The 45,872-nt window shown below is 65.8% G+C and carries 33 protein-coding genes and 2 pseudogenes (1 of these 35 only partly in view); 13 read left to right on the top strand and 22 right to left on the bottom strand.

Features of this window, described 5'->3' with window-relative positions:
* Positions 1 to 348: 348 nt before the first annotated feature.
* The 3 genes from IEZ27_RS10145 to IEZ27_RS10135 all read left to right on the top strand — a co-directional run bounded on the left by IEZ27_RS10145 (position 349) and on the right by IEZ27_RS10135 (position 3,366).
* Positions 349 to 876 (top strand): integrase core domain-containing protein, encoded by a 528-nt coding sequence (locus tag IEZ27_RS10145; protein ID WP_229823817.1) that lies wholly within the window; start codon positions 349 to 351, stop codon positions 874 to 876.
* Between the two features lie 709 nt (positions 877 to 1,585).
* Positions 1,586 to 1,897 (top strand): hypothetical protein, encoded by a 312-nt coding sequence (locus IEZ27_RS10140; RefSeq protein ID WP_189646937.1) that lies wholly within the window; start codon positions 1,586 to 1,588, stop codon positions 1,895 to 1,897.
* A 68-nt stretch (positions 1,898 to 1,965) separates the two neighbouring features.
* Positions 1,966 to 3,366, top strand: a complete 1,401-nt coding sequence (locus tag IEZ27_RS10135; RefSeq protein WP_194521937.1) for a hypothetical protein — start codon at positions 1,966 to 1,968, stop codon at positions 3,364 to 3,366.
* A gap of 435 nt (positions 3,367 to 3,801) precedes the next feature.
* Here the strand turns inward: IEZ27_RS10135 and IEZ27_RS10130 are convergent, their stop codons facing one another.
* The 4 genes and pseudogenes from IEZ27_RS10130 to IEZ27_RS10125 form a co-directional block, all read right to left on the bottom strand.
* Complete coding sequence (locus tag IEZ27_RS10130; RefSeq protein ID WP_189646935.1) at positions 3,802 to 6,882, bottom strand: DUF3427 domain-containing protein; 3,081 nt, start codon at positions 6,880 to 6,882, stop codon at positions 3,802 to 3,804.
* A 220-nt stretch (positions 6,883 to 7,102) separates the two neighbouring features.
* A pseudogene (locus IEZ27_RS55475) lies at positions 7,103 to 7,324 on the bottom strand (hypothetical protein); the annotation flags it as partial.
* A 246-nt stretch (positions 7,325 to 7,570) separates the two neighbouring features.
* Positions 7,571 to 7,744: a hypothetical protein gene (locus IEZ27_RS53760; protein WP_229823816.1), complete on the bottom strand. Its 174-nt coding sequence runs from the start codon at positions 7,742 to 7,744 to the stop codon at positions 7,571 to 7,573.
* The gene (locus tag IEZ27_RS10125) at positions 7,741 to 7,878 is read right to left on the bottom strand and encodes a hypothetical protein (RefSeq protein ID WP_189646934.1); all 138 of its coding nucleotides are present in this window, start codon (positions 7,876 to 7,878) and stop codon (positions 7,741 to 7,743) included. Before IEZ27_RS10125 ends, IEZ27_RS53760 begins: the two co-directional genes overlap by 4 nt.
* A 407-nt stretch (positions 7,879 to 8,285) precedes the next feature.
* On the opposite strand from IEZ27_RS10125, the gene IEZ27_RS10120 reads away from it, so the two are divergent.
* Positions 8,286 to 9,248, top strand: coding sequence for an RNA polymerase sigma factor (locus IEZ27_RS10120; RefSeq protein ID WP_189646933.1), 963 nt, complete (start codon positions 8,286 to 8,288; stop codon positions 9,246 to 9,248).
* A gap of 473 nt (positions 9,249 to 9,721) precedes the next feature.
* On the opposite strand, the gene IEZ27_RS10115 is transcribed toward IEZ27_RS10120, so the two are convergent.
* Entirely contained in the window at positions 9,722 to 9,982 is a 261-nt protein-coding gene (locus IEZ27_RS10115) for a hypothetical protein (RefSeq protein WP_189646932.1), read from the bottom strand.
* A 1,922-nt stretch (positions 9,983 to 11,904) separates the two neighbouring features.
* Between IEZ27_RS10115 and IEZ27_RS10110 the strand changes: the two genes are divergently transcribed.
* Positions 11,905 to 12,375 carry a hypothetical protein gene (locus tag IEZ27_RS10110; RefSeq protein WP_189646931.1) on the top strand — a complete coding sequence of 157 codons (471 nt, stop codon included), beginning with the start codon at positions 11,905 to 11,907 and terminating at the stop codon, positions 12,373 to 12,375.
* 278 nt (positions 12,376 to 12,653) lie between these two features.
* Here the strand turns inward: IEZ27_RS10110 and IEZ27_RS10105 are convergent, their stop codons facing one another.
* The 3 genes from IEZ27_RS10105 to IEZ27_RS10095 all read right to left on the bottom strand — a co-directional run bounded on the left by IEZ27_RS10105 (position 12,654) and on the right by IEZ27_RS10095 (position 16,981).
* Positions 12,654 to 13,787 carry a hypothetical protein gene (locus IEZ27_RS10105; RefSeq protein ID WP_189646930.1) on the bottom strand — a complete coding sequence of 378 codons (1,134 nt, stop codon included), beginning with the start codon at positions 13,785 to 13,787 and terminating at the stop codon, positions 12,654 to 12,656.
* 252 nt (positions 13,788 to 14,039) lie between these two features.
* Positions 14,040 to 15,875, bottom strand: a complete 1,836-nt coding sequence (locus IEZ27_RS10100) for an ATP-binding protein (protein WP_189646929.1) — start codon at positions 15,873 to 15,875, stop codon at positions 14,040 to 14,042.
* Positions 15,872 to 16,981: a hypothetical protein gene (locus IEZ27_RS10095; protein ID WP_189646928.1), complete on the bottom strand. Its 1,110-nt coding sequence runs from the start codon at positions 16,979 to 16,981 to the stop codon at positions 15,872 to 15,874. The genes IEZ27_RS10100 and IEZ27_RS10095 overlap by 4 nt, the downstream gene beginning before the upstream one ends.
* A gap of 312 nt (positions 16,982 to 17,293) precedes the next feature.
* Between IEZ27_RS10095 and IEZ27_RS10090 the strand changes: the two genes are divergently transcribed.
* A complete protein-coding gene (locus tag IEZ27_RS10090) occupies positions 17,294 to 18,136 on the top strand; it encodes a hypothetical protein (RefSeq protein ID WP_189646927.1) in 843 nt (280 codons plus the stop codon).
* On the opposite strand, the gene IEZ27_RS10085 is transcribed toward IEZ27_RS10090, so the two are convergent.
* Positions 18,047 to 18,826 (bottom strand): transposase family protein, encoded by a 780-nt coding sequence (locus IEZ27_RS10085; protein WP_189646926.1) that lies wholly within the window; start codon positions 18,824 to 18,826, stop codon positions 18,047 to 18,049. The two genes, IEZ27_RS10090 and IEZ27_RS10085, sit on opposite strands and share 90 nt — an antisense overlap.
* Positions 18,827 to 19,008: 182 nt before the next feature.
* On the opposite strand from IEZ27_RS10085, the gene IEZ27_RS10080 reads away from it, so the two are divergent.
* Both IEZ27_RS10080 and IEZ27_RS10075 read left to right on the top strand, forming a co-directional pair.
* Positions 19,009 to 19,533: a hypothetical protein gene (locus IEZ27_RS10080; protein ID WP_189646925.1), complete on the top strand. Its 525-nt coding sequence runs from the start codon at positions 19,009 to 19,011 to the stop codon at positions 19,531 to 19,533.
* A gap of 119 nt (positions 19,534 to 19,652) precedes the next feature.
* A pseudogene (locus tag IEZ27_RS10075) lies at positions 19,653 to 19,886 on the top strand (pyridoxamine 5'-phosphate oxidase family protein); the annotation flags it as partial.
* Between the two features lie 2 nt (positions 19,887 to 19,888).
* Here the strand turns inward: IEZ27_RS10075 and IEZ27_RS10070 are convergent.
* From IEZ27_RS10070 to IEZ27_RS10030, 9 genes are all read right to left on the bottom strand, one after another.
* Positions 19,889 to 21,358 (bottom strand): hydrogenase large subunit, encoded by a 1,470-nt coding sequence (locus tag IEZ27_RS10070; RefSeq protein ID WP_189646924.1) that lies wholly within the window; start codon positions 21,356 to 21,358, stop codon positions 19,889 to 19,891.
* Positions 21,355 to 22,803, bottom strand: a complete 1,449-nt coding sequence (locus IEZ27_RS10065; RefSeq protein ID WP_189646923.1) for a proton-conducting transporter transmembrane domain-containing protein — start codon at positions 22,801 to 22,803, stop codon at positions 21,355 to 21,357. Before IEZ27_RS10065 ends, IEZ27_RS10070 begins: the two co-directional genes overlap by 4 nt.
* Positions 22,803 to 23,462 carry a hypothetical protein gene (locus IEZ27_RS10060; RefSeq protein ID WP_189646922.1) on the bottom strand — a complete coding sequence of 220 codons (660 nt, stop codon included), beginning with the start codon at positions 23,460 to 23,462 and terminating at the stop codon, positions 22,803 to 22,805. The genes IEZ27_RS10065 and IEZ27_RS10060 overlap by 1 nt, the downstream gene beginning before the upstream one ends.
* Before the next feature lie 15 nt (positions 23,463 to 23,477).
* Positions 23,478 to 24,422: a respiratory chain complex I subunit 1 family protein gene (locus IEZ27_RS10055; protein WP_189646921.1), complete on the bottom strand. Its 945-nt coding sequence runs from the start codon at positions 24,420 to 24,422 to the stop codon at positions 23,478 to 23,480.
* Positions 24,419 to 26,470 carry a proton-conducting transporter transmembrane domain-containing protein gene (locus IEZ27_RS10050; RefSeq protein ID WP_189646920.1) on the bottom strand — a complete coding sequence of 684 codons (2,052 nt, stop codon included), beginning with the start codon at positions 26,468 to 26,470 and terminating at the stop codon, positions 24,419 to 24,421. Before IEZ27_RS10050 ends, IEZ27_RS10055 begins: the two co-directional genes overlap by 4 nt.
* Entirely contained in the window at positions 26,467 to 26,949 is a 483-nt protein-coding gene (locus IEZ27_RS10045) for an NADH-quinone oxidoreductase subunit B family protein (RefSeq protein WP_189646919.1), read from the bottom strand. The genes IEZ27_RS10050 and IEZ27_RS10045 overlap by 4 nt, the downstream gene beginning before the upstream one ends.
* Positions 26,950 to 27,232: 283 nt before the next feature.
* Positions 27,233 to 29,419 (bottom strand): xanthine dehydrogenase family protein molybdopterin-binding subunit, encoded by a 2,187-nt coding sequence (locus tag IEZ27_RS10040; RefSeq protein ID WP_189646918.1) that lies wholly within the window; start codon positions 29,417 to 29,419, stop codon positions 27,233 to 27,235.
* Between the two features lie 34 nt (positions 29,420 to 29,453).
* Positions 29,454 to 30,440 (bottom strand): FAD binding domain-containing protein, encoded by a 987-nt coding sequence (locus tag IEZ27_RS10035; RefSeq protein WP_189646917.1) that lies wholly within the window; start codon positions 30,438 to 30,440, stop codon positions 29,454 to 29,456.
* A complete protein-coding gene (locus tag IEZ27_RS10030) occupies positions 30,440 to 31,042 on the bottom strand; it encodes a (2Fe-2S)-binding protein (protein ID WP_189646916.1) in 603 nt (200 codons plus the stop codon). The genes IEZ27_RS10035 and IEZ27_RS10030 overlap by 1 nt, the downstream gene beginning before the upstream one ends.
* A 343-nt stretch (positions 31,043 to 31,385) precedes the next feature.
* Between IEZ27_RS10030 and IEZ27_RS53755 the strand changes: the two genes are divergently transcribed.
* From IEZ27_RS53755 to IEZ27_RS10010, 4 genes are all read left to right on the top strand, one after another.
* Positions 31,386 to 31,571, top strand: coding sequence for a hypothetical protein (locus IEZ27_RS53755; RefSeq protein ID WP_446686146.1), 186 nt, complete (start codon positions 31,386 to 31,388; stop codon positions 31,569 to 31,571).
* A gap of 670 nt (positions 31,572 to 32,241) precedes the next feature.
* Complete coding sequence (locus IEZ27_RS10020; RefSeq protein ID WP_229823809.1) at positions 32,242 to 32,982, top strand: integrase core domain-containing protein; 741 nt, start codon at positions 32,242 to 32,244, stop codon at positions 32,980 to 32,982.
* A complete protein-coding gene (locus IEZ27_RS10015) occupies positions 32,982 to 34,298 on the top strand; it encodes an IS256 family transposase (RefSeq protein WP_189646915.1) in 1,317 nt (438 codons plus the stop codon). Before IEZ27_RS10020 ends, IEZ27_RS10015 begins: the two co-directional genes overlap by 1 nt.
* 120 nt (positions 34,299 to 34,418) lie before the next feature.
* Positions 34,419 to 35,057 carry a mycothiol-dependent nitroreductase Rv2466c family protein gene (locus tag IEZ27_RS10010; protein WP_189646978.1) on the top strand — a complete coding sequence of 213 codons (639 nt, stop codon included), beginning with the start codon at positions 34,419 to 34,421 and terminating at the stop codon, positions 35,055 to 35,057.
* 104 nt (positions 35,058 to 35,161) lie between these two features.
* Here the strand turns inward: IEZ27_RS10010 and IEZ27_RS10005 are convergent, their stop codons facing one another.
* The 4 genes from IEZ27_RS10005 to IEZ27_RS09990 form a co-directional block, all read right to left on the bottom strand.
* A complete protein-coding gene (locus IEZ27_RS10005) occupies positions 35,162 to 35,716 on the bottom strand; it encodes an NUDIX hydrolase (protein WP_189646914.1) in 555 nt (184 codons plus the stop codon).
* A gap of 833 nt (positions 35,717 to 36,549) precedes the next feature.
* Positions 36,550 to 36,750, bottom strand: coding sequence for a helix-turn-helix domain-containing protein (locus IEZ27_RS55470; RefSeq protein ID WP_446686147.1), 201 nt, complete (start codon positions 36,748 to 36,750; stop codon positions 36,550 to 36,552).
* A 326-nt stretch (positions 36,751 to 37,076) separates the two neighbouring features.
* A complete protein-coding gene (locus tag IEZ27_RS09995) occupies positions 37,077 to 37,574 on the bottom strand; it encodes a hypothetical protein (RefSeq protein ID WP_189646913.1) in 498 nt (165 codons plus the stop codon).
* Positions 37,575 to 37,600: 26 nt separating this feature from the next.
* A complete protein-coding gene (locus IEZ27_RS09990; protein WP_189646912.1) occupies positions 37,601 to 44,239 on the bottom strand; it encodes a polymorphic toxin-type HINT domain-containing protein in 6,639 nt (2,212 codons plus the stop codon).
* Between the two features lie 429 nt (positions 44,240 to 44,668).
* On the opposite strand from IEZ27_RS09990, the gene IEZ27_RS09985 reads away from it, so the two are divergent.
* Positions 44,669 to 45,872: the 5' portion of a tyrosine-type recombinase/integrase gene (locus tag IEZ27_RS09985; RefSeq protein ID WP_189646911.1), read on the top strand. It continues 86 nt past the right edge of the window; 1,204 of the gene's 1,290 nt are visible here — the first part of the coding sequence; its start codon is at positions 44,669 to 44,671; its stop codon lies off the right edge, out of view.

Raw genomic sequence — 45,872 nt, 5'->3', positions numbered from 1 at the left:
AGTAGCGACTCGACACCGCACATGATCACTCAAGGCCGTCTTGCTGTCCGGGAAACGATCAACCCGCCGCTTAGCACAACAATCCGGAGGATAAAGAACAAGCTAGGCGCCCGCCCACGGTCCCCTCCATCCGCGCTCTCATTCTGCGCCCGGTCCAGGAGAACCCGAGCTGGGACTTCCGGCGGGTGCACGGAGAGCTCGCCACACTCGGCATCAAGGTCGCGCCGTCCACGGTCTGGGAGACCCTCAAGCAGGAAGGCCTTGATCCGGCACCCCAGCGGGCGTCCAGCACATGGGCCGACTTCCTGTGCTCGCAAGCAGACACCCTGCCGGCCTGCGACCGTCACCTTGAACGGGCAGCGCCAGTACATACTGGCCGTCATCGAGCAAACCACCCGGCGCGTTCGCGTGCTGGGCACCACCGCTCACCCGACCGCCGACTGGGCCATCCAAGCGATCAGGAATGTCCTGATGGACCTGGAAGATGCGGGCTGCCGGGCGCGCTTTCTGATCCGAGACAGGGATAGGAAGTTCCCCGCCCCCATGGACGAGATCCTCACCGAAACCGGCATCAAAACCCTGCGCACCGGCATCCGGATACCCCGCATGAACTCAATCATGGAGCGATGGGTGCAGTCCTGCCGCCACAAACTCCTGGACCGCTGCCTGCTCTGGGACGAACGCCACCTACGGCACGCCCTGCACGAGTACGAATGGTTCTACAACCAGCACCGCGCCCACCAAGCCCTGGCTCAAGCCGCCCCGCTGCGTCCCGTCCCGGAAACGATCACAGACCCTGAGCAAATCATCCACCTCAACATACGCCGAAGAGATCGACTCGGCGGCATCCTACACGAGTCCTCACATACGCCTTGACCTGCATGGATGGAATTGTCGGCAGCGCGTCCGCGTGCTCGGCACCACCGCGCCCCCGAGCGCAAACTGGGTCACCCAGGCGGTAAGGAATCTGGTGATGGATCTGGACGATGCCAGCTGCCAGGCGCGCTACCTGATCCGTGATCGGGATGGCCCCCGCCCTCGTGGACGAGATCCTCGCCGAAACCGGCATCAAGACCCTGCGCACCGGCATCCGGATGCCGCGGTTGAACTCGATCATGGAACGGTGGGTGCAGTCGTGCCGCCGTCCACTCCTCGACTGTTGCCTCCTACGGAACGAACACCACCTGCGGCAGGCGCAAGGTCGCGGTCCAGGTAGGGATCGCTGGCTCCGGTCACCACCACAATGGTCGAGGCGATCGCCTGCCGCGGCCCCTCTGTCGGGCCTTGCCACCGAGCAGCTTGGGTCGACGACAGCACTGACGACAATGTGGGCTACCCCTGACACGCAGGCAACAGCAATCACGCACTGCCACTGACCTGCGAAGAGAAAGACATGCCTGCTACGCCGCCGTCAGATCGCCCGACCAACATGGGGCTACCATCTTTGTTACATGACTAACGAATCAGACAAATCTCCCCCTATGCTAAGGCGCCGGCAAGAGGGGGTGGGTAACCTGGACGTGCGCAACCAAGAACCTGCTACAAACCTCCAGAACCATCCTAATTCCTTGCTAGTCTGAGCATCATGGAAACTCTGACATACCGTGGCGAGAAGGCAAACCTCCAAGTCCTGGCCGAGGAGATCGCAGCAGACCCCGTCCTTAAGCAGCACTGTGTGTCTGAGATTCAGATCACCGATGCAGCCGAACAGGGTTCGCTCCGCTACGGCGCGTGGGCTGAGATAACAGTAGCAATCGCTTCGGGCGTTGCAACTAATGCCATCTATGACGGACTCCGCTATCTCGTAAGCCGCGCTCGCGATCGGGGCGTAGTAACTGAGGTCGATCCGCAATCTGGAGACGACGGCCCCACAGGTACGGATGCAAGCCGAGAGTAGACACGATGAGTGTCTGTACACCTCGTTTCCTTAGTTCGTCAGGAGCGGAATTAAACCTGCGCAGTCAAATGCTATTCCTGGACGAGACTAACGTCAGCACAAACGACCTGATAACTTCTATAGCGTCATGGAACCAGCGATATATCCATGAAAGTAGCCACTGGGCCCGCTTCCATGGAAGCTCTATCGGTGTCCTTCTCGTCATTCTGCGCCGAACCCGAGACTTGCTAGCAGCCTACACGCTTCAGCATCTTGACACTCAGGACATTGCTCAGTTTTCACTAGAACGACTAGACAGAGCTTCGCTCTTTAGTTATTCAGAGCATAGCCCGCTCAATCGCCTAGGGGAGCAATTAACGCTGCAACGACAAGATTGGCTAGATCTACACTTTACGTATCAAATCTTACTAGACCCCGAATTCCTAGGTTCTTCGATTAAGCAATGGCCAGCCACTAACGCAATTCAAGCAGCCCTTGAAATTATTTGGCATCAAAGTAGTGGCGACGGGATGCTTCCGCGCCTAACTGGCGAAAGAGGGAGCGTCAGACTCGACGATCAAGTGGCTCTGATAGCAAGCAGGGAGGGCATAGTTAGCACACGACTTCTGTTTGAATGTGCGGCGGTCCTCGATGAGGTGCTGCTACAAGTTGGCAGCTTTAGCAGGATGGCGGATCCTGCTCTTTTGAAAATGCTTAGTCGCACCTTTGATGGAGAGTATGGACTTCCTTACAGATTTGCTGAGGAACTAGCAGGACGTAAGCTGGATCCAATTACCATACTAACCTTAATTGATTTCGCCATCAATCCGGTCGTGCCTGGCCTCCATTCCCAAGGAGTGGACACCGCTTGGAGGGAGATTTACCCTCCACTGCGCTTTGCCGAGGCAGCTCTCGCAATATCATCCTGGCGCGGGGAATCACTGGCGTCATGGCCTTCGGCTCAAGTGATCGCTTCCTTACAGGAAGAGATCGCGGACCGGACCGGAATTCGTATGGGGATGGTCCTTCCCGAACTCTCAGCTGCATCCTCGCTGAGCGAGTGCGCAACCCGCATCAGGCACCACGCACAACTCATTCCAGACCTTACATTGTTTTATTCCTCTAGACTCCTGCGTGACCGTCGCGACAATCCGCACTTATTGTCTCATTATGGGTTAAATTTTATTGACTCAGGGGCACTTCGCTTCGTGAATCCTACACAAGAAGATGCCTGGTGGATTTTCCCGCCCTTGAGAGTGAAAGCCGGTAGGTACTCATGGCCTATGGATCGCATTAATATCGACGAGGCTACAAACTTCTTCTTCTCGTCTGCGATTTCATCCGCATATGACGATGCAGTTCACGGAGTTGGCCCTTTAAGTCGTGAACACTTGCCTTCCGCCGAGTTTGAAGATGACGAACAGCTGTCAGCATTTAATGCAGAATTGAGAAGAGCGATCAGATTTCCTCTGTCGTGGTCAAAGAGCTAGGAATGCTGCGCTTAGGTGGATTACGCTTCACGCAAGCCTAACAAACATCAGCACCCATCCGTGGGTTGCGGCTCGAATATTCAGCCACAGCGTCCAACCTGCGGTTCGATAGCTAAGCTGGATCTCCAGCCCTCCGATTTGAGCAGTCGCTCAACCTGTTTTTAGCAACCACTCAGGCGGTAATTATCAAGATCTGCAAGCCTGCCAAGGACTGCAGATCAGCGCATGAATCGAATATTCCAGCCCCACACGATGCGGGCCGACGCTGGCGACCCGATGAGCGCGATCCGCCACCGAGCTGGTCACCCAGCGCACATCCAGTCCTACGACGTGCTCGACGTCGCCGGAATGAACTACTCGGAAATCCGCTACGCGTTGGACCGCGGCCTGCTCATCAGCCGCATCATCGTGGGTGCCAGGTTCACCTCGCGCCGCTTATCCGGCGATCGCTGCGCGGCGGAACAAGTCTGCGGGCATATCCTCATCGAGTCGCCAGGTGATGCCCATCGGCCGCTCGCCGCGGTGCTCCACGTAGCGGACCTTGCCGTGGAAGACGAAGGCCTCTGGGTGGCCGAGCTCGTTCTCCTTGCGTTCGCGGGTGAACAGCAGCACGTGGCTGCCCTGCGCCACGTGGTTCTGGTAGCGGCGACCTGTGGCCGAGGTGGCGCTGGTCCGGTTCTGGGATTCCCAGTGGAACAGGCGCGAGGTCAGGGCGTAGTCGCGGTACATCGTCTGCGGCGAGAACTCCTTCTCGTTCTTCTGCAAGGTGACGAAGAGCGCGTCGCACTGGGCCGCGGGGCTCCAGGCGACCCCTTCGCGCATGGTGGAGGGCACCAGGCCGCCCACCGAGGCCCAGCCGATCGCGGCGAGCACCTCGTCGGTGGAGTAGCGGGCGTTGACGGCCAGTGGCACGCCATCCAGCCCCACCGGCTTGGCCACATACCGCGGCCGGTCGACGCCGTAGGTGAGCACCTGCCTGATCTCGTCGCACAGCGCCGTCTCGCCGCGCAGGTGGTCCAGCGCCTCGTCATAAGTGGCGAACCCGCCTCCATCGCGCCAGAACGAGAAGAAGAGCATCCGAGTGAAGGCCTGATCAGCTGGGGACAGCGAGGCGTAGCGGGGGCCATCTGGTTGCAGCAGCCGGGCGTAGGCTTCGCCGCGGGTGCGGTCGTCCACGTGCAGCAACGCGCGGACGCGTCGCCCCAGTTCCTCCTCCAGGGCCGAGCCTTCCCCGGGCAACAGTCCGGTACGGCGCAGCAGCGAGGTCCAGTAGCGACGATTGCGGTACAGGTCGCTGATGTCGCGCCCGCTCTCCTCCAGATATCTGATGAGCGACAGCTCCGCGAGGGAGCGGATCTCCTGCGACAGCGTGTTCACCGTCGCCCCGAGCTGAACCTTGAGATCGGCCAGCAGCCGCTCCTTGGTCACCCGATCCAGCACGATCTGGCTCCCCGACGGCAGCAGCGGGAAGTCGTCCTTGACCTGCTTGTCCAGCCGCCCTCTGGAGAACCCGGTCAGCGCCTGGAACCGGTTGGCGAACCGGTACTCCTTACGGTGCTGTCCGACGAAGTCGAGCACGGTCAGCACGTCCTTCTCCGGCGTACGGCGCAGCCCGCGCCCGAGCTGCTGCAGGAAGATCGTGGCGCTCTCGGTGGGCCGCAGCATGAGCAGGGTGTCGACGTCGGGCACGTCCAGACCCTCGTTGAACAGGTCCACCGCGAACAGGAACCTGATCTCCCCATTCGCGAGCGCCTGAAGTGCCGCCTTGCGCGTGCCGTCCTCTGTCGAGCCGTCCACCGCCAGCGAGGGCAGCTCGTGCCGAGTGAAGAAGTCAGCCATGTAGTGCGCATGCCGAACCGAAACGCAGAAGCCCAGCCCGCGTACGGTCTCCAGGTTGCTCACCTTGTCGCGCACCGCGTTGAACACCAGCCGGGCACGGGCGTCGTCGCCGGTGAAGACGTTGTCGAGAGCGGAGACGTCGTACGAGCCGCGCGTCCACCTCACCCCGGAAAGGTCGGTCCCGTCGTTGATCCCGAAGTAGTGGAACGGGCAGAGCAGATCGGCATCCAGCGCATCCCACAGCCGCAGCTCGGAGGCGATCCGCCGGTCGAAGAACTCGTCCTGCACCCACGTGCCGTCGGACCGCTCCGGCGTCGCGGTCAGGCCGAGCAGTTCTTTCGGCTGGAGATGGTTGATGATCTGCCGATAGGTCGGCGCGGCAGCGTGGTGGAACTCGTCGATCACCACGACGTCGAAGTGCTCGGGCTCGAACTCCAGGATCCGGCGGGCGAGTGACTGCACGCCGGCGAAGACGTGTCGCCAGTGCCGCGACTTGTCCTCCCCCATATGCAGTTCACCGAAGTCCGGTACGGCCAGCACCTGCCGATACGTACGCATCGCCTGAGCCAGGATCTCCCGCCGATGCGCCACGAACAGCAGCGACGGCTGCCGGCCCAGCCGCTGCTGCAGGTTGCGGTAGTCGAACGCGGCCACCACGGTCTTGCCCGTGCCGGTCGCGGCGACCAGCAGGTTGCGGTGCCGGTCGTGGACGGTGCGCTCCCGGTCGAGGTCGGCCAGCATCTCGCGCTGGTGGTCGAAGGGATGCGGGACCAGCTCGGGGATGTCGAACAGCTGCTTGCCCGCCTGCGAGCGGGTCAGCGCCTCATCCAGGCGATCGGCATCGGTCGCCGGGTCGTACGGCTCGAACTGGGATCGGTTCCAGTACGAGTCGAAGGTCGCCTCGAACTTGTCCAGCAGCCGCGCGGTGGTCACCGACGACAGTCGGACGTTCCACTCCAGCCCGTCCAGCAGTGCCGCGCGGGAAAGGTTGGAGCTGCCGACATAGGCGGTGTCGAAGCCGGTGTGGCGGCGCAGCAGCCATGCCTTGGCGTGCAGTCGGGTGGAGTTGCGCTCGTAACTGATCTTCACCTGGGCGCCGAAGTCGTTGACCAGGCGGTCCAGCGCCCGCCGTTCGGTCGCGCCCATGTAGGTCGTCGTGATCACCCGCAGCGGCACATCCCGGCGCCGCAGCTCGGCCAGCGGCTTCTCAAGAATGCGCAGCCCCGACCACTTCACGAACGCGCACAGCAGACCCACCCGGTCGGCGCTCGCCAGCTCGGCCGCCAGTTCGTGCGCCAGGTTCGGGTCCTCGCGGGCGTTGGTCAGCAGGGCCGCTTCCGACAGCGACGTGAGTGGCCGACGCGGGGCGGCCGCTCCCAGGGCGTCCTTCATGATCGACAGGAGCTGGTTCGGCCCGTCCGCGATCGTCTCCGGTTCGGTGAGCTGGGCCAGCAGCCGGTTGGCCAGTGCTACCTGCTGGTCAGGGTGTCCCTTCAGCTCGGCGAAGGCCCGCGCTGCCGTTTCGCCGACGAAACGGCCCAGCAGATGGGCGACCTCCTCGCCGTCGATCTTCGACACCTCGACCAGGTGGCCGGCTTGCCGCCAGGGGTTGATCTTCGCGTCGAGCGTGCCGGTGAGCAGGGAGTCATAGAGGCCCAGGATCGGAGCGTCGGTCATGTCATGTCCTCGGAGACATAGGAAGATCACATATGTAGCTGATGCCGCTCGGGACGGCAAGGGATCACCAGGCGTCCTCGTCCGCGATGGCGGGCATGACCTCGAAGCCGCCGCTCGTGAAGCGCTCCGGCTTCGGTGGCAGCTCTGGTGTGCCCCGAGTTTGATGGAGTCACTGGTGTGTCCGGTTAGTGGAGGCCCCCACAAGCTCGGCGCGGTTCACGCCAGGGCTGGTGTCGCGGGGCCGGCCGGACTCCTTGAGCAGTTCCTTGAACTCAACCTCCGCCAGCGCTGAACGGGATCGGCCGGTTGTTGTGCCGCTGGAAATGGTCCAAGACGTCCAGCAGAAGGAGCGGTTGCGTAGGCCCCCCTCGCCGGCTGTGGTCCAGCACCGGACCTCGGCGATCCGCTCGATCCAGTCCGCGGTCGGCCTGTGTAGGGTGATCTTTCAGGTCGCGTCGGGACTGACGGTCGTGGACGTTTGAATATTGCCGAGCCTGGCGGCGACATTGACCGCGGTGTCGACTTGCTTGCACACACCACCCCACACCCAATCGAGCGCAGTAACGGCCGCAGGCCTCTGCGGCCGTCAGATCCCTCGCAATCAGCCCAGGTGTTGATCACGGCTCCCGCCAGCTTCAGATCCTCCAGCACGTCTCGGCGGACTCCTGCAACCGCATGGCGCACTTCGTTAGCGCCGGTACGACAACAGCCGCTGCATCACCAGACAACGCTCCAGATGCCTCAGGCTGGACCGCTGGATAACCCGTCCGCCCTGATAGGAAGCGGACACAGCGCCAAGCCCGGGAATCATCTCGGTCAGGTGTGCGGCGACCAGGGCGAGCAGACGCTCCCGGGCGATCACGAGGAGTTCGTGCGGCCGAGGAGAGTGAGCACGCTGACAAGGGTGGCGCCGCCGGCGCCCAGGCCGACGATGAGGGACGCAGGCCAGGACGCCTTGTCGGCGAGCATCAGGCCAGTCATGACGATGGTGGCCATGGCGGCGCACAGCAGGGCGAGCGTGATGCGCTCTGGGGGCGTAGGCGGGTTCGCCGGAGCAGGACCTGAAGACCTAGTAGCGGTCGCGTCGGGCTTGGCCACACTGCCACAACTACTGGGCTCGTGCTGGTGAAGCGGGCACACGGGGTGGTGATCGGCGTTAAGGTTTGCCTGCACAATGTCCCTTCCACACGCTTGGCCCTGCTCTGAACGAGAAGGGCTCGGGTTGTGGAGGTCTAAGCGATTCGCGCCGCGCTCCCCTCGCTTTCAGACGGCACAAAAAACTTTGGGGAGACCCGAGGGGAGATCCTGCGCTGCCCCATAGAGCTACGCAGTAGACCACCACCTGTCCCGGGCCGTGCGTGCCTTCCCTCGGCCCCCAACCCCCGAGGGGAGCGGGTACGTCGATGGCGCATTTCGAACAGCCCGGCCCACGTCCGAGCGCGCTCGAGACCAAGTCGGTCGAGTCAGGGGGCATCGACGCGGATACCGGCAGCGACGACGATCCGATATCGGAGCAAGAAGCCTCGGATCTGGTCGCCGCCGCCGTCGCCGAGGCCGAACGGGAGCTAGTGCCCCCTGAGCTGCACGAGGGCGCCGACGCGCGCCAAGCGCGACTTGAAGAAGATCAGCGCATCATGATGTTGCTGCAGCAGGATCTGGCCCAGGGTCGCGTTGATCGCTTCGACAAAATGTGTGGGCGCCTGTTGGGCTCCAGCCTGCCGATCTTGATCGGTTGGCTTCGGGCAGACAAGATCTTCGCCAAGGTCAACGAGATCCGCGCGCGGACGAACAAGACCAGGGCGAGGAGGGGATTGACTCCCCTGCCCCCGCTTGAGCGCGCCAGGTCCGACTGGAGGCGATGGAGCCAAGACGATGTTGACCAACTGGCCTTCGAAGTCGCCGAGGAAGGCATCGAGCGTTTTCGCCGCACCGTGCGTAACGGCGATTGGAACCCTGAGGGTGGAGCGGCGCTGACGACCTACTTCATCGGTGGGTGTCTGATCGCCTTTGAAAAGGTCTACCGCAGATGGTGCAGAGCTGGGGTGCTGGACCGGGTAGCCCTGTATGCCGGGTTGACCGACGATCTTGATAATTTGCCAAGTTTGCGTCCCGCTCGCGTCCGAAGTCCAGAAGATCAAGTGGTTCTGGCCGACCAGGCCCGGCACGTCATGAGCAAGATCAAAGATCCCCAGCTGCGTGAGGTCCTGTGGTTCCGCAGCCAGGGCTACAACCAGGCCGAGGCAGCTGAACGTTGCGGACTAAGCGAAAAGGCTGCTGAAGGGCGCTTAGGACGCGCCCGCAAAAGGCTTGGCAAGGAGAACCCTGCTCCAAAAGCCCAAGTGGACCCTGACGGTGCGGAGAGGTGACTGCCATGAGTAACGGAGAACGTCGCGGCACTGTGGATTCGCCGCGCATACAACCCGCTGACCGCCCGCCGATGGCACCGGCGATGGAGACCGACGACGACTTCGATCAGATGCTCGAGCGTTCGTCGCTGGGAAGTCCGGTGGCCAAGCACATTCGGGCGGGCCTACCTGAGCACTTGGCGCGCCGCATTCAGGAGCGCGGCAGGTCCGCCGGGGTATCTGCGCAGCCGTCCTTCAAGCTCAACGATCTCGTGCTGATGCTGGTGCGGATGTGCCAGTCCGCCCCCACGGCTGCACTCAAGCTTCGGCCGCGGAACATGCGTGGCTGCAACGCTGGCGCCCAAGGGACCCCACAGGCGACGATGCGGTATCTGCCACCTCCCCCTCCCCCGCCTCCGGCCTGTCGCCACATTGTGTCTTTCGAAGTGCTGCCGACGTCCCCGTCACCTGGACACGTACTTCCATTGCCGGCCTCACTGCAGTTGCCGAAACAGCTCCTTCGTAATGTGGCAGCCCTCCCCGGAGGGGCTGCCTGCATCCTGCAGTATCTGGTTGACGAGGGCATCATCGCCGACGTGGACGAGCATGTGGCTCAAGCCATCGTTTCGGCCGCGCTCTTGTGTGTCGGCCACGCTCCACCTGCTTTGCTGCGTGCCTGCGCTGCGGCATTGGACCGAGAGTCCTTCCGGCCAAAGGCCATGGGTTTGCCGCAAGACCACCTTGACGAATGTCACCTCGATCCCTCGGTTCGGTCACCAAGGCTGCCCGAGCCGAGGGAAGCATCTGTGTCAACCTCCGATGAGCAGGAACATGCGACGCCAGACCGGCAACTGTCCCAACCTGTGCGTCTAGATGCCATCAAGGAACCCGGCTGCATAGTCGCAAGTTCCCCTTCAGAGGAAACTGTTCCTGCGACTACACAGGCGAAGGTAAGCGCCGAAGACCCTGGGACAACAAACATTGGACGTATCCCGAGTTCACGCGTGATCATCTCCGGGACGGACATCACGGCTGAAGCCTCAGACTCCGTGCGGGAGGTGACGGATCGATCGAAATGGCACCGAGCCATACCGCGCAGTGCCATCGAGGTGTTGGCAGGTCCCATATCTTCGTACATCTATGCTCAGGTAGGCAGCGGCAAAACCCGCACGCTCTTGAACACGTTATTGGCAAGTGTGTTAAATGCTGCCCGCGGCATCCCTTCCGGGACGGCGATCTTGCTGCTGGACAAGGATGCCTCAACATGTCTGGCCGACCCCGCCGCTTCACCGTGGGAAAACGTTCTGCTCCATCGGTGCAGGCCAACTCGTCCAGCAGGGCTGGATAGTTCCATTAGGTCTTCGCTAGACATTGCCTCTGTTAAACCGCTAGGGCTGACTCGGCATGCCTTCGACAGACTCATAGCTAACGTACCGCATGCCTTGCCCAGAGAATTGGCAAGACTGTACGTCCCCACAACAGCTGCAGCGCTAGCCGTGCTCCACAACAATGGTGGCACCACAGTTAAGCCTTGGGATGTCAGTGCATGCGGGGCCTTGCGCTTCGTCGGTCCCACTCGGGTATGGGACGTCCATGATGATTACTGGGATACCTGCAAGGCCGCCTACATCTTGACCCCGCTCTCCTGGCCTCAGGGTGCGCCAGACTCCAGCTGCGGGGATCCCCGCCGCGGCCAAACACAGGCCACAGTAGGGACCTGGGCAAAACTGAGGGAACTCGCAGCAGAGTACGCCCTACAACGCCACCTTCTCCTCACCTCTAAGCACAGCGGGCCTTTCCGGCATGCCACCAGCCGGAGTCGGCAATACCTAAGCGAGAAGGCGCTAGAACTACTTGGGCCTGCCACTTTTGTGCGTGGCCTCATTCCGAGAACACGCTGGTCAAAATGGCCACGGGATCTCACCTACCTTCTACGAATTGAAGCGACCACCACCTCGACTGTTCCCATTTGGCATGCAGCTGCACCATTTCTCCACCCACGAGGCTTCACCGACGAGCGCCTCCAGCGTAAATCTCATTCCCATCATGACGCTGCTGTCTTTTTGTTCCAGAGCTCACACTTCGACCCTGATACCTGGCTGACAAAGAATACAGAAGAGGTATTTAGCCGCATCCAGCAGCCCTCCTTGCCACCTATTCCAAAGCATGCCGTAAGTACGAATCCCCCGAGACGACTGCTGCATTCGGCTAGCCTAGACGAACGGCACGAAATCTTGGCATTTACCAATCTTCCACACAACGCAACGCACAACGAAATCCCGCAAACTCCGGTTGAGCTATATGAGCAAGTCCTAGATCAACCGCAGGTCGACTGGCCGTCTTCAGCGGCTGCCGAGGTCAGCGACACCGACACACTCCAGAACCGACTCTGGCTACCTCAGCAGCTTGAGGATCAAGATCCAAACTCGTGGATTCGCTTGAGAGCAGCGCGACGCCTTTTCCATAGTGAGCCACCCGCGGTGAGCACCAGAGGCGACTAGGAGTCCTATACATCAAAGAACCTATGGGAACTTGAAGTCTCCAGCACTCACACTCAGGCGAGAAGTATGAACACCATCCCGGTTCCGACGCATCCGGGTATTTTACCTGCGCCTCCGGCTTCACCCTTGGCGAAGTGTTAGCGGCGAGGAAATCCTCACGGTGTAGAGTCGGTTGCGTGGACGTCTTACAGAGCGGGCCGGCCTTCAAGTTCTCTGACTGGCCGAGTGATCAGGTCCCTCGCCGGGCAGCAGGTGTGTATACCGTCTGGAGACGGGATGAGTTCATCTATGTTGGCATGAGTGGACGTGGAGCCCAGCCGGAGGATCTGGTCACTCATCCCGAACAGACAAAAAAGGCGCTAGGCCTTTGGACGCGACTTAATTCGCATGCATCCGGAAGACGATCTGGAGATCAGTTTAACGTTTACATCTGCGACCGTTTCATCATTCCAGCCTTGACGCCTGAACAGCAGGCCAATATTGGCCAAGGCCACCTAAGTCTCGACCAGATAACCAAAAGCTACGTAAGAGAGCACCTCAGCTATCGTTTTCTGATTTGCCAGGACGGCGCACAGGCTCTCGCTATAGAACGCACCATCCGCGCCGGTAGCTTGTCTGCAGGCCGCCCGTACCTCAATCCTCTGTAACCAATGTTCAGTTGCCATGGCGACCTGCAGCCCTCCGAAGATGGTTCGAGCAGGAAGGCCGTTTCATGTGCCAGAACACTAGCGTTACCGACATCGAGATTGCATATGCTGGTACCGGCAATTGGGAAGTTGTGGGCTAGTTGATCAGTGATCGCCTCAGCGGGCTTCATGATGTCCATAGTCAGGATAGCTGCTCACGCTTTGAGAGCCGAGGAACACTCATACAAACCTCAACCCGAACTGCCCATCGCCTGTGCAATAGTTCTATAGCCATCACCTCAGGGGAGCCTGCCAAGTACGATGTACTCTCGGACTCCGGCACTGCGCACGTTGCTCGAGAAGCGTCCGCTCTTCGGGTCCCGGCCCGGTGGGAGGATACGTCGGCCAGCTTGCGCGCGAGGTATTGCACGAATTTCGCTGAAACCGACCTCGGCCAGGAGCTGCTCGAAGCCTGCCGCCAGATCGAAGACACGTCCGGCCCTGACGGAGTTGGCGACCGAGTAGGCCACGAGTCCTCCCGGAGCAAGCACGCGAGCGGCCTCTGCGAGATGTGTTCGAAGGTCCTGGACATAGGCGCGTAGTGCCCTGCCAAGCGCGCTTTTCTCGCCGTTGAAGTCAGACTCGTACCATCGTTGAAACGCTGGGGGAAGCTGAACTTCTCCCGCTACGGATAGATGGCCGTATTTGGCGCCGATTTGATTGCTACGTCTCATCGGCCAGCCAAATGCCAGGTAGGTGAGCCGCTGAATCTCGAAGTAATCGTAGGTGACAAAGTATGGCGGGGACGTCACAACCGCGTCCACGCTGGCATCTCTCAAGGGAACCTGCTTCGCGTCACCTCGCAGGATCGCGGCCGGGGGGCGCCGCTGTCCGAAGATGTCGTTGAAGTCCGTCAGTGCAGCTTGTTCGGTGTCACAGTCGCGAGCAAGCTGGCGTGCCCAGCGGGGCAGGCTGTGTTCAAGCGGTATGGGCTCACGGTCGGGATCGGCGGTGACCTTGATCGAGCCAGCCAACCATCGAGACGAAGGGCGTAGTGACTGGGACAGTGCGACCGTGGCGAATCGGCGCAGCCGCATGTCGTCGATGTCCTCCAACGCCGGCTGCCATGCCGTCAGCAGGCGGGCATTGCGATCACCTAGCCATTGAGCGAGTTCGTCATGCACCCGGACTGTGTCCGCCGGCCTGATGCGTGCGATGCGTTCACACGTGGCCGCGGCCTCCCAGGGGTTGCTTGGCGGGTCCAGTCGCAGCCGTCCAACGGTGACACCGAGGGTGGTCAACTCCAGGCCTATCGCGGAGAGACCGAGTTGGCGGCCGGCGGCCACGACGGATGCCGTTCCACAGAACGGATCCAGAACCTGCCTTATGGGCCGCTGAGCCTCGGTGACGACCTGAGCCAGCATCGCCGTCACAACGTCAGCTGCGAACCGCGCCGGGTATCGGTGAAACCAGCCGAGGACGACCTGTTCCCTGGAGCGACGGAGGCGTTTGAGCGCCAGTACTGGAACCGACGCGTGGCGAGGGGTGTATGCGGGCTGCTCGCCGAATCCCCACTGCCAGGGGGTGTCTGAGGCTTCAGCGGGGACTTCTGTCACCGGCGACGCCGCCTTTCTCCGGCATCCGGGGCGCGGCGCCGATCAGGGAGACTCTACGAGGGGTTGCGATCAGGCAGTATGCATTCGCCGAGAACGCGCCGGACGTACCTGCACGAAGACCGGGTTGCGGAACACCGAGCCTGTCAGCAGACATTGGCCTTGCCCCAGCGCAGGAACCGTCGACCACAGCGCCTCGTGGACGCCTCCCGTGGTGGCGCGTACGGGAGCGAGGTTGCCAGCGGACTTCAGCTGATGGATGAACCGGGTGTTCGCCAGCTCGAACAGCTCCTCCGGCACATGACCGGGCTGCTGCGACACCAGCGCCAGGCCCATCCAGCGCTTGCGGCCGCGTCGGCTGATGACCTGCAACTGGTCCAGCACGGCGCGCATCCTGGCCGCACTTGCCCGGGAGACGAACGTGTGCACCTCTTCGATCACCACCAGCACCGGCGGGCGCGGCCGGCCGTCCTTGCCGATGGGTTCGCCACGAGCCACCGCGATCACCCTGTCGAACAGCGCCTGCAACAGAAAGGAGATGGCGATGTTGCGGGCGGCGTCGTTGGTCTCGCTCACGTCGAAAACGCTCAGGCGCCGTTCCACGAGAAGCTCGTCCACGTCCAGGTACGGAGTGTTTCTGGTCGGCATCCAGTCGAGCATCTCGGATCTACCGAGCTTGTACAGCTTGTTCCTCAACGTTGACGCAGTTGCCTTCTCCGTGGGGCCCGGCTTCACCGGGAACAGGGTCATGGCACCTGGTGTCGGGTCCTCCTGCAGACCGTCGATCAGATCGCTGAGGGTGTAGGGGCGATCAGGAGGAGGAGGCGTCGGCGCAGCAAGCGTACCCATTCTGCTCGGCCGAGACGCCTTCTCCGCCTGGCGTCGGGCGTGAGCCGTGATGGCACCCCACATTCGCACCTGAGGTTCGCTGAGTTCGAGGATGTCTGCCACGATCTCCTCGGGCACATCAGCGATCGGCACTTTGAAGGGAATGGGATCGGGTGCGTCGGTCATGCCGGCGTTCGGTACGTAGACGCGGCAATCAGGTATGCCGCGCGGACGCCGTTCGTCGAAGCGCTCTTCCAGAAGCCGTGCGAGGTGCGGCTCGTCATTTCCTTGGTCCATTCGGACATACTCACCCTCGACGTCAATGGCGACGACCGCCCAGCCAGCGCGAAGAGCTTCCTCCATCAGCACCTGGGTCGTGTTGGACTTGCCTGAGCCCACAGTGCCGAAGATGCCGACATTGCGCGGGAGGAAGCCTTTGTTTGTCGAGTCCGCCTCGACTCGGAGGTCGTCATAGCCGAGCAGTGAGCCCAATTGCATGTCGCCCTCGATGCCGAGCATCCGTCGGAGCCGGTCGCTGGGGTAGATGAACACCTGGGAGTACGGCCGGGGACGTGTCGATGTAGGGAGGACGTTCTCCGAGTTGGTGACCTCACCGAGGATCTCGATCGTGCCGGCGGCGTAGTAGGTGGGGCGGAACTGGGTGCGTTCTGGGTGGAGAAGCGTGGTCCGGCTGATGGCCGAATCGGGGCCGATTTCATGCGGGCTGTGAAAGGGGCCTTCGACGACACGTCCCAGGAAGGTGATGCCCTGTTCGGTGTCGTTGATGCCCACATACGCGTCGCGGCGGAAGTGCCGGCGCAACTGCTCGGACACCATGACACCGCTGCTGGTGTTGTCGGTCCCCTGCCCATCAAAGGCGACGAAGCCTAGAGTGATGAGCGATCGGGCAAGACTGGCTTCCGCTGCTTTGAGATCTTCAGTGGGGATTTCTTGCTCGGGGTTCGGGTGGTCCGGCTCCGCAGGCGCATCGTCATCATGCAGTTCATCTTGCGGCTCCTCGAACTCGTCGACCCGTTCGCCGCCATCGGTCTCTGTCTGGATATCAGCTTCTGAGCTCATCCTCGAGTCCTCCGTGGATCCAGATCCGTGAGTCCGTGCTCGACCCCGAGTTCCATCAACCGGGTTTCTACGAAGGTTCGGAACTCTCCGCCTTTGAACATCGTGCGAGCCACGTTGTCGGCGAGGTCGATGTGGAAGGGAAAGCCTCGCGCGGTTACGGTCACTCCCCTGTCCGGCAGACCACGCGTCCAGAGCGCGTCCGCAAGAAAGAGCGCTGCCGCCTCTTCAACACGGTCTCGGTGGCACTCCAGGAGGAACGGACGGTGCCCGGCCTTCATCAGCAGGATGGTGACTTCCGGCCCGACCTCTGCGATGAAATTCCGGAACGTGGCCCGATCCATATTGTTGAAACCGGCCTTGGTCGTTCCTGCATTCTCATCACCATCCAGGAAACCGGTGAGATCGTCGGTGAGCGTACGAAGTTCGATGAACTCCCCTGGCTCGAGGACGATGCCAGCGTTGAGGACGTCCAGATCCTCGGGGCTTTCGCTCACCGCGATGAACTGCTGGTCCAGAACGTAACGCCTCACTAGATCGAAGACGGGTGGTAAGTTCTCCTTCGGCCTGCCGACGCCGGTGCGTAGTTCGTACGGAATCAGCTCGCCGTGGATCATCCGCCAGTCGGCCTCCTGCGCGAGCAGGATCTGACGTTCGCCGAACAGCATGAGCGCACGGCTGGCCAGATTCGAGCTGCCATGCACCTTCCGAAGATTTTCAAAGAACTCCCGAGCCGTGTCGCCGGCTGTGGTCAGCTCGTGTTCGAAGACCCTCGTCACTAAGCGGACAGATTCGCCAGTGTTGGTGACGATCACTACGCCTACCTGGATCTTCGTTCCGCTCAACAGCGGTACGGCCGCTACTGTCCCATCGGAGGCGGCGACGATGCCAGAGCGCAGGAGACTCTTGGCCCATTCCATCTTCTCGGGCGAAGGGCGCCGGATTTGGGATCTTAAGCGTGGATTGTCCGACAGTATCTCGCTGCGAAGCTGCTCTCGCCGTCCATGCGAGGCAAGAACGGCCGCATCCACCCGCTCCCGCAAGTGATCAATATGCTTTTCCAGTTCCACCCATGGCGCAACCGACAGAATGTCGGCAAGGCTACGCACGTCTGGCCCTGTTGAAGGCACTTCCACTGGACCTCCAGCATGCAGTGGCGCTTCGCAACCGATCACGACACCCTGTTGCAGGGTATCGACGCGAAGGGCGAAGATCCAGGCCCTATAAGCACAAAGTCATAGAAGTCAGCGGATCCACAACGGGCGACGTTCCGACACTCCGGCCACAGGTGCCAGGTTTAGTGACATCGTGGATTTGGTCAGGTATGGCCTCTTGAGAACCAGAACTCCTGGCCAAAGTGGCACGTTAATTACCGCGGAACCACAGGTGAGCTGCCGATGTCGACCACTACAGTGCTGCCCGTGAACGACCCAGCCAAGCTCGCCAAGTTGGTCGCCGACTACGCAGCCCAGAATTCGCTGGTCCTGGTACCGGCCATCCCAGAAACAGGGATCGGGCCGGAGGTTTACCTCGATCCCGACACGCTGGATCTTCCGGCATTCCTGTCACTGGCTCGAAAAATCGGCGGATGTGTCCTTTACTTGCGATCGGAGCCGTTCGATCCCTACGCGGATGAGGACGACATCCACGAACTGCCCGCGCACCTGGTCCAGCATGTCGGTCAAGTCGGTCAAGTCGGTGTTGCGTTCACGGCCAAAGGTCTTGTCCATTTCTGGCAGCAAAGCGCGGCCTGGTACCTCGATTGGCAGCGTCTGCCGAAGGAGACCTCCGGGCATCGCGGTCTCATTATCCGGGACGAGGACGACCAGCCCAGCGCGGAGGAACGCCAACGGAGCGAGGCCGAGCTGATCGACCGCCTGCTGGCCAACCCGGAATTCCGGGCTGCCCGTGCAAGTGCCCGGCAGCGCATTGCCAGGCTTTCCGTTCCGCCGGACGCACAGGAGTGGAGCTTCTGGGACGCGATTCGTACGGCGTGTGAGCGCGCCGATGACCTCGCCAAGGTTCAATACATCCAGCTCGGTCAGCAGCTCGACGGCCTCGCGGCCGAGTTGCTGGCCGATCCCGAGTATCGGGTGACCAGTTCGCCGGCCGCTCGCAAGCAATTGGTGGACCGATTCCTCATCTCCCGGGCCGACGGGTTCAGTGAACGCTTTTCATCCTTGCGCCGCCTGCGTGACTCGGTGATTTTGAAGGACGGCGATGGCCTTGCACAGGTGGCCGGCCTTGGATGGGCTGCACCGTAGCTTTCGGAGGATCTTCCAGCTTTTCAGCTGGGCGTTCGCGCGCTCGCCGGGGCTGCGGAGCCTGGCGTGGGAGCGATTGGCCCGCTTCTGGGACTCGGGTTTGTTCCTGCCCTTGTACGGGGTGCGGATCGGGCCTTCGGCTCCTTGGTAGGCCTTGTCGGCGAGGGTGATGATCCCGGCTGTCTCCAGGGCGCGCAGGATGCCCCAGATGCGGGCGGCGCTCAGGTCGTGGGTCTTGCCCGGCAGCGCGCCGGAGGTCCACAGGATCGTGCCGTCCGGTGAGGCGATGACCTGGATGTTCATGCCGTGCACGCGGTGCTTGCCGGAGAAGTACGGACGGTCGGCGGCGATCCGGTCGATGCGGATCAGTGTGCCGTCCAGCACCAGGTAGTGCAGCCCGGCTCGGCGTGCCCGGCGAAGTGCCTGGCCGAGCTTCGGCGAGCGTGCCGACAGCAGCATCACGGCCTCTTCCACGTACCGCCACGCGGTCGCTGTCGAGACCCCGAACCCGGCCCCGAGCTCAGGAAATGTCTCTCCTTTGCGCAGGTGGACCAGCACGAGCAGGGCCTGTTGCCCCGGGTTGAGCAGCCGCCAGGTCGATCCGATCGCCTTGCGGCGCCGGCGGATGAGGCCGGCGAGGTAGTTCAGGGTTGAGCGCGACAAATCGACGGCAGCGCGATAGAACAGCATCCGAGGCCCCTGGTGGTGGCGGACGTGATTGTGGTGATCAACCCGTCTACCAGGGGTTTCGCCATGCCATCAGGTGAACGCCCACCTCGCGATCATCCTGTGATCAGCAGCCCGCCGTACGGGGATGAAAACGGCTCAATGCCTACACGCCGCTGCTGCGCCTAAACCGGACCAGCGAGGCCGTGAGCTTGCTGCGACAGTGCAGGAAAGTCTTCGACCGCCACCAAGATATCTTCGGTCTAGGCCAAGTGCTCTCCGCACTTGCCGATGTTGAAGACACGCTCGGCCACCGCGATATTGCGCTCAACCTGGAGCGAGACGCGCTGCGGCTGAGATACAGATCCAACGATCCGAATGAGATCGCGATCAGTCACCAAAATTTGGGGCTCATCCTGTTCGAGCAGGGGAACGATCTGGCCCATGCTGCCGCCCACATCACGGCGGCCTCAGTAATCTGGACCCTCACCGGCGGCGGCCATCTAGACAACTCGCTCCAGGCGCTCACTTTCTATCTTGCTGATGCGCCCGACCTCTCCAACACCCTGGGCGGCCTTGACTCCCTATGCCGAATCATCGATCAAATTGACGGTTTTCACTTCGGCAAACTCGTAGCCATACTCGCACCCGAACCGGCTGCCGCGCAAAGGGCCATGGGTATCGTGGTGGCCACCGTCAGGGCTCGCATTAGTTCAGGTCTCCATACATAAGGTCCAGGTGGCTGCTCTGCTGGCGGATCAAACTTTCAGGCGGCCAACCGAAGCTTGTCACACCTTGTGGGGCTCAATAACTCGAATCACCTCCAGCGCAGAGCTCTTCGTCCGGTGAGCGGACCGCGCTGCTGCAGCGGGTCTCCGGCGTCGTGTACGAGGCCGACGAGCTGGACGCCGCCGCCCGGACGGGGTGGAGCGTCGTGCTGACCGGGCGGGCCGGGCTGGTGGCGGACCCGCAGGAGCTGGAGCAGGCCCTGGCCAGGCTCCAGGCGTGGCCCGGCGAGCGGATCGACGTGGTGGCACGGCTGCGGCCGGAGCTGGTCACCGGGTTCGCGGCGGGCGCCGACTGACGTCAGAGGTCGTTGCCGGCGTACGACAGGTTGAAGCTCTTGTTGACCAGAGGGAAGTCGGGGACGATCGCGCTGTCGAGCGCCACCGGGAGCGCGGGCCAGTTGAAGAAGGACGGGTCCACGATCTTCAGGCGGCTGATCGTCTGATCGGGCGCGAGCTCGACGCGGTGGGCGATCGTGCCACGCCAGCCTTCGACGAGCCCCACGCCCGAGGAGCCCCCTTCGAGGGACGGTGACGCATCCGGGGCCGCGGGCGTCTCGACCAGATGCGTGATCAGGGCGATGGACGTGGCGATCTCCTCGGCCCGGATCTGGAAGCGGGCCATCACGTCCCCGCCGGTCCGGTGGGCGGGGGTGAAGTCGCCGAGGTCGGTGAAGGGGTGCCGGCGGCGGGCGTCGAGGTCCAGGCCGCTGGCGCGGGCCACGTAGCCCAGCGTGCCGAGGTCGCGGGCGGCCTCGGCCGACAGGAAGGCGGTGCCGGTGAAGCGGTCGGCGACGACGCTGTGGCCGAGGGCGAGCTCGGTGAGTTCGGCCACGTCGGCGCCGATGGCGTGCAGCATGTCGGGGTCGGGGAAGCCCCGCAGGCGGGCGCCGCCGAGGCGGGCGGCGCCGCGCAGCAGCCGGTGCCCGGTGACCTCGGCGTTGAGGCGCAGGAGTTGTTCGCGGATGCGACCGGCGTGGGCGTGCAGGATGGGGAAGGCGACGTCGTTGCAGAGCGCGCCCAGGTCGGTGACGTGGTTGTAGAGGCGTTCCAGCTCCAGCAGCACGGCTCGGGCCTGCTGCGCCCGCGCGTCGGCCGGAGCTCCGGTGGCCTCTTCCACGGCCAGGCAGTAGGCGAGTGCGTGGCCGACGGAGGTGTCGCCGCTGACGCGTTCGGCCAGTTGCAGCCCGTCGGCGGGGTGGCGGCCCTCGAAGAGCTTTTCGATGCCCTTGTGGACGAACCAGAGTCTGGCCTTGAGCTTGATGATCGTCTCGCCGACCACGGAGAAGCGGAAGTGCCCCGGTTCGATGAGACCGGCGTGGACGGGGCCGACGGGGATCTCGTACACGCCCTGGCCCTCGACGGTGACGAACGGGTACGGCCCCTCGGAGTCGCCGAAGGCGGGCGGCGGCCCGGCGTCGTCGCGCATCGGGTACCAGCCGCGCGGCCAGTGGTGGTGGCGCACCAGGCGGCGGGGGAGCGGGTGGTCGAGCGGGGTGATGCCGTACAGGTCGCGGATCTCGCGTTCGAACCGGCCCGCGGGGAAGGACAGGTGGGCCAGGCTCGGCACGGCCGGCTGCTCGGAGGGGAGCCGCAGCCGCAGCTCGGTACGGCGATCGGGGTCGCCGGCGACGAACAGGTACGCCACCCCGAACCCGTCCGCCTCCTGGCGCGCGGAGACCAGCGCCAGCCGGTGGCCGCCGGCCAGCAGGCGGGCGGCGTGGCCTGGCAGTTCGGCGGTGCCGACGTCGGCGATGGTTCGTGTGCTCATGGTGTTGCTCCGGCGATCGTGGCGGCGGCTTGCAGCAGGGGGCGCAGCGGCCCGAGCGTGATGCCCAGGACGGCGCAGGCGGCCAGGCCCGCCACCAGCGGGACGGCCAGGGTGGGCGGCAGCGCGACGGCCTCGCCGGGTCCGCCGCCCACGAGCATCGGCCGGACCTGGCGTCCGACGGCGGCGACGATGACGAGCATCAGCGCCAGGGCCGCCGCGACGGGCCAGCCCAGGCCGGCGGCGAAGCCCGCCCGCGCAATGCCCAGCTCGCTGGCGAACAGGCTGAACGGCGGGAGGCCGAGCAGGGCCAGCAGCCCCAGGGAGAACGCCCCGGCCGGCATCGGCGCCCTGGAGATGAGGCCGCGTACGGCACGGATCCGGGTGCTGCCGAGCGCCTGGTGGAGCTGTCCCGCGGACAGGAACACCACCGACTTGCCCAGCCCGTGCCCGAGGATGTGCAGCAGGACGGCGACCAGGGCGAGGTTGTTGCCGATCGCGGCGCCGAGGGCGATCAGCCCCATGTGCTCGATGCTGGAGTAGGCCAGCAGCCGCTTGTAGTCGCGCTGGCCGATGAGCAGCAGCGCGGCCCCGGCCAGGGAGGCCAGCGCCACGATGACCAGCAGCGTACGGGTGAAGCCGGTGCCGAGCGCCGCGTCGGCGATGACCTTGACGCGCAGGACGGCGTAGAAGGCCACCGACAGCAGCCCCCCGGACATCAGCGCGCACACCGGGGCTGGGGCCTGGCTGTAGGCGTCGGGCAGCCAGGCGTTCATGGGCGCCAGCCCGGCCTTGGTGCCGAAGCCGAGCACGAGCAGCATGACCGCGATGCGCATCACGCCGGGGTCGAGCCGGCCCGCGTGTTCGGACAGCGCCGTCCAGTCCAGGGAGGCCACTCCGGCGTGGTCGCCCGCGTCGTGGGTCAGGACCAGGCCCAGCAGCGCCAGCGCGATGCCGACCGAGCAGATGACCATGTACTTCCACGCGGCCTCGGTGGCCTGACGGGTGCGCCGGTGCCCGACCAGGAAGGCGGTCAGGATGGTGGTCGCCTCGATGGCCACCCAGAGCAGGCCCAGGCTGGAGGCCAGGACGGCCAGCGCCATCGCGGCGACGAACGACTGGGTCAGCACGCCGTAGCGGCGCATCTCGCGCGGGCCAGTCTGCCCGGAGGCGAGCTCGGCCGCCAGGTAGGCGGGGCCGGCCAGCATGGCCAGCAGCGCGACCGTGCCGATGACGATCAGCATGAAGGCGCTCAGCGCGTCGCTGTGCAGCAGCCCCGCCAGCGCCTCCCGCCTCCCCGCCGCGGCCAGCGCGACGGCGCAGGCCAGCAGCCCGGCCGCGGCCGACGCGCCCAGCCAGGCGGTGACCCGGTTCCAGCCGATCAGGGCGTACGCGAGCGCGGCGGCCGCGGGCACCGCGACCGGGGCGATCACCAGCAGGCTGTCCATCAGTCGTGCAACTCCCGTAGCTCGTCCAGGTCGGTGCCGCCGAAGGCGGCATGCATCCGGGTGGTCAGCACCTGCAGCACCAGTACGGCCAGCAGGACGTCCAGCGAGATCCCGAGCTCGACGACGAGCGGGACGCCGCTGGTGGTCAGGAAGGCGGCGGCGGTGATGGCGTTGTCCATCAGCAGGAAGCCCACCAGCTGTGACAGCGCCCGCCGCCGGGTCACCAGCACGAAGAACCCGATCAGCAGCACGGTCAGCGCGATCGGCACCGCGTGCGCGGCGGGGGTGGGCGACAGCCGTACCAGCGGCTGGGAGACCGCGTAGGCCAGCATCGCCAGCGCCGCCGCCACCAGCAGTGAGGTCGCCACGTTGACCAGCGGCTGTGTCTCGCGGCCCGCGCCGCTCGCCACCAGTGCGCGGCGCATCAGGTACGGCAGCAGCGCGGCGCGCAACGCACCCACCCCGAGACCGATCAGGACCAGTTCGAGGCTCCCCTGCCGGACGCCGAGGACGACGATCAGCACGGTCAGCGCCACGCCTTGCAGGGCGAACAGCCGCACGATCGGCGACAGCTCGTGCCGCCACAGCACCAGCACGCCCGTGAGCAGGAACGCCCCGCAGGCCAGGTCCAGGAGCTGGACGTACGTCGCATCGGTCATGTTCACGTCCATGTCTCAGGTCAGGAAGAAGGAAGCGGTGACGGCCAGCAGCGCCAGCAGGAACGAACCGGCCAGCAGTTCCGGAACGCGGAACAGCCGGAGCTTGGCCATGAACACCTCGCCGGCGGCGAGCAGCACCCCCAGCAGCCCCACCTTGACGACGAGCGCGACCATCGCCAGCGGCAGCGCGAGCACCCCGGCCCCCGCGCCCGCGATCCCCAGGGGGACGAACAGGCCGGCCAGCAGTCCCAGCAGCACCGACAGCCGCATCGCCGACGCCCACTCGATCAGCGCCAGGTCGGGCCCGGCGTACTCCAGCACCGTCGCCTCGTGGATCATCGTCAGCTCCAGGTGCGTGGAGGGATTGTCCACGGGGATCCGGCCGGTCTCGGCGAGCGTGACGATCGCCAGCGCGACCGAGGCGAGCACGCTCACCGGGGAGAGCACCGACAGCGGATGCCCGGCCGCCGCCGTCACGATCGCTCCCAGGCTCGTGGAGCGGACGCCGATCGACAGGGCGAAGGTCGAGACCAGGATCGTCGGCTCCACCAGCGCCAGCACGGTCATCTCCCGGCTGGCGCCCATCCCGCCGAACGCCGTCCCGGTGTCCAGGGCGCCCAGGGCCAGCGCCACCGACCCCAGCGCCAGCAGCGCGGGCACCGCGAACAGGTCCGCGACGCCGTCCAGCGGCGAGTCCGTGGTCACCAGCGGCACCACCGCGGCCACGACCAGCGCCGTGCCGGCCAGCAGCGGCGGCGCCGCACGGAACACCCAGCCGGTGCCGCGTGGCGCGATGGGCTCCTTGCGCATCAGCTTGCGCAGGTCCCGCCACGGCTGGGCGATCCCGGCGCCGGCGCGTCCCTCCAGCCGGGCGTGGACCTGCCGCATCACCCCCACCAGCAGCGGCGAGCCGACCGCGACCAGGATCACCTGGAGCGCCGCTCCGATCACGCCCGTCATCGCAGCACCACCAGAACGATCAGCGCCGCGGTCAGCGCCCAGAACCCGTAGCCGAGATAGCGGTGGACGCTGCCGGTGGCCAGGCCACGGGCGCCACGCCCGGCGGCCGTCACGGCGGAGATCAACGGCTCGTACAGCCGGTGTTCGATCCGGTCAGGGATCCGCGCGTGGAAGCTCACGCGTTCCACCAGGTAGGCCGACTCCTTCATCGGGGTGACGTCCACGTCGCTCTCCGGCTCCAGGACGTCGCCGAAGACCCGCTGCAGCGGCTCGGCGAACGACGTGGCGGTGTACTCCATCCGCGCCGACATGGGCCCGGCGCCGCAGTCCCAGAGCCGGGCGGCGCGCCGTGCCCGCCGCGTCGCGCCCACCCGTACCAGGCAGAGGACGGCCACGACGGCGGCCACCAGGGCGACGGCGATCAGCAGCGGCGAGATCATCCCCGCGACCCCGGTCAGCCGCAGCGTCACCTGCCCGCCGGCCACGTCCCGTCCGGGGAACGCCACTCCGACCGCCCGGACGAGCGCGGGCAGGACCAGCGTGGGAGCCAGCGCCAGGGCCACGCAGCACGCCGCCGCGAGCGTCGTCGCGGCCAGCATGGCCGGCGGGCTCTCTCCGGCACGTTCGGCCTCCGCGCTGCGCGGCCGGCCCAGGAAGCCCACGCCGAACGCCTTGACGAAGGTGGCGATGGCGAGACCCGCCGACAGCGCGATCGCCCCCACGGCCAGCGGCATCGTCACCGCGCCCGCCACCCCGGCGGCGGGCTGCGCGTGGATGAGGCTCTGCAGCAGCAGCCACTCGCTGACGAAGGCGTTGCCGGGCGGCAGCGCCGAAGCGCACAACGCGCCGAGCGCGAACACGACCGTGGTGTACGGCAGCCGCGCGCGCAGCCCGCCGAGCGCGTCCAGATCGCGGGTGCCGGTCGCGTGCAGCACCGAGCCCGCCGACAGGAACAACACCGTCTTGAACGCGGCGTGGTTGACCACGTGGAGCAGGGCCGCGGCCAGCGCCAGCGCCGCCGGCACGGGAGCGTCGCAGGCCGCGAAGAAGCCCGCCGCGCCCACCCCGACCAGCACCAGGCCAAGGTTCTCCGTCGTGGAGTAGCCCAGCAGCCGCTTCAGGTCGGAGGCGACCGCCGCCTGAAGGATCCCGAACAGCGCCGACGCCGCGCCCGCTCCCAGCACCAGCAGCCACCACCAGGCGGGGCCGCCGTGCAGCAGATCCAGCCCGACCCGGACGACGCCGTACGCGCCCATGTTCACCATGGCCGCGCTCATCAGGGCCGAGACGTGACTCGGCGCCTCCGGGTGCGCCCGCGGCAGCCACACGTGCAGCGGCACGATGCCCGCCTTGGAGGCGAACCCGGCCAGCGTCGCCAGGAACACGACCGTCCTGGCGGCCGGCGACAGCGTGGCCTCGCGCAACTGCTCGAAGCTCTCCCCGCCGGCCCCGGCGGCGAACGCGACCAGGCCGACGAGGATCGTCACCAGGCCGAGGTGGGTCATGACCACATACCAGAGCCCGGCCCGGCCCACGGCCGCCCGCCGCCGGTGCTCGGCCAGCACCAGCGGCAGCGACGACACCGCCATCAGCTCCCAGGCCAGCAGGAACGTGCTCACGCTTGCCGCGGCGGGCACCAGCAACATGGCCGCCACGAACAGCGGCAGCACCGACTGGAACACGCGTCCGTCCAGGCCGTGGGCGCAGTAGGCGATCCCGTAGATCGCCGCGCACACCGCCACGAACCCGGTGACCGCGATGAACACCCCGCTCAGGGGATCGACCGCCAGCCGTACCCCGGCCAGCGGCAGCAGGTCCGGCAGCCAGGCCGACCAGCTCCGACCGGCCCCGCCCACCGCCGTCGTGCCTGCCTCTGTGATCGCGGTTGTGATCGCCGTCGTGCCCGCCGCCGCGGCGGCGGCGCCCGCGGCCGCCGTGCACCAGCCCGCCAGGTGCCGCCGCGCCCGGGGCGGTGCCAGCAGGGCGGTCACCGCGGCCAGCGCACAGCCGGACAGCGCCGCCACGTACAGTGTGCCGACCGGGTTCATCGGCCCGTCAGCCCGCGCAACGCCGCCACGATCGCCGCGGGCTCCGGCGGGCACCCCGGCACCTCCACGTCCACCGGCAGCACGTCGGCCACCGCCCCGGCCACCCCGTAGGCTCCGGCGAACACCCCGCAGTCGCGCGCGCAGTCGCCCAGCGCGATCACCAGGCGGGGCTCGGGGACCGCGTCATGGGTGCGGCGCAGCGCCACCTCCATGTTGCGGGTCACCGGCCCGGTCACCAGCAGCGCATCGGCGTGCCGCGGCGAGGCCACCAGCCGCGCGCCGTACCGTTCGGCGTCGTACACCGGGCCGAACGCCGAGGCGATCTCCACCTCGCAGCCGTTGCACGACCCCGCGTCCACATGTCTGATCTGCACCGATCCGGCGAGTTCCGCCGCCTTCGCGGGCGGGTCACCCTCCTCGCGGGCGGGCGCGGGCTCGGCCACCCGGCCCGTCTTCGCGATCTTCCCCCACAACCCCATCGTTGCCCCCTGCAACGCTCGCCGGCCACGATCACCCGGGCCGGGGCTGCCGTGCCGCGGCAGGCAGCCGCCCTGTCGGGAGAACACCTGGCCGGACCACGCATGGATCACGCGCCTGCGCGATCGCCCCCTACGGCCCGACCGGCGGATCCCGGCGCCAGGCTATTCCTCAAGCGCGGCGGGTGGGGCTGACTTTGGCCAAAGGGCGGCCGGTGGAGTCCGGCATGGCCGTTCGTGCCCGGTCCGCGGCATTCGGCCTGGTGACGCACCCCGCGCCGAGGAGTCAGGCAAGGGCGGCGAGAACCTTGTCCTGGGTGATCGGCAGGTCGCGGACGCGGTGGCCGATGGCGTGGTGGACGGCGTTGCCGATCGCGGCGCTCAGGCCGGTCGTGGGAGCCTCGCCGAAGCCGCGGGCGCCGAGCGCCGGGCTGGCCGGGTCGGGCCGGTCGATGAACGTGAGGTCCAGGTCGGGCACGTCGGCGGCCACGGGCACCAGGTAGCCGGACAGGTTCGGGGTGAGGATGCGGCCCAGGTGGGGGTCGGTCAGGGTGTGCTCGGACAGGGCGACGCCGATGCCCCAGATCACGCCGCCGACGGCCTGGCTGCGCGCGGTGCGCTCGTTGAGTACCCGGCCGGGGTCGTAGACGCCGACGACGCGGCGCACCCGGACCTGGCCCAGCAGCCGGTGGACGGCGACCTCGGTGAACACCGCGCCGGTCGAGACCGCCTGGACCATCCGCTCGCCCGCCGGGCTGGTCACGCGGAGAGGCCGGCCGTGGCGGCGCAGAACGTCCCGGAAGCTGGTGCGGCGCGCGGGGCGGTCGAGGTCGAACAGATGTCCGTCGGCGGCGCGGACGCGGGCGGGCGGCAGGCCGTGCAGCGGGCTGCTCTCGTCCGCCACGGCCAGGGCGACCACCTGGTCGCGGGCGGCGGTCGCGGCGCGGACGACGCCCGCGCCGGTACAGGGCACGGTCGCCGACGCCGACGAGGCCGGCGCCTGGGGGTAGGCGGAGTCGCCGAGGTCGAAGCGGACCTCGGCCATCGGCAGGCCCAGCACGTCGGCGCCGAGCTGCCGCATCACCGTGGAGGTGCCGGTGCCGATGTCGTGGGTGCCGGAGCGGATCCGTGCCGCGCCGTCCACGCCGATGATCACTTCGGCTCCCGCCATCTCCCGGCCGCCCGCGGTGTGGGCCACGGTGGCCATGCCCCAGCCGAGCAGCCAGTCGCCGTCACGCATGGAGCCGGGACGCGGGGCGCGGCGCCACCAGCCGAAGCGCTCGGCGCCCCGCTCGTAGCAGGTGCGCAGGTGGTTGCTGCCGTGCCGGACGCCGCTCTGCTGGTTGGTCGCCGACCAGTTGCGGATCCTGAGCGTGACCGGGTCCAGGCCGAGCGCGTAGCTCAGCTCGTCCAGGGCCGACTCCAGGGCGTGGCTGGTGACGGTGTCCGGCGCCCGGATGTAGGCGGCGTTGGCCAGGTCCAGGGCGACGGCCCGCTGGGTGGTGCGCACGTTCGGGCAGGCGTACAGGATCCGGGTGATCCGGGCGCTGGTGACGAACCGGCCCTCGGTGCCGGCCACCTGCTGGGTGAGGGTGTGGTCGATCGCGGTCAGCCGCCCGTCGCGGGTGGCGCCGACGCGCACCACCTGGTGGGACGCGGCGCGGTGGCCGTTGCTGGTGTAGGACTCGGCCCTGGTCAGCACCAGCCTGACCGGGTGTCCGACGTGCCGGGCGAGCGCCGCGGCCAGGACGATGCGCGGCACCGCGGACGTGCCCTTGGCGCCGAACCCGCCGCCCACGTACGGGGAGATGACGCGTACCTTCTCGCGGGGCAGCCGGAACACCGTCATCAGCCCTTCCTGGGTGCCGGCGATGTTCTGGGTGGACTCGTGAACGGTGAGCCGATCGCCGTCCCAGGCGGCGACGGTCGCCGGCAGCTCCATCGGGTTGTGGTGCTGCATCGGGGTGGTGTACGTCGCCTCGACCGTGACGGGCGCGGACGTGAGCGCGGCCTCGACGTCCCCGCGCACGTACACGTTGTCGCCCCCGTCAGGTCCCTGGGGCGGCAGGTACGCGGCGTCGAGACCGTCGGCGAGCACCGTCCGCGGGGTGTCGGCCCGGTAGCTCACCGCCACCAGCCCGGCCGCATGCCGGGCCTGCTCCAGGGTCCGCGCCACCACGGCCGCGACGGGCTGGCCGGCGTACCGGATCAGGTCGTCCTGCAACGGCAGGAAATCCTGCGGGCGAGGCCGGGGCAGCCGGCCCAGGTTCTCGTGGGTGAAGACGCCGAGCACCCCGGTGGCGGCGGCCGCCTCGGAGACCTCGATCGCGGTGACGCGGCCGCGGGCGATCGTCGAGCCGACCAGGACGGCGTGCGTCACGCCGGGAACCTGGACGTCGGCGGCGTACCGGGCCGCGCCGGTGACCTTGGCGACACCGTCCACTCTCGCGACCGGCCGGCCGACGGCGTTCATCCCGCCCCCCGCGCGACCGGGCGCCCGACGGCGTTCATCCCGCCCCCCGCGCGAACTGCTCCAGCACCTCCGCCAGGGCCCGCTGGACCAGCTCGACCTTGAACGCGTTGTCCGCGCGCGGCCTCGCCTCGCGCACCAGGGCCAGCCCGGCGGCGCGGATCGAGGCCGGGCCCAGCGGGCGCCCGATCAGCGCCTGTTCGGCGGCGGGCGAACGCCAGGGCAGGGGCGCGACGCCGCCGAAGGCCAAACTCGCCTGCGCCACCTCGCCGTCGGCGGCCAGCCGGACCAGGGCCGCGACCGAGACGACGGCGAACCCGAAAGCGGCCCGGTCCCGTACCTTCAGATACCGCGAGCCGGCGGCCGGCGGCGTGCCGGGCACATCGATACGGGTGATCAGCTCGCCGGGACGCAGGACGGTCTCCCGGTCCGGGGTGTCGCCCGGCGGCAGGTAGAACCCCGCCATCGGGACCCGGCGCGGGCCTTCGGCGTGCAGCGTGTGCACCGTGGCCTCCAGCGCGGTCAGCGCCACGGCCAGATCCGACGGGTGCACCGCGATGCAGTGTTCGCTGCCGCCGAGGATGGCGTGCCACCGGTTGCGGCCCTCGATCGCCGGGCAGCCGCTGCCCGGCGATCGCTTGTTGCACGGCATGGACGCGTCGCGGAAGTACCAGCACCGGGTACGTTGCAGCAGGTTCCCGCCGAGCGAGGCCATGTTGCGCACCTGCGGCGAGGCCCCGCCGAGCAGCGCCTGGGCCAGCACCGGCAGCCGTCGGCGGACGGCCGGGTGCGCGGCCACGTCGCTCATCCGGCTCAGCGCGCCCAGCGCGATCCCCGCCGGGGTCTCCCGCACGCCGTCCAAGGGCAGCGCGTTGATGTCGACCAAGTGGTCGGCACGCTCGACACCGTCCCGCATCAGGTTGAGCACGTCGGTGCCGCCGGCGATGAACCGCGTCCCCGGCCGCGCGGCCAGGCGGAGCGCGGTCTCGGCGCGGCCGGGGCGGCTGTAGGCGAAGTCGTCCATCAGGACAGCTCTCCGGCGGCCTGCCGGACCGCGGCCACGATGTTCGGGTAACAGCTGCAACGGCACAGGTTGCCGCTCATCCACTCCCGGACCTCGGCATCGTCGCCGGCATGCCCCTCGGCGGTGCAGGCGACGGCCGACATGATCTGGCCGGGGGTGCAGAAGCCGCACTGCAGGCCGTCCTGGTCGATGAAGGCCCGCTGGACTGGATGCAGCTCCTCACCGCGTGCCAGGCCCTCCACCGTGGTGATGTCCCGGTCCTGCTGCATGATGGCCAGCGTCAGGCAGGACTTGATCCGCCGCCCGTCCACCAGCACCGTGCAGGCCCCGCACTCGCCGCGGTCGCAGCCCTTCTTGGTGCCGGTGAGCCCGATGCTCTCGCGCAACGCGTCCAGCAGGCTCACCCGTGGTTCGAGGAGCCGTTCATAGGTCACGCCGTTGACCGTGAGCGGGACCCGGCCAGGTCCCTTGACCGGCTTCCCGGCCTGATCCGGGCAGGTGCGCGACGGGGCCGCGGGGAGGGCGGCGATGGCCGCGCCGGCCTTGATGACGGCACGCCGGGTCGGCTCCGGCTCCGGCGATGGGATGGCTGTGCTGGACATTTCGGTCATGGCCTGTCTGTGATGTCCGGCGGCAGAACGTAGCCTAAGCTGCCCGTTCGCCGGGAAGCCGGACCGCCGCGCGGGTGTCGAGAACGCGACGGCGGCTCCGTCCTGGGTTCGTCACAACGATCCGCTGACCGACGGCGGAGGAGCAACCGTGCATCCGAACGAGATCATCGAGGTGCTGAACCGGCCGACCAGCCAGGAACTGCTGGCTCGCGACCTGGCCCGCCTGGCCTAGGTCGCCAAGGACGGCACACCTCGCAATATCCCGATCGGCTTCACCTGGAACGGCTCGGAGATCGTCATGTGCACGTCGAAGAACGCTCCGAAGCTTCGGTCCTTGAGCGAGAACCCGATGGTCGCCCTGACGATCGACACCGAGGTGCACCCGCCCAAGATCCTGCTCATCCGGGGCTGGGCCGAGCTGGACTTCGTCGAACACATCCCGGCCGAGTACCTGCGGGCGCCCAGCACCTACGAGATGACACCCGAGCAACGGACCGGGTGGGAGGCGGAGGTGCGTTAGCTGTACCACGACGGCATGGTCCGGATCGTCGTCACCCCGACCTGGGCGAAGCTGATCGACTTCGAGACGACTCTGCCGAGCGCGGTCGAGGAACTGATCCGGCAGCGGGCGGAGCGTCAGCGCGGCTGAGCGGAGCGGCACACGAAATGCCGCGCAGCGATGTCGAGAACCCGCGCGCGGCTCCGTCCCAGGAGTGAACCACGGCCACAATGGCCGAACGAACGCTCCCAGATCATCGCGTTGGCCAAAAGCCCTGTGCGGTGCCAAAACTTGTCCATGGCATCTGGCCTGGCCTTCTATCCTCGGCACTCGTGTTTCTACGCCTGCTGTACCTGCTGATGGTCCGGTTGTTCGGCTGGTTGACGCTTCTCACACGGGGCGACACCTCCAAGGACGTAGAGATCTTGGTGCTGCGACATGAGGTCGCCGTCCTACGTCGTCAGGTCTCCCGGCCACGACCAGACTGGGCCGACCGAGCGCTGCCGGCCGCACTGCCGCGACTACTGCCCACGCAGCTTCACCTTCATCGGATCGTGACGCCGGGCACCTTGCCGGCCTGGCACCGCCAGCTGGTCTGCCAACGCTGGACCTACTCGAACGCGACCGGGCGTCCGCCGATCCCGGACGAACTGCGTGAGCTGGTCATCCGGCTGGCCAGAGAGAACCCACGGTGGGGCACCGGCGGATCCAGGGCGAACTGCTCGGCCTCGGCCATCAGATCGGGGAGGGCACCATCCACCGCATCCTCACCGCGGCCGGCCTCGGCCCAGCGCCACGCCAGACCTCACCGACCTGGCGACAGTTCCTCACCTCCCAAGCCTCCGGCATCCTGGCCTGCGACTTCCTGCACGTCAACACCGCCTTCCTCAAACGCCTGTACGTCTTCTTCGTCATGGAGATCGAGACACGCCGCGTCCACCTGCTGGGCCTCACCTCCGACCCGACCGGCGCATGGACCACCCAGCAAACCCGGAACCTGCTGATGGACCTGGGCGAGCGCGCCGGCGCCTTCAGATTTCTCATCCGGGACCGTGACGGCACGTTCTCCCGTTTGTTCGATGAGGTGTTCACCGCCGCCGGCGTGCGGGTCATCAAGACGCCCGTCCGGTCGCCACGGGCGAACGCGTTCGCCGAACGGTTCGTGGGAACGCTACGCCGCGCGTGCCTCGATCACCTGCTCATCCATGGCGAGCGGCACCTGCGCAAGGTCCTGACCGAATACGAGCGCCATTTCAACCAGCATCGCGCACATCAAGGCCGTTCCCTCCGCCCGCCCTTGCACGCCCCCGGCCAGGTGATCGACATGACCTCCCGGATCCACCGCCGAAGGACCGTCACAGGACTGATCAACGAGTACCGCAGGGACTGTAAAAACAACGGTGTAACTCCTGATCACGGAGGACACCCCTGATGAGTACTGTGATCCAGGCATCGACGGAGATCGACCTGGAGGACGGCGCCGTGGCGCGCAAGCAGCCGAAGGACGTCAAGGCCAAAGAGTCGGATCGAGAGCTGGTGGCCCGGCTGGTCGATCAGGCCCGCGCCGAGGGTGTGGAGCTGGTGGGAGAGAACGGGCTGCTGGGCAGGCTGACCAAGCTGGTGCTGGAGTCCGCTCTGGAAGGTGAGATCACCGACCATCTCGGCCACGACAAGCACGAACGCTCCGGCAACGAGACCGGTATCACCCGCAACGGCAGCCGATCCAAGACCGTCATCACCGACGTCGGGCCCGTGGAGATCACCGTGCCGCGGGACCGGGACGGTAGTTTCGAGCCGAAGATCGTACGCAAGCGGCAGCGGCGCCTGTCCGGGGTCGATGAGATGGTCATCTCGCTGGCCGCCAAGGGCTTGACCACCGGGGAGATCTCCGCCCACCTGGCCGAGGTCTACGACGCTGAGGTGTCCAAGCAGACCATCTCCACCATCACCGACAAGGTGCTGGACGGGATGGCCGAATGGCAGAACCGGCCGCTCGACCCCGTCTACCCGGTGATCTTCATCGACGCCATCCACGTGAAGCTGCGCGACGGCCAGGTCGCCAACCGGCCCATCTACGTGGCCATGGCCGTCACCGTGGACGGTGAGCGCGACATCCTCGGATTGTGGGCCGGCGACGGCGGCGAAGGGGCCAAGTTCTGGCTGCACGTGCTGACCGAGATCAAGAACCGCGGCGTCGGCGATGCGCTGATGGTGGTCTGCGACGGCCTCAAGGGCCTGCCGCAGGCCATCGAACAGGTCTGGCCGCAGGCCGTCGTGCAGACGTGCGTCGTTCATTTGCTGCGCGCCTCGTTCCGGTACGCCGCACGCCAGCACTGGGATGCCATCGCCAAGGCGCTCAAGCCCGTCTACACCGCCCCGACCGAAGCGGCCGCGCTCGAGCGCTTCCTGGAGTTCGCCGAGGTCTGGGGCGGTAAGTATCCGGCGATCGTGAAGCTGTGGGAGGACGCCTGGGCCGAGTTCGTCCCCTTCCTCAACTTCGACACCGAGATCCGCCGGGTGATCTGCTCGACCAACGCCATCGAGTCGGTCAACGCCCGCATCCGGCGGGCGGTCAAAGCCCGCGGCCACTTCCCCAACGAGCAAGCCGCGCTCAAGTGCGTCTACATGGCCATCATGAGCCTGGACCCGACCGGCAAGGGCCGCAAACGCTGGATCACCCGCTGGAAGGCCGCTCTGAACGCCTTCGCCATCACCTTCGAAGGCCGCTTGACCTCGACCACCCGATAATTAATCAAGATCGAGATACACCGTTATCTAGACAGTCCTAGGGGGATTGTTCGATATCTAACCCGCCGACAGGAGAGGGCACATGCGAAACCACTCCGAGAGAGGACGGTGCTCATCATGATGGCCAAGGAACAGTCAGAACGCGACGCGGTCCCGTTCTGGTTCGATCCACTGTGCCCGTGGGCGTGGATCACCTCACGATGGCTTCTGGAAGTCGAGCAGGTTCGGCCGGTACGCGCCGATTGGCGGATCATGTCACTGGCGTACCTGAACCTCGTCCAGCGCGAAGGCAAAGGACTCAGCGACGACTACCGCAACATGATGACGCAGGCATGGGGCCCGGTACGGATCTGCCGGGCAGCAGCTGAGCACAGTGGCCGCAGCGTCCTCGGACCTCTGTACACCGCGATCGGCATCCGGTTTCACAACCAGGGACGCCATGACGATCCCACCGTCATCACCGAAGCTCTCGCGGAGACGGGCCTGCCTGAATCGCTGGCCGCAGCCGCCACAAGTACGGAGTTCGATCAGCTGATCAGGGACTCGCACGACGAGGCGTTCAACGAGGTGGGCCTCGACGTCGGCACACCCGTTCTCCGCATCGGCGGCACGGCCCTGTTCGGCCCCGTGCTCAGGCGGGCCCCCCGAGGTGATGCTGCCGGACGACTGTGGGACGGCTTGGTCCTGGTCGCCGGGACGGACGGCTTCTTCGAGCTTAAGCGGAGCCGGGACCGGAGCGTCAAACCATCCTTCGAATGAGTGGATAAAACGGCCCGGCCAGCGTCGGCTGAAGTAACGGTCGAGGCTTCCATTTCCGGTGCGATCAGGAGGCGAACAACGCCGGGAGCCTCGACCGAGGCCGCTCAACCAATCCGCGCCGGCGAGCTGACCGCTCGCGCAATGCGGTGCCCGACAAGGCGCTCGGCCTCGGCGAGGGAGTACCAAGCGGCTCCGCTCACCTCGGACTCCTGGATAGGTCCCACATCTGCATCCGTCACGAACGCGTACCCGATGTCCAAATGGTGGTGATCCGGCTCATCCTTCGCTGGCCGGGCCGGGACCGGCCCGTACTCGATGTACACGGGGGACGGCGACGCCAGGATGACCTGCCTGGGATCAATACCACACTCCTCCGTCAACTCACGCACCGCCGCGTTGATCAGCGTGGAATCGACGGGCTCCAGGTGGCCGCCAGGTTGGAGCGGGATCCCGTACGCGAGGTGCTCGACAAGCAGGATCTTGGCGTCGCGGACGAGCAACGCACCGACAGTCACGTGCATCCGAAAGTTCCGCCGCGAGGCATAGTCGCCTCCCTGAGACAGCAATTGGACTGGCTCTGAAAGCAGCGCCGCTTCGTCCGGGTGGCGCTCAAGGTAGGCAGTCAACGTGCCCAAGATGTCTGAGTCAGTGATCGCCATCGGGCACCTCCATATCAATACGAGAGCAACGCTGTTCGTAACAGGTTGCCCGGAAGCAGTGACACTCAAGAAAGATCATTCAGCGTTCCCTCTGCGCCGGTCGCTACGGCCACCCGACGGCGAGCTCGGTTGCGCTCCTGCCGAACCAGCAGCGTGACACACCCGTCACTTGCTTCGCACAGCAGAACGGAAGACTCACCAGCCGCTGATGACATCCTGAACAACCGTCCGGGATATTCGCACGCTGACAGGGGTCAGAAGCCAGGAGGACGATGGCACCCGCTGGCCGAGACCAGACAAGTGCGGGGAGATGATTTGCTGCGCTTGATCCTAGTGTCCTGATTCACCTAGTGTTCCTGGTTATGGGGGCTCTTCGAACTTGATCGGGATTTGAGGTCTCACCGGAGGCAGAGGGCTTGAGAGGGCAGCGGCCAGGTTGACGCGCCCGGGGCCTTTACCGGAGGCGGTGAAGTCCGAGTGCAGCCACGGCGGGATCAGATGCGAGCTTTGGGCGGCCTCAGCGATTGTCATGCTTCGTCGACGAAGCAGATCCAGGCATCCTGATCCCGCGCCGTTGTTCCGCCAGCGGCCAGGTGTCCTTCACCCAGGTGGCGGTCGCCTCTTTCGTCACGTTCAGCGGCGCGGCGCTGGGGGCTGCGGGCCTCAGCCCAGCCGGTGCAACAGGTAGGAGATCCCGCGCGGGGTGTAGGAGACGTGGAACAATCGGCCGACCAGCACCGTGACCCGGGGCCAGGGTCCACCGCTGACCCTCGCTCCACCCACGGCCGGACCGGCGTCCAAGGCGGCCTCCAACCGCTCCACCTGCGCGGCGTTCAGCCGGCAGTGCTGGCCGCCCGACCCCCTGGCACCAGCGCCTCGGCTCCTGGCGTGCGCCAGGCCTGGTGCCAGACAAAGGCGGACTTGCGCAAGACCCGCAGACACTTGGCCACCTGAGGCGGCGACATGCCAGCCGCGAACAGCCCGCCAGCCTCTAAGCGGACCTGTTCACGCTTGGCTCGCGCCGCCGGGGTCAGACCACCACCATCTGGATAACGGTCTCTCCGGCATACTCCCGAACCTAGCCGTAAGTACGCAACCGCGCGAGGTGATACCTCAGTCTTTCAACCTCTGCATCTCAGCCCGATCGCCCACGAAAAGACAAAAGAAATCCTGAGGCCTGCTGCCTGAAATCGGTGTCCACATTGATGAGGGAAGTCCCTACACACCAGACCGCACCCGAACTATGTCGATTGAGCCTGTGCGCTCGGCGCGTGCTCCAATACCGACACCTTCTCCATGGACGACGTCGTCCAGAACGGTGCCGGAATCACGACCGAGGAAATCCAGCAGCAAGATCACCTCAATCCAAAAAATCCATTCCCTCGGCCTCAGTTGGATCGACTCCGAGAAGGCTTTCATGTAGGCCATTTATCGAACGCCCCGTAGCGTTTCCATTGGAGTCGGTCTCGACAAGGCGCCACCCCGACGTGTCGCCCATTTCCGAGTCTTGACCCAGATCCAGCAGGTAAAGAATGCCAAATGCTGTCTCATACGCTATCGCCTGGGCCAGGCGAGAAATGTCGTCTAGCTCTGCTCCTTGATCGACAAGACGCTCGACCGTTCGAAGTCTAACCAGACTGTCGTTCTGCCCCCATTCCCGAATTAGGTCGATCCATATTCGCCTAAGAAGAATGAATCGCGCAAACTCGGGAGCACCTCCCTCCAGATCGCTCATCACTACTCCATGGAGGTCTCCAGCAGCTCCGGCAGCGATGAGCTTATCCAGCATTCGCTGGGCCCCCGTCTGGCTTTCTCGAGGAAGGGAGGCAAGCCATTCCTCCCATTCACCCTTACGCATTCCACTCCTCCTTGCCGAGAGACATACTACCCTAGCAGCCCGTCCCGCAGTTCACGTCTCAGCTGGCCAAGGATATCCATCGCCTCGTCCTTCGTCTGCGCCATGCCTAAGGCGTCATTGACGGAGTCGTAGTAACTATTGGTATGCACTCTGGAGTGAGGAATCGCGCCCCCGGGATTGGGCTTCTTCGAACCTCCAGGCAGCCATACACCATTAGCAGCGTCATTGATATCGATCCCGAATCTGTCGAGTATCTTTCTGGCAGGATCAGCACGCTTGTCGGTTCCTGCTACGATGTGATGAGCAGCTTCCCCGCTTTGACCTTTTTGCCCGGCCTTCTCGAGATTCTCCCCCAGCGTCTTTGAGCAGGGATTGCTGTTGTGGACGAGAATACCTCTAAAATTGACGTGATATGTGTGAATATCTGCAATTGAGAGATTATAGACCGTCTGGTCCTGATCCGTCCACTTAGAAACGGCCGCGACCTGGACATAAGATCCTGCACTGGTTTGCAGCAATGCGCCCGGCTGTATCCTCCCTGCATCTATCCATTGCTTTAGATCGGGCGACCAGAAGGGGTGCGCTTCGGTTGCTGTAATCGCATCAGCCTTGTCGCTGCCGTTTCCGACGGTGATCCGGACCAGGTTTTTTATCCCTCGACTGTTGACAAGGCCCGCAACGCGCTTGGAATATTTCCGACCCGTCTTCGGATCGCTTGCGAGGACCATGTCGCCAATTCGGACATCCTCGATGCGCTTTGCGGTTCCGTCCGCCATTAGAACCTTGGTGCCGGGAATGAAACTACTACAGGGTTTAGTCGTGGAGACGAAGGGCTTGATGCTACGGTTGGGCGGCTTGATCTTGTATTGCCAGAGAGGAGTGCGCACCTTGGCCGGGCTGCCGGCGGGCTCCTTATCCCAGAGAGGGCCGTTCATCAAGACGTTGTTGTCGTCGAGGTCTTCTTGCTTCCTAAGAGCGCGCCTGCGATTTTCGGCATAGTTGTCGCGAATCCACTGCTCTCGCCGACGATCCTTTTCGTACTGCTTGTGCCGCTGCTTGTGAACCTTTCTTTCGTATGCGGTTTTCTTGGCACCGTTGGGGTTGTGGGTTTTGGCGAAGGTAGCGTTGGCTTTGCGGCTCGCGTCGGGATCGGTGCCACCGCCGGCGTCGACGCGACGGCCGTCGGGGTCCGATTGGTCGATGGGGTTGTTTGCGGCGTAGGAGTAGGCGTTGGCCCATTCGGGAGTGCGTAGGTCAAGTTCTGGGTCTGTGGAGATGAACTTGGCGATGGACGGGTCGTAGTAGCGCGCGCCCAGGTAGGACAGACCGGTGGAGGCGTCTTCGACCTTGCCGAGGAAGCCTCGGTCGGTGAAGGGAAGGTCATCGCCGCCACGGCGCTGGCCGTAGGGCAGGTAGCGCTCGCGACTGACGTTGCCGGTGGTGTCGTTGACGGCGATCTGTGTGCTGCCGTGCGTACCGGCGAGCATCCAGGTCACACCACTGGTGTCGCGCATGGCGACCAGGTCACCGTCGGCGCTGCTGTAGTACCGCTTAGCGGTGACTTGGCCGTTGGCCAGTCGCAGCTCGATCGCGCCGAGGTAGAGCGTGGTACTGCCGTCCGGATCGCGGCGAATGAGGCGTTGGCCGGAGGCGTCGTAGACCATGCTGGTCTGCTGGCCGTTGATCGTGGCCTTGGCCAGCTCTCCGCGCTCGTTCCAGTCGAAGGTGCCTTGGTTGCCCCCTACCGTGCGGGCGGCAAGTTGCCCATTGCCGTCGTATGCGTAAGTGTCGGTGCCGGTAGCGCGCGTGATGGCGGTGACCGCATTAGGACGGACCGCCGTCGACCCGGGAGCGGGGTAGGTGTAGGTGGCGGTCTGGCCGTTGTCGGTCAGGCCGGTGATGTTGCCGACCTTGTCGTAGGTGTAGGACTGGCTGTATGGGTCCAGGCCCTTGGCGTCGCCGCTGCCAGTGCAGGAGCTCGTGGTGGTGGTGTATGCGGTCTTGAGCCGGAGCAGACCGTCGTAGGTGAAGCATTCGGACTGGCCATCAGTGGTGCCGGGGATGGCCGAGGCGGCGTCCAGGACTCGGGTGATGTTTCCGGCAATGTTGTAGCTGTAGCGGTCGTCTTGGATGGTGTCGGGGCTGCTGGTGTCGGCCTTGGTCTGGGTACTGACGCGCGAGAGCCAGTCGGTGGTGGTGTCGCGTTCGAGGGCGCGCTTGATCTTGCCGGTGGCCCCGAGTGCACGGGTGGCGAGCTTGCCGGTGGGGGTGAAGGTGGTGTCCTGGATGTAGGTGAAGCCACCCAGATTGGAGGCCAGCCCCTTGGTGAAGCCAAGATCGGTATAGCTGTGGGTGAGCGTTTCCTGGGGTAGACCGCCGGCTGCAGGCAAAGTCCGCTCGCGGAGGTTGCCTGCGGCGTCGTAGGCAGAGGTGAAGACGTACTCGTCGTCGAGCGGGTCTTCGTTCGCAGGGACGGTTACCTTGCTCTCCGTGACGCGGTACTCGCTGTCGTACTTGGTGACCGTTTGTGTGTAGGCCTGCCCGCCGGCGTAGCTGATGGCGGCTCCAGGCTGACCGTTTGCGACGGTGTCGTAGGTCCATTCGGTGAGCTTGGTGCCGGTGGTCGGCTCGCCCGCCCAGAGGACTCTGCGGCGCCCGAGGTCGTCGTAGGTGATGGAAGTTTTCTGGCTCTTGCCGTCGATGCTCCAAATCTGATGACCGGCCAGGTCGTAGCCATAGGTGGAGTTGCCGGCGTCGGGGTCGGCATTGGCGGTGCGGCGGTTTTGCCAGTCGTAGGTGTAGGTGCGGACGTTGCCGTTGGCGTCCGTCATGCTGGTCAGGTTGTCGTTGAGGTCGTAGGTGTAAGTGGTGTCGGCGTGGGTGGTGCCGTCGGACCACTCCTCGACCTTGGCAACGCGATCGAAGGCGTCAGCGACGGTGACGGTCTTGCCTCCCACGGGCGGCGTGACCTCGGTGCGTTCCCTGCCGGGGTAGGCGGTGGTCGTCCGCCGCAGTTCGGTGCCTTCGTGATACGCGATGGAGGCCACTTGTCGTTCCAGGCCGTCGTAGACGGTCTTGGTCCACTGCGGCAGGGTGGCCAGGGCCGGATTGAGGAGCCCGTTGCCGGGCTGCCCGGTGTTGTAGACCGGTTCCGAGACCGCCTCGGTCAGGCCGCGTGGATCGTAGGTGGTGGCGATGACGATCCGGCCGCCACTTGGGGAATCGGTCTGGGATTCGCGGGCGCGGCCCAGACCGTCTTCGAAGCTGTGCTTGGTCATCCATTTGGCGCTGGTGCCACTACCGGTCAGCAGTTGCTTGACGGTGGTCTTGATCGGCGCGGTGGGCTGGCCGAGTCCGCCGTTGAAGGGGATGTCGTAGATGGCCGTAGCGCTTGCGGTGCCTCCGGCGCGAGGCTGACCTGGCTTCCACAAGGCAGTGGTGCGGCCGAGCCCGTCGTAGTCCATCTCTGTCGTCTTGTTGTTGGCATCGACGGTCTTGACCGGCTCACCCAGGACGTGCGAGAACCACGTGGTGCTGATATGGCCAAGCGCGTTCTTGACAGTGATGCCGTCCTTCGGCCAGCCGACAGCAGGTGTGTAGGCGGTGGTTGTGGTCTTGCCGAGTGGGTCGGTCGCGGTCAACTGCCGCCCGTAATCATCGAACGTGGCCTTGGCGCTGGAGATCGTCGTGGCGTCGGCGTAGGAGCGGACCTCGGTGGGGTTGCCGTCGCTGGGTTTGTTGGTGGCCGGGTCGGTGCCCTGGTCGTACAGGGTGATGGTCTTACTGATCAGAGGGCCGGCGTCGCAGTCATCACCCGAGTGCCTCTCTTCCACTGACGGGAAGTCGACCAGCCATTGACCCGGGTCGGCGTTACGAGCGTAGGTGATCTTGGTGCAGGAGTTGTCGCCGGCTACGCCGTCCTGGCCGTAGTCATTGACCTTCCAGGGCAGACCGTCGGCGTTGGGCTCGGTCTTCTCGTCGGTGTAGCGCCAGGTGCCGTCGGCCATCTTCTGCCGCGAGCGTTCCCGAGCCTGCAGGACGAAGGCCGGGTCCATCGTGCCGGGCCCCTCACCCGTCTTGGTGATCTTGTATTCCCAGCGCATGGAGTCAACCTCGGTGTAGGCACGTGGGCTCAGCGAGGTCATCTGCCACGTCTGTTCCTGAAGCACCTCTCCCTGGAGCACGGGCGCGTCGGTCATCGTGCCGCCGTCGAAGTCGGTGACGGTCAACTCGGAGCCGCGCAGGAAAGTGCGGGTGGTGACGGTGTAGCCGGAAGGGTCGCTGCCCGAGCCTTGGATGGTGCGCACCTGGGCGTAGCCGCGCCAGTCCGAGCCGTCGGGCGCCAGGCCTGGCTCGGCGAACTGGATGGGTTTGGCCCAGCGCGGGCTGCCCAGGAACTCATAGCTGTTGACCACGTCCGGTGAGCCGCCCACCATGTCGCGCTCGACCACCTTGGTGGCCAGTTGCTTGTAGTAGCGGGTATAGGCCTCGTAACCATTCTCGGGGTCGCTGCCCATGTCGACCTGGTAGCAGTCGCCGACCTTGTCATTGAGGTAGTTGGAGCCGTCGCGGCCCTTCGCGCCGCCGCAGGGGTCGGCCTGCCCGTACGTGACTTCGATCCGGCCGCCCATCCCGTTGGCGATCGCCGCGACACGCGGCACCATCCGCCACGACACCTGGTCCTGCCAGTCGGAGTCGCTGATGTAGTCCATCTTCCCGGCCAGCATCACCGCGTCGAAGTCCAGCGGCGGCAGCGCGACCTGCGGGCTGGCCGCCAGTCCGGTCTGGCGTACCGTGTCCAGCCACATCACGGAGTCGTACGGCGGTCCGGAGTCGGTGCGCTGGTACATCCACGAGTGGGTGAGATCCAGCCGGTCGACCGGATCCCATACCCCGGAGGTGGGGTTACGCGACTCGGTCAAGACCGTGGTCAGCTTCCGGGTGGAATAGAAGGAGATGGCGTCGTTGGTGCAGCCCACGGCTTGCGTACAGTGCAGGTCGGTGGGCACGTCGTCGCCGTCACGAGCGGCGGTGGTGAAGGTAGTGCGCGCAGTCGGCGTGCTGCCGCTGACCTGCGCGTTGTGCCCCCACGTCATCGAAGCCAGGAAGCCACCTCGGTCATAGGGAAGCACCTTGTAGGTCTCGTCGACGCAGGAGGGCAGGCAGAAGTAGTTGGTCTCCCGGGCGTAGGAGTAGTCGATCACGTTCTCGTTGCGGTCGACCTCCTGGTCCAGGTTCCATCGCCACACGCCGGTGCAGGTGGGAGGGATCGCGTTGTTCCAGTACCGGTCGAAGCAGGGCTCGCCGTTTTCGTCGCCCACGTACGGCACCTGCCATTGGGCGTCCTTGGTGTAGCCGAACCGCCAGACCTGCCCCTCCTGGTTGGTGATCTTCCAGTACGAGTTGCCGTCCGCGCCACCAGCGACCTGCTCGATCTTCCACCCGAAGTCCGGGACCGTCTTCCACGCCCCTGTGCTGCGGTCCTTGACGATCTGCGCCGAACGGCCGCCCGCGCTCAACACCAGTTCCGACTGGGTTAGGTCGTTGGTGCCGGCGTCCCCGTCGGTCTGGTCCGGGGACTCCCAGCACAGCGCCCTGCCCGCCTTGCTCTCCTCGGCGATCCAGATTAGTTCCGCGGTGTTGTCGTCGTAGTACGTCGATACGGCACATCGGCGATAGCGCCGCTCGATGAAGCCCGAATTCAGATCCCAGCCGACCCCGACCACGCCGGACTGGTTGTTGGTCCACCGCCCCTGCCCGTCCACCGACGAGGCGTCGTACTGCAAGGACAGATCCGGCCCGTCCCCTGCCGCCGTAGGCGGTTCCGGCAACGGCACGTCGTAGTCGAACCCGCCTCCCGACGTGCCTGCCTGCCACGTGCCCGCCGGCTTGAGATCGGTGGCGCCCCAGTTACCGTCCGGCCCTGTCAGATCCCCTGCCAGCAGGTACACCGACCCCGCCGCCAACTGGGCCTTCTGCACCGTCGCCACGGCTCGAGCGGCATCGGCCTTACGGTCCTTGCCCAAGGCGGGCGCCTTTACCGCCGTCTCACCGGTATTGGCAGGAGCGACCTCCACCTCCGCAGTCAACGTCCCGGACTTCAGATCGTTGACCGAAGGAACCACCGTAGGCCGCGCCACACACGTGCGCGGACGCGGCACCTGCAATACGCACAAGGGCAGGCGCACCACCTGCAGACGGGAAACGAACTGGCCGCCGACCCCGTCCCGGAACCCGGCGTAGGAGAACTCCGCGCGCGCCTTCCCAGGCGCTGTCCCTCCATCAGCGCGTAGCAGCCGCGCCGCCACACCAACACCGCCCAGCGCATGGGCGGTGTCCGGTGAGAGGGCCTCCACCGACACCTTGCCCAGTGCAGCGCCCCGGACCTGTCCCACCTTCACCGGGAGCGCTCCGGCCTCGGCCAACTCACCCACCGGCGGCACGCTCACCTCGGCCTTGCCTGGCTTGGGCCATACGGGCTTGGCCGGCTTCACCTTAGGCGTCGACTCCTCCGCCGCCTGGACCGTCTTCTTCTTAGGAATCGGCCTGCTACCCACCGATTGTTCAGGGTCAGGTGCCGCTGCAGCGGCTTGATCAACTAGTCGTTCCGGTACTCCGACGCTGGAGATCAACAGCAGCACCGACAGCCCCATCACCAAGGCCACGAACCAATTCCGCAGTCGCCGACCGTGCATCCGACACCCCTTCGCGGCACGCTGACGCAGCCCCTGGGACGAGGGGCTTCAGATGCCTAAGGAAGACATAAAACGATCACTTGGAATGTGATCGACGCCCGAAGATCGGTCAACGGCGGGAGCGTCGCTTTCCCGACACAGAGAGTCAGAGGTTCGTAAGCACCGCCAGACATGCCTGCTGGTCAACCCGCCCGTCAGGGATACTCTCTAGCTGCGCTACACTTAAATGTGACATGCATCACATTGAGCGATGCGGGCGGGTCGGGAAGAGCCGCTCGCAGTCACCGAGCCCGTGACTTCGCCATGAATGCGGACACGTGACCTGAGATCACCCCGATCGAATGCGAGCCTTAGCTGGCGCGTCTGTCATCGCACGCGGTAAGTGTGGAGGTGGGGCAGATGCCCAAGACTCGTGTGCAGGTCAGCAGGCGATGTGGCTGTGTGGATGCGGAAACGGGACGTCAGCGAGGCCTGACGTGTCCGCGTCTGCCGGTAGATGACGATCACGGCAGCTGGTATTTCGCAGTGCAGGTACGCGACCTGGACGGACAGCGCCAACGCATCCGCCGAGGTGGTTACGGCGACGCTGAGGAAGCTCGGGGCGCAGGCCGAGCCTTGGTCGCCGCCGACCGCAACGGCGTAGGGGCCGGGTGCACCCTTGGGCAGTGGCTGACGCGCTGGCTGGCCACCAAGGGCGCCCTCCGTCCGTCGACCCGGCAGGGCTACGCCACGCACATCCATCTCTACCTCATCCCCCGCCTGGGGCGAATTCGGCTGCACCAGCTCACCTCGCGCGACGTCAACGAACTGCTCGCGGTACTGGCGTCCCGTCCTTCTCCGACCGGCCGCCGGTTGTCTCCGGCCACCATGGTGCGGATCCACGCCACCTTGCGGACCGCGCTGAACGCGGCGGTGCGTGCCCGGCTGATCCCGGTCAACCCGGCCAACGGAGCCGAACTGCCTCATCCCCGTCGACCTCATCCGGTGATCTGGACCGCCGGGCGGGCAGCCCGCTGGCAGCAGTCAGGAGAACGTCCAGCGATTGCGGTGTGGACCGAGCAGCAGCTCGCGTCGTTCCTGGCCAACCTGACAGAGGACGGCCTGTATGCCGCCTGGTGGCTGGCCGCGCTGCGCGGCCTGCGGCGGGGCGAGCTGGCCGGACTACGCTGGACGGACGTCGACCTGCAAGGTGCAGAGCTGACGGTGGCCCAGCAGCGAGTGCACGCTGACGGCCAGGTCATGGTCGGCCCGCCGAAGAGCGCCGCCAGCTACCGGGTAGTGGCCCTGGATAGGGAAACTGTGCAGGTGCTGAAACGGCACCGCGAGCGGCAGGAGGAGCTGAGCGCGGCGGCGGGTGCCGACTGGCAGGATTCGGGATACGTGTTCACCACCGCGACAGGCGCACCGCTGCGGCCGGACTATCTCACCGGCCGGTTCCGCCGGCTGGTGGCCGCCTCCGGGCTGCCGCCGATCCGGCTGCACGACCTACGCCACGGCGCCGCCACCCTGGCGCTGGCCGCGCACACCGACCTGAAGGTGGTACAGGCCATGCTGGGGCACGCCAGCATCGTGCTCACCGCCGACACCTACGTCTCGGTGCTAC

Origin of the sequence: Nonomuraea spiralis (assembly GCF_014648435.1) — a bacterium.
Taxonomy (GTDB): domain Bacteria; phylum Actinomycetota; class Actinomycetes; order Streptosporangiales; family Streptosporangiaceae; genus Nonomuraea; species Nonomuraea spiralis.
This window is presented reverse-complemented; position numbering and strand designations above follow the sequence as displayed.

Coding starts and splice junctions, on each gene's coding strand:
- IEZ27_RS10120 (WP_189646933.1), top strand. CDS start 8,286: ATGGCGCATTTCGAACAGCCCGGCCCACGTCCGAGCGCGCTCGAGACC.
- IEZ27_RS10050 (WP_189646920.1), bottom strand. CDS start 26,470: ATGAACCCGGTCGGCACACTGTACGTGGCGGCGCTGTCCGGCTGTGCG.
- IEZ27_RS10010 (WP_189646978.1), top strand. CDS start 34,419: ATGGCCAAGGAACAGTCAGAACGCGACGCGGTCCCGTTCTGGTTCGAT.
- IEZ27_RS10140 (WP_189646937.1), top strand. CDS start 1,586: ATGGAAACTCTGACATACCGTGGCGAGAAGGCAAACCTCCAAGTCCTG.
- IEZ27_RS10055 (WP_189646921.1), bottom strand. CDS start 24,422: ATGACGGGCGTGATCGGAGCGGCGCTCCAGGTGATCCTGGTCGCGGTC.
- IEZ27_RS10045 (WP_189646919.1), bottom strand. CDS start 26,949: ATGGGGTTGTGGGGGAAGATCGCGAAGACGGGCCGGGTGGCCGAGCCC.
- IEZ27_RS10040 (WP_189646918.1), bottom strand. CDS start 29,419: ATGAACGCCGTCGGCCGGCCGGTCGCGAGAGTGGACGGTGTCGCCAAG.
- IEZ27_RS10135 (WP_194521937.1), top strand. CDS start 1,966: ATGCTATTCCTGGACGAGACTAACGTCAGCACAAACGACCTGATAACT.
- IEZ27_RS10130 (WP_189646935.1), bottom strand. CDS start 6,882: ATGACCGACGCTCCGATCCTGGGCCTCTATGACTCCCTGCTCACCGGC.
- IEZ27_RS10065 (WP_189646923.1), bottom strand. CDS start 22,803: ATGGACAGCCTGCTGGTGATCGCCCCGGTCGCGGTGCCCGCGGCCGCC.
- IEZ27_RS10030 (WP_189646916.1), bottom strand. CDS start 31,042: ATGTCCAGCACAGCCATCCCATCGCCGGAGCCGGAGCCGACCCGGCGT.
- IEZ27_RS10085 (WP_189646926.1), bottom strand. CDS start 18,826: ATGCTGTTCTATCGCGCTGCCGTCGATTTGTCGCGCTCAACCCTGAAC.
- IEZ27_RS10060 (WP_189646922.1), bottom strand. CDS start 23,462: ATGACCGATGCGACGTACGTCCAGCTCCTGGACCTGGCCTGCGGGGCG.
- IEZ27_RS09995 (WP_189646913.1), bottom strand. CDS start 37,574: ATGCGTAAGGGTGAATGGGAGGAATGGCTTGCCTCCCTTCCTCGAGAA.
- IEZ27_RS10015 (WP_189646915.1), top strand. CDS start 32,982: ATGAGTACTGTGATCCAGGCATCGACGGAGATCGACCTGGAGGACGGC.
- IEZ27_RS10100 (WP_189646929.1), bottom strand. CDS start 15,875: ATGAGCTCAGAAGCTGATATCCAGACAGAGACCGATGGCGGCGAACGG.
- IEZ27_RS10005 (WP_189646914.1), bottom strand. CDS start 35,716: ATGGCGATCACTGACTCAGACATCTTGGGCACGTTGACTGCCTACCTT.
- IEZ27_RS10125 (WP_189646934.1), bottom strand. CDS start 7,878: ATGGCCACCATCGTCATGACTGGCCTGATGCTCGCCGACAAGGCGTCC.
- IEZ27_RS10070 (WP_189646924.1), bottom strand. CDS start 21,358: ATGAGCACACGAACCATCGCCGACGTCGGCACCGCCGAACTGCCAGGC.
- IEZ27_RS10035 (WP_189646917.1), bottom strand. CDS start 30,440: ATGGACGACTTCGCCTACAGCCGCCCCGGCCGCGCCGAGACCGCGCTC.